Consider the following 57,671-nt stretch of genomic DNA (forward strand, 5'->3'; position numbering starts at 1 on the left):
AACAACCCCCGCTTAACACACGCTACAAGCAAGCTGGGCAATGGGTTTAATTTGAAAATAGGTTGTATTTGATACATTTGTTTTTAACTGAAAGATTACGCATCTTTAATCCCAGCCTGCGTGTAGCGCGGGAACGTTAGGGTGTATAGCTCCGTTGAAAAGACACAGCCGACATCAACCAGACGTTTTACAACTGAAAAATAGTAATGAACTAGCTAGCGTGCCGACGCTAATCAAGCTCAGAATCTGACATCGAAATGCGAAAGAAAAGCAAATGTGAATCACTTTGTGGAAAACAGAAAGCGGAAAAATTTTTCGTTTTTATTTTGAGTTTTAATGGAAAAACATAATTCCGAAGACAAACAGAAAACTGAAAAGTTACCGAAATTGAAACGTGGAAAAGTTGCCGACATTGGACTGGAAAATTGGAACGGATGAACTTTGGTGCTTTTCAAACGTGTCGCTACACACCCTAACACACGCTACAAGCGATTTGGGCATTTTGGCTTAATGGGAAAATTGGTTTTGTATTTGGAAGTTTTGGCTAATCAGAAAAATAACGCTAATTTAGGCCCAAACCGCGTGTAGCGCGGGAACGTTAGGGTGTATAGCTCCGTTGAAAAGACACAGTCGACATCAACCAGACGGTTTTGCAAAAGAAAATAATGATAAGTTAGTTAGCGTGCTGACAGAATACTAAACCAACAGTGCCAATTATAAAGAACCGAAGAAAATGAGAATACTAACAATAATTTTAATAGTAGTTTTTTCAAATTGTCAATCTCCGAAAAAAGAATACGATTTTACTTTTTATAAAGGGAACATTCATGAATCATATTATTTAAAATTTAATTCTTCTGATACGCTTTACTATATTAATTCTTATCCTTATGAAGAACAAACTTCATTTACAATCTTAAGTAGTGAAGAAAAAGAAAAAATTCAAAATATTTTAGATACAATAACTTTTCCGAAGGAAGAAAAATTTACAAATAGTTTAATCGAAGATGGAGAAACTAATGCTTTTAATCTAAAAGTTGAAAAACAAACCAAAAAACTAATGATTCATGGTCACATGGGCCCAAAACATTTTTTTTCTTTTGGAGAATCATTGATCAAAATCAAGAACCTACATGAATTCACTCGAACAAACAAAAAATTTGATTTAAGTATTTTTAACAAAATTCTTAATGCTCCGCCTCCGCCAATTATAAATTAAATGAAGTTTGAAGTTCAGAAGCGGAAATCGAAAGGCGAAATAGATTATGTAATTGGACTGGAAAATTGGAACGGATGAACTTTCGTGCTTTGCAAACGTGTCGCTACACACCCTAACACACGCTACAAGCAAGCTGGGCAATTGGTTTAATTTGAAAATAGTTTGTACTTGATACATTTGTTTTTAACCGAAAGATTACGCATCTTTAATCCCAGCCTGCGTGTAGCGCGGGAACGTTAGTGGCAATTTTGCCGAACCGACGTAAATTCAATAACTTAATGCAACATTTTTAATTTTTTAAATTTGTTGTATATGGAAAAGAAACGTAACAGATTAACCTTTGCAGAGCGTGTTATAATCGAGACTTTACTATCCGAAAAGAAGTCAATTTTATATATCGCTAGACAATTAGATCGTAACAGGAGTTCGATCCACAGAGAAGTCAAAAAATGGATTCGTATTCCTAGTGATAAATACCAAGCACATCTTGCCGATTTTTGCGCTAAAGAAGAGTATTTAAACAAAAGAAATCTTGACAAAATAAATACTCATTTTAGGCTAAAAGTGTTTGTATATAGAGGATTACTCAATGATCACTCACCGGAACAAATCGCAGGAAGTATCAAAGATTTATATCCAAATGACCCCATAATGTCTATTTCATATGAAGCAATATATAAGCATATTTACAAGCATAGACAATCTAGATTAGGAAGAAAATTAATCAAACTACTACCCTACAGCCATTCAAAAAGAAGAAATAATAAGAGATTTGGCTCTAAAAGATCTAGAATTAAAGATGCAATTAGTATAGAAATGCGACCAGATATAGACAACAGAAAACAGCTTGGTCATTGGGAAGGAGACCAAATTGTAGGTCTAGGACACAAAAGCGCAATTGCCACAATGGTTGAAAGAAAAACAAGATTTACTTATATCATTTTCCTAAAAGACAGAACATCAGAAACCATGACACAAGCCGTAGCAAAAACCTTAAACATCTTAATTCCAGAGGCAAGAAAAACAATGACGTACGATAATGGAATGGAAATGACTAATCATAAATGGCTTAAAGACAATACAGGAATGGATATCTATTTTGCTCATCCATATTCGCCTTGGGAAAGAGGCACAAATGAAAACACAAACGGGCTAATAAGACGATATTTTCCGAAGAAAACTGACTTTAATAACATTACCGAACAACAGCTAAATCAAGTTCAAAATAAACTTAATAATAGGCCAAGAAAAGTATTAGGATATAAAACACCAGCATACATGTTGGAACTAGAAATAAACAAGATCAAATACCTCAATTTAAAACCAAATTAGTATTTTTGATCATCACTAAAAAGACCAACTGTTGCATTAAGGTCTTGAATCCACCCGACCGTAAACAAAACAACTGAAAAAATAAATTTGACAACTTAAATGAACTGTAAAAACTGTAACACCGAAATAAATTCAAAATTTTGCCCAGATTGTGGACAACCGACAGACCTTAAAAGAATTGATGGACATTATATAATTCACGAAATTGAACACGTCTTACATTTTGAACGTGGAATTTTATATACAGTTAGAGGACTTGTAACAAAACCAGGTCAAAACATTAGAAATTATCTTTCGGAAAACAGAAGCCGTCTTGTTAAACCCATTATATTCATTATTGTAACTTCATTAATCTACACCTTAATAAGCCACTTTTTTCATATTGAAGAGGAATATGTAAATTATAAAGGATTAGAAAAATCAAGTATTGGAACAATATTGAAATGGATACAAGGTAATTATGGTTATGCAAGTATATTGACAGGAATATTTATAGCAATTTGGCTTAAAGTGTTTTTTAGAAAATATGGCTATAACTTTTTTGAATTGCTTATAATGTTATGTTTTGTACAAGGAATTTCAATGTTAATTTTTGCTGTTTTTGCATTTGTACAAGGACTTTTACATTTTAAATTATTAAAAGTTGCAGGAATTATTGGTGTAATTTATGTAATATGGGCAATCGGAAATTTCTTTGAAGCGAAGAGAATTGGAAATTATTTTAAAGCATTAATTTCATTTCTTTTGGGTACAATAACATTCTACATTATTATTTTTGCAATTGGAATAACTATTGACGTGCTAACTAAAAATTAAAAATATGGACGATAAAAAAGGAATGAATTGGTTTTTTGTATTTATTGCATTTACATTAGGCTTGACTTTAATTAAACACATTGATTTTAAAAACTTAACGCTGAAAGAACCTGTCTTAGACGTTCTTTATATAGTTGTGTTTATAATTTCAATTTACTTAATCATAAAAGACTTAAAAAAAGACCTGAAAAATAAAAACTGCCACTAACACACGCTACAAGCAAGCTGGGCATCTGGCTTAATTTGAAAATGGTTTTGTATTTGAAAAATTAGTTTTTAACCGAAAGTTTAGGCTTTCTTAATCCCAGCCTGCGTTTAGCGTGGGAACGTTAGGCACAATTATAAAAGAAAAAATTAAAAACCCCTCTAAAGTTATTTTTTTACCAAATAATGGTAATTTTACAATTTAATATTGTAATTTTGTACTCGTATTAAATAACAAAACATGTTAATAGAGTTTAAATTTCGAAATTTCGCATCTTATAAAGATGAAAACACTTTACTTCTGACAAGAGTTAAATCTTTTAAGGAGCTAGAAAAGACACATATAATAAAAACTACAAAAGGGATCGATTTACTAAAATCTTCTGCTGTGTATGGAAGCAATGGAGGTGGTAAAAGTAATTTTATAGAGGCGATGTTTTTTATGAAAGACGCAATTCATAATTCATTTTCAGAATCCCTAAAAAAAGAAGAAGATAGAGGACGTACAGATTATTATTTTAAATTAAGTTCATTAACCGAAAACAAACCATCATTTTTTGAAATTTCATTTTTAAAAAACGATTCCATTTATAGATACGGTTTTGAGATTCTAGGTTTTGAAATTATATCTGAATGGTTATACAAAAAAAATGATGTAGAAACACTTTTATTTGAAAGAAACCAGAATAATTTTAAAATTAATAGCAAAGGTTTTCCTGAAGGAAATAAATATAAAAAAGATGTGAATTCTAATGTTTTGTTTTTAAGTCATTTGGCACAAAACAATGCTAAAGAATCAAGCAATGTAGTCGAGTGGTTTTTTAATGTCAACGTAATTAGTGGATTAGATGATAGTAATCATAAAAATGCAACAAGTTCACTTTTAACTAAATCACCGAAATTTAAAGCGTGGCTCAATCTTGCTGTTAGATTTTTAGAAATATCAAACATTGATACAACAAAGGAAAAAGATCTTGTCACTTATCATAATAAATTTGATGAAAACAACATAATAATTGACTCTGTTGCATTTAATTTTGAAATTGATGAAAGTCAAGGAACAAGAAAACTGATTTATCTTTTAGGCGCACTATATGATACTTTAATACATGGGAAAATTCTTTTTATAGATGAATTGGATTCAAAATTACATCCAAATCTAACGAAAAAATTATTAGAATTTTTTCACAAATTCAACTTTAAAAATTCACAATTTATTTTTACTGCTCATGATGCAATTTTATTGGATAAAGATTTATTGAGACGAGACCAAATATGGTTTGTTGACAGAAATAAATTTGGCTCTTCAGAACTATATTCAATGTCTGAATTTGATGCAAGCGTAGTGAGAAACACTTCAGACTTCAGAAAAAAATATCTTGAAAGTGCATTTGGTGCTGCAGAAACAATTGAAATTTCTAACGATTTAATTGATTTAATGAATGGCTAAAAAAAATACAAATCAAGAAAATCGTTACGATAGAAAAAGTGGTCATAGACAACTAATTGGAAAAAGAAATAGAACAATATCATTTAGTTGGGAAAAACTCGATAAAGTTCAAGGTCAAACGATAGTGGATTGGGAAAATGATGGTTTACTTTCCCAACTTTGCTTAAGAATGCAACAAATAGGACAATATGATTCTACAAATGCGTTAGCTCAACAATTAATAAAACAATATACGCAAGTTGGATTCCCTCCAAATTCAAAATTTGATATCCCAAAACATGTTACACCAACATATTGGGCAGTAATACATATAACTCCAAATAGCAAAGAAGTTGTTGCCGGATATATTGAAGAAGATGTATTTTATGTTGTTTTTTTAGATAAAGAACATCATTTTTGGCCAAGTATGAATATTCAGAACAGAGGAAAAAACAGAAGATAAAAACGTTTGCTAACACATGTTTTGCACTATTGCGGTTTTAGGCTTGATTTAAAATTTGTTTTATATCTTTGAAGTCAGTCTTAACCGAAAGTTTCGGCTTCTTTAGTCCGCAACATCGCAAAGCCTGGGGACGTTAGGGTGTATAGCTCCGTTTGAAAAGACACAGCCGACATCAACCAGACGTTTTGCAACTGAAAAATAGTAATGAACTAGCTAGCGTGCCGACGCAAATCAAGCTCAGAATCTGACATCGAAATGCGAAAGAAAAGCAAATGTGAATCACTTTGTGGAAAACAGAAAGCGGAAAAATTTTTCGTTTTTATTTTGAGTTTTAATGGAAAAACATAATTCCGAAGACAAACAGAAAACTGAAAAGTTACCGAAATTGAAACGTGGAAAAGTTGCCGACATTGGACTGGAAAATTGGAACGGATGAACTTTGGTGCTTTTCAAACGTGTCGCTACACACCCTAACACACGCTACAAGCGATTTGGGCATTTTGTCTTAATGGGAAAATTGGTTTGTATTTGGAAGTTTTGGCTAATCAGAAAAATAACGCTAATTTAGGCCCAAACCGCGTGTAGCGCGGGAACGTTGTGCGTCATTTTGGTCGAACGTAACGTAAAATATTAAAAACCCAAATGATTAAAGATACTTTTAAAAAATATTACGAATTAAGTTATCCAAATTCTGATATAGATACTGGAATTTTTTCTATTGAAACTCATATAAGATTTGAACTTGGAGACGGTTTAAAAAACGGAACGAAAAAAAGAATAAATAACTCGGTAAATAAATCACTGCAATTATTTAATGACGCTTTCAAAAATTCAAATTCAGAAGTTTGGGTAATAATTTATGATTACAATTTTGAAGAAAATAATAATTCAAACAATTATATCTATTCTCAATTTTCAGGAAATAAATTAGAATATTTTGATAGTCAAATTGAAGATATAAACGCTGACAAAGATGGAATTGAATATATCGAAAAACAAGATTTAAAAGTAATTATTGGCAAAATAAAAATAAGCCAAATAAGTATAAAAAATATACTTACTGGAATTGCAAATAATGAAATGGGATTTGAACCTTATATTGGACAATCAATATTTTTTATTGATCCAAATACTGATATTGGGTTTCATATGTATGATGACAGAGGTTGTTATATTTGGAGCAAAGAAGCCAAAACTATTACAGAAATTTATACAAACAGAAATGAATGGATTGTAGATTATCACAGAGACGAAATAGACAAGTATTTTAAATAAAAAACGAACGCACAACCGCCGTTTGGCAATATGGCGGGTTTTGGGCTAAATTTAAAGTTGGTTTTGTACTTGGTAAATTAGTGTTAAACCGAAAGTTAAGGCTTCATTAATCCGCCACATCGCCAAGCGGCCAAACGTTAGCAGTAACCTTAAACTAAAATTCGTAAATTCAATAACTTAATGCAACATTTTTAATTTTTTAAATTTGTTGTATATGGAAAAGAAACGTAACAGATTAACCTTTGCAGAGCGTGTTATAATCGAGACTTTACTATCCGAAAAGAAGTCAATTTTATATATCGCTAGACAATTAGATCGTAACAGGAGTTCGATCCACAGAGAAGTCAAAAAATGGATTCGTATTCCTAGTGATAAATACCAAGCACATCTTGCCGATTTTTGCGCTAAAGAAGAGTATTTAAACAAAAGAAATCTTGACAAAATAAATACTCATTTTAGGCTAAAAGTGTTTGTATATAGAGGATTACTCAATGATCACTCACCGGAACAAATCGCAGGAAGTATCAAAGATTTATATCCAAATGACCCCATAATGTCTATTTCATATGAAGCAATATATAAGCATATTTACAAGCATAGACAATCTAGATTAGGAAGAAAATTAATCAAACTACTACCCTACAGCCATTCAAAAAGAAGAAATAATAAGAGATTTGGCTCTAAAAGATCTAGAATTAAAGATGCAATTAGTATAGAAATGCGACCAGATATAGACAACAGAAAACAGCTTGGTCATTGGGAAGGAGACCAAATTGTAGGTCTAGGACACAAAAGCGCAATTGCCACAATGGTTGAAAGAAAAACAAGATTTACTTATATCATTTTCCTAAAAGACAGAACATCAGAAACCATGACACAAGCCGTAGCAAAAACCTTAAACATCTTAATTCCAGAGGCAAGAAAAACAATGACGTACGATAATGGAATGGAAATGACTAATCATAAATGGCTTAAAGACAATACAGGAATGGATATCTATTTTGCTCATCCATATTCGCCTTGGGAAAGAGGCACAAATGAAAACACAAACGGGCTAATAAGACGATATTTTCCGAAGAAAACTGACTTTAATAACATTACCGAACAACAGCTAAATCAAGTTCAAAATAAACTTAATAATAGGCCAAGAAAAGTATTAGGATATAAAACACCAGCATACATGTTGGAACTAGAAATAAACAAGATCAAATACCTCAATTTAAAACCAAATTAGTATTTTTGATCATCACTAAAAAGACCAACTGTTGCATTAAGGTCTTGAATCCACCATTGTGCTAAAAAACAAATTCATATTGTTATTTTTTATCTTATTCTCTTGTAAAGAATTTAAAGAAAAGAATATAGACATAAACATATCTAAAACCAACCAAGAAATGAGTTTAATTTCTATTTATTGGAAAGAATTTCAATTACAGAATCCAAAATATAAAAACACAAATGAACCTCAATCATTTTATTTTTGTGATAATAAAAGAGATGCTGATGAATGTGCTGAATTAGTAATAAAAAAAATTAAACAAGCTACTTCAACATCAGTTTGGTGGTTTGAAAAAAACAAAGAAGAGATACCAAAAATTGGAGATTTAGCAATTGTAACAGATTGGAATAATGAACCTAAAGCAATTATAATAACCAAAAAGGTAGAAATAGTGAAATTTAAAAATATCACGCCAGAATATGCTTTTATTGAAGGTGAGGGAAATAAAACTTTAGAATATTGGAAAAATGTTCATTGGATTTATTATTCAAACGAAATGAAGAAATATAACGAAAAACCAAATGAGGAAATGAAAATTGTTTGCGAATATTTTGAAACTATATGGTAAAATAAATAAAAAGGCTACTGCTAACAGGCGTTTGGCAAGATTGCGAATTTTGTAGTAAATTCACGTTTACATTTCGCAATAAATTTTATCTTTAACAGAAAATAATTAGTTCCGAAGTTCGCAACCTCGCCAAGCGCCGGAACGTTGGAGGTAATTGGACCGTGCCACCGTAAATTCAATAACTTAATGCAACATTTTTAATTTTTTAAATTTGTTGTATATGGAAAAGAAACGTAACAGATTAACCTTTGCAGAGCGTGTTATAATCGAGACTTTACTATCCGAAAAGAAGTCAATTTTATATATCGCTAGACAATTAGATCGTAACAGGAGTTCGATCCACAGAGAAGTCAAAAAATGGATTCGTATTCCTAGTGATAAATACCAAGCACATCTTGCCGATTTTTGCGCTAAAGAAGAGTATTTAAACAAAAGAAATCTTGACAAAATAAATACTCATTTTAGGCTAAAAGTGTTTGTATATAGAGGATTACTCAATGATCACTCACCGGAACAAATCGCAGGAAGTATCAAAGATTTATATCCAAATGACCCCATAATGTCTATTTCATATGAAGCAATATATAAGCATATTTACAAGCATAGACAATCTAGATTAGGAAGAAAATTAATCAAACTACTACCCTACAGCCATTCAAAAAGAAGAAATAATAAGAGATTTGGCTCTAAAAGATCTAGAATTAAAGATGCAATTAGTATAGAAATGCGACCAGATATAGACAACAGAAAACAGCTTGGTCATTGGGAAGGAGACCAAATTGTAGGTCTAGGACACAAAAGCGCAATTGCCACAATGGTTGAAAGAAAAACAAGATTTACTTATATCATTTTCCTAAAAGACAGAACATCAGAAACCATGACACAAGCCGTAGCAAAAACCTTAAACATCTTAATTCCAGAGGCAAGAAAAACAATGACGTACGATAATGGAATGGAAATGACTAATCATAAATGGCTTAAAGACAATACAGGAATGGATATCTATTTTGCTCATCCATATTCGCCTTGGGAAAGAGGCACAAATGAAAACACAAACGGGCTAATAAGACGATATTTTCCGAAGAAAACTGACTTTAATAACATTACCGAACAACAGCTAAATCAAGTTCAAAATAAACTTAATAATAGGCCAAGAAAAGTATTAGGATATAAAACACCAGCATACATGTTGGAACTAGAAATAAACAAGATCAAATACCTCAATTTAAAACCAAATTAGTATTTTTGATCATCACTAAAAAGACCAACTGTTGCATTAAGGTCTTGAATCCACCCACTTAGACTACGACGTTTTTTCACAATGAATTTTCGGGATATTTTTTTGGGATGTTTAGAAGAATAAAGCATTTAGGCTTCAAGTCTTTCGATTGGGAATCGTAGAAAGTTCACTTTCAATACGTTTGACAACGTAAAAGACTTGGCTAAGTTATCGAAAATAAATGACAAAGTCAATACTATATTTATTTTTGCTAACTTAAACATCACCAAAAAAATAGAGCCCTAAAACCCCTATTATTAACTTCGCCTAGCAGGCTTGCTAAGCGCAATAAATAATTGGTTTCATTGAATAGCATTGTGTTGAAAAAAAAAGAGAGGAGTAGTCTATCCAACTCCGTTACTTAATTAAGCGATGGTTGTGCATAATTAAGTAACTACCCCCAACAGCGGCTATGCAAAATGCCTTCCGCTTTTTTAGATAAAAATAGTACAAATTAAAAAATTTGGCTATTTTAGCTATCATTAGTGAAGCGGCGAAAGAAGGCACTTCGCATAGCCGCAAACGTTGTATGCTATTTATGAGAACCTGAATGGATAGAGAAATTTTATTTACAGCAAGAAACACTTACGATTCAGAATATAATTCAGGATTCAGTTGGCAAGAATATTTGGAATGGTCAAAACTATATCAACTGAAAGAATTAGTTTCATTAGATGGAATTTTAAATGATTTATCCTTTACTCCTGATTTTGATTCTGAAACTGAATGAAAATATATTGTAACTGACCAAAATGTGGTTACAGTATTTTTTAATTCAGTTGATTACGTTTTGGAAAAAGTAAAAGACTTAAAATATTTTAACTTATTAGCTGTCATTAAAGAACCTAAAAGCGAGAATGCTAATTTGAATTCTGAGTATGATTTTATTGGTTATGATTTGGTCGAAAAAGATGGAGATATTAGTGCGCTAACAAATTGTGGAGGTTTTGATGAAACATTTTTACCTGAAGAACTAAATGAATACGGATTAATTTCAGATTACGACAAAGCAAAAAAAATTCAAATAGAACTAATTAAAAATAATCCCGAAGAACATCACGCAGATTGTTATCTGTATGAAGTTTGGAGACATAAAACTATTGGACGTAAGTAAACAGCATACAACAGCTACTACAACGGATTTGGGCATTGGGCTTAATGGGAAAATGGTTTTGTACTTGGATGTTTAGTGATAACCGAAAAATAAAACTTAATTTAGAACCCAAACCCGCTGTAGTACCAGAACGTTAGGGTGTATAGCTCCGTTGAAAAGACACAGCCGACATCAACCAGACGTTTTGCAACTGAAAAATAGTAATGAACTAGCTAGCGTGCCGACGCAAATCAAGCTCAGAATCTGACATCGAAATGCGAAAGACAAGCAAATGTGAATCACTTTGCGGAAAACAGAAAGCGGAAAAATTTTTCGTTTTTATTTTGAGTTTTAATGGAAAAACATATTCCGAAGACAAACAGAAAACTGAAAAGTTACCGAAATTGAAACGTGGAAAAGTTGCCGAAATTGGACTGGCAAATTGGAACGGATGAACTTTGGTGCTTTTCAAACGTGTCGCTACACACCCTAACACACGCTACAAGCAAGCTGGGCATCTGGCTTAATTTGAAAATGGTTTTGTATTTGAAAAATTAGTTTTTAACCGAAAGTTTAGGCTTTCTTAATCCCAGCCTGCGTTTAGCGTGAGAACGTTAGTGGCAACCCTTTCGCAACACACGTAAATAAGACATTCAATAAAATGACAAAAGACAAGCTACTTAAAAATATCGCAATGAATAGTTACAATGTTGGATTTGGAGCTAAAAAAAATTTTGCTTCACACGATATTGTAGTAAAACTGCCAAGTTGGATTGGTTTCATAACTTTATCAATAGGTATTTTACAACTTTATTATAGTGTTTTAGGAAGTAATAAAGAATTATCCGTTTTATTAATACTCATTAGTGTTGCTTCTTTATATTTAAGTGTTTTCAATTCAAATATTGAAAAATTTGAAAAAGAAGGTGTTAGAGAAACTCAAATATTCAATAAACTCAAAAATTTATATTTTACAGTAAAATCTGAATCAAAAAATGATTTTACAGAGGAAATAAACAAAATGGATGAAATTATGAATGAATTTTACTCGGAAACAATAACAAAACAAGTTTTTATGTCACAATGGTATGCACATTATAAATTCTTTTATGAAATGCAAATTGATTGGATTGACGATGAATTAAAGTTCAATTTTTTTAAAGATAAAATTCCTAACTCGTTAAAACATCTACTAATTATAATTTTAATATTAACAGTAATTTATTTCTCAAATGAATACTTCGGAAATCTTTAAAGAATTTTTAAATAATCTGATTATTCAGAATAAAGAGGAAATTTCAACAAAATATAATAGTATAACCAAAAGACTAAATGATAGCTTTCACGGTGTAGATTCAGAAACTTTAAATTCTCTACAAGTAGGAAGCTATGGTAGAAAAACGGCTGTGAATGGAGTTAGTGATTTAGATATGATATTTGAATTATCTGATGAAACATTCAAAAAGTATGATAACTATGAAACAAATGGGCAATCAGCACTTCTTCAAGACGTAAAAAAAGAAATAATAAAAACTTACACTACAACTGATGTAAGAGGTGATGGACAAGTTGTAGTCGTTAACTTTACTAATTATGTAGTAGAAGTATGTCCTGTTTTTATACAATCAGATGGAACATATAAATTTCCTGATTCTAACAATAATGGTTCTTGGAAAAAAACAAATCCAAGACCAGAAATAAAAGAAATCAATGATTACAACACTACAACTAATGGAAATTTAAAAAATTTATCAAAAATCTGTAGAGCTTGGAAAAATAAATGTGGTGTAAAAATAGGTGGTTTATTAATCGATACATTATGCTATGAATTTTTGAAAAACAATGAAAATCATCACTCAACGACATATTCAAACTATGATGTTTTTATAAAAGATTTTTTTTGTTTCCTTAAAGATTATGATAATAAAAGAGAATATTGGTTTGCACCAGGTAGTAATCAAAAAGTATACAAAAAGAAATCAAATTTTGTAAGTAAAGCAAAAAAAGCACATTCAAATGTTGTAGAAGCAATTGAGAAAAAAGAGAACAGCACTGTATACGAAATTTGGAAAAGAGTTTTTGGCTATCCATTCCCTTATCCAAAAACTATAAAAGAATCTTCATTGAATTATACTTCATCTGAAGAATTTATCGAAGATTTATATCCTGTCGATATTATTTATTCTTTAACTATTAATTGTGAAGTATCACAAGCGGGTTTTAGAAGTGAGTATTTAAAAAATATGTTAGATAAATTGAAAGTTAGTAAGAAACTTAAATTTTTCATTGAAAATACTGATGTTGAAGAACCATATTCAATAAAATGGAAAGTGAAAAACGAAGGTGAAATAGCGAAACAAAAAAATAATTTCAGAGGACAGATATTTAATGGAACTAATATTAGAAATGAAACCTCAAGTTTTGGAGGTTCTCATTTTGTAGAATGTTATATAATTAAAAATAATATATGTGTAGCTAGAGACCGAATTGAAGTTCCAATCTCAAACATTTAATAAGGGCAGCCACTAACCGCCGTTTGGCAATATGGCGGGATTAGGCTTAATTTAAAGATGCTTTTGTACTTGGAAAATTAGTCATTAACCGAAAGTTTAGGCTTCCTTAATCCGCCACATCGCCAATTGGCCAAACGTTAGGGGCAATTTTACCGCAGAACCGTAAGGAGATGGAGTTGACGGGAATTTTGACATCAAAAACCAATCTGATTATGTAACTGTCTCTTATTGTAAATTTACTTACTTGAAGCCCCCAAGAGCAGGAGGTTCAGGCGGTTCGGATGACCATAGATACTCTAACTTGATCGGCTCTAGAGATGATGCAACTGCCGATCGCGGTAAATTGAGAGTTACTTTCGCTCGTTGCTGGTGGGCTAGTGTTTGCAACGAGAGAATGCCAAGAATTCGTTTTGGAAGAGTGCATATCATTAATAATTATTTCAGCAGTAGTGTGAGCAATAAGTGTGTAGCCGCTGGTTTTGAAGCGAACATTCGTGTGGAGAACAACGTATTCGAAAATGTAAAAACACCAATCGATTTGATGACTGGATTTACTGCTGCTACTGCGGTGGGTAACATTTTCACCAACACTACAGGAAATACTGCGGGTAGCAATACTGCGTTTACAGCTCCTTATTCTATTCCAACGCTTACGGCATTTGCAGTTAAGGCTAATGTTTCAGCTGGAGCAGGAGCAACATTTACAGGAAATGTTTGTGGTTCTTTTTAAGCAATTGAAAAGAATGTAATAGGAAAAGGTGTGGTATCTTTTTCAAGCCCTCAAATGACATAGTTGTTTGAGGGTATTTTTTTGTAGTATAAAAAAATAAAAAACAAAGTTATAGTGGTGGATTTTCGGTTATTCCTATATTTGGAAAGCCCAATCTAGATTTACCATTATGTTGAAAACTTGCCTACTATTACTCTTCTTTTTTAGTTTTGCTGTAGAGCAACCTACATTTTCTGAAAGGAGCACTCCTAAAACAATAGTAGTTCCAGCTTCTTTTTTACCACTTACTTTAGAGGAGCTAACTGCCGATACTATTGTTCCGATTGCAATTTTGGAACAAAAGAGCAAAAATGTTTTTGAAAAATATGGAATCGATTTTCAAGGAAATTGTTATGATTGTGATTTAGCCAACCTCAAAATTTCAAGACAAAAGTTGATTTTTACCAATGTTTGTGATGCTACACAATCCATTGCATTGAAGGTGTTATTCATTAAGAAGCTGAACAATCAAATTATAATTGGTACCCCCAATAGCCAATGGATTTTGTTTAAAGTAGCAAAAGAAGGTGTTTACCAATTGAAAATAGAAGGTAATCGAATGATCAAAGAGGGTTTTAAAGTGAGTGCTTTTTTTACACTAAATAAAAAATTGCGTCAGTTTAAAGTCCATGATTGTGGCGATTTTCAAGGATAGTTTTTCAAGGTATATCAATTTTTTTTAAAATCCCAAAAAAATGTTAAACCTATTTAGCTTTTAAAAGTCTAAATACAAAACAAACCAAATAACCCAAAATAGCCAATTATGAAATACTTACCACTACTTGTATTCGCGATGTTGTTCATAGCATGTGAAAAAAGCGATGATATTCCACAAAATCCTACTGAGCCTTTTTATTATCCACCTACTACAGGAAGTGCTTGGGAAACGAAATCCCTAGCCAGTTTGGGATGGAACCAAAGCGCGGTTCAGCCCTTAAAAGAGTATTTAACTGATAAACATACCAAATCCTTTATGATACTAGTTAATGGAAGAATCGTAATGGAAGAATACTTCAACGGACACACCGCAGCGGCTACTTGGCAATGGAATAGCGCTGGAAAGACTTTGGTGGCTACTACCACGGGAATTGCACAACAAGAAGGCTTGCTTAACATCAACAACAAAGCGTCTCAGTATTTAGGTATTGGATGGACAAGTGAAACATTGGATAAAGAAAATTTGATTACATCGAGACATTTACTGACGATGAGTTCTGGTTTGAATGACGAAAAAGAGCTTGTTATAAAATCAAATTTGACATATTTGGCCGATGCAGGCACAAGATGGTCGTATCATAATGTGTTTCAGAAGTTGATGGATGTAGTGGCTGCGGCAAGTAAACAAGACTTTGAAGTGTATTTCAATGCAAAATTGAAAAACAAAATAGGAATGGATGGTTTCTGGAACTATGGACCTATTTTTAAGATTTATAATAGTTCAACTAGAAGTATGGCTCGATTTGCACTTTTGGCACTTAAAAACGGTAAATGGAATAATGAGCAAATCATTAATGAAGCCTTTTTTAAGGAAAGCATCAGTACCTCTCAAACCATTAATCCTTCTTATGGTTATTTGTGGTGGTTGAATGGAAAATCGAAGTATATGGTTCCGGGTGGGCAAACAGTTTACCAAGGGGCTTTGGTGCCTAATGCACCTGCCGATATGTATGCAGCGATGGGTGCAGAGGACCAACGCATTTATGTGATTCCGAGCAAGAATATGGTGGTGATACGAATGGGTGATATTTCGGATCCTACGAATCCTAATTTTGCACTTTCTGGTTTCGATACGGCACTTTGGGATAAAATAAATGCGGTGATAAAATAATTTGTAATTTTATTTAAAAAGCGACAACAAATCTTGGTTTTGTTATCGCTTTTTTTGTTGTATCCAAACAGAAAACCCTGTGAATCTCTAGACCCGATCGCAGCCGCATCCTTTTGTGCAGCGATAGCTGTACAAAAGATAGAGTGGAGAGCGGGAACGTTACTGGCTGAAACTAACTATTCTTTCGCTCCTAATTGAGACTGCCATGAAACATTTAAAACTGGGATACTATTAGAATTAGTACTTATAACATGATCCTAGCTCTACCCTTTTTAGTAAAAAAAATAATCCTAAAAAAAGTGTATAAAACTGATTTTCAATCAATAAAACTAGTATTGTACTATTTATTTTATTATATTTGATTTACATATATAATATTATTGCTGTTTGCCCTGATTTTACCAAATTTTTATTTTTTGCTCAAAAAGTCAATTCTAAATTAGTTTTGATTTTAAACGAAGCTTAAAAAATTTTAAATAATCTAATAAAACCTATATATTATGAAAATCACTATTGTAGGAAGTGGCTATGTTGGTCTTGTAACAGGAGCCTGTTTTTCCGAAGTTGGTATTAATGTTACGTGCGTAGATATAGACCGTAATAAAATAGACAAGCTTAACGAGGGAATCATCCCCATTTATGAGCCTGGACTTGAGGATATGATTACCCGAAACATGAAAAAAGGGCGATTACTTTTCACCACAAACATACAAGAAGCCTTAATTGATTCCGAAGTTTTATTTATTTCTGTGGGTACGCCCCCCGATGAAGATGGTAGTGCGGACTTAAAATATGTATTGGCAGTTGCAAGAGATTGCGGAAAATATATTAATGATTACTTATTAGTGGTAACCAAAAGTACTGTGCCTGTTGGAACTTCTCAGAAGGTAAAAATGGCGTTGCAAGAAGAGTTAGACAAAAGAAAGGTTTCCATAAACTTTGATGTTGCATCTAATCCAGAGTTTTTAAAAGAAGGAGCGGCCATTGATGACTTTTTAAAACCAGATAGAATTGTAGTGGGGCTTGAAAGCGATAGAGCTCAAGAGTTAATGAAGAGTTTGTACAAGCCGTTTACGCTGAATGGTCATCCAATCATTTTTATGGATATTGTTTCCGCAGAAATGACCAAATATGCAGCAAATGCTATGCTTGCCGCAAAAATTAGTTTTATAAACGACATCGCTAATCTGTGCGAAATTGTTGGAGCTGATATTAATAAAGTCCGTAAGGGAATTGGTTCAGACTCCCGAATTGGAAATAAATTTATATATCCAGGTATTGGTTATGGTGGATCTTGTTTCCCAAAAGATGTACAAGCATTAATTAAAACTGCTGGCGAATACGATTATGAATTACGCGTTTTAAAAGCCGTAGAAGCCGTTAATAATGACCAAAAATTAGTGCTTTTTCATAAAATAATGAAGTATTTTAATGGAGATGTCAAAGGCAAAAATATTGCGCTATGGGGGCTTTCTTTTAAACCACAAACCGATGATATGCGCGAAGCGCCTTCTTTATACATTGTAAAAAATCTACTGAAAGCAGGGGCAATTGTAAAAGCCTACGACCCAATCGCTATCAATGAAGCGAAACATCATTTTGGTGACACCATTTCGTATTATGAAGATCAATATGAAACCCTTATTGATGCTGACTGCTTGGCAATTCTAACCGAATGGCCGGAATTCAAGTTTCCAAATTTGAAGATTGTTCAAAAATTACTGAATCGACCTGCAATTTTTGATGGACGTAACATTTACGATAAAGACGAAATGAAACACAACGGTTTTGATTATTTCTGTATTGGAGTGAATACTTCAAAATAGGTAATCTCTCGTAAATAGTAATTCGGTTCTAAAAATACAGGTTATGGCAATGAAAAAAATCTTAGTAACTGGTGGTGCCGGTTTTGTAGGCTCACATTTATGTGAACGTTTATTAAACGAGGGCAATGAAGTGTATTGTTTGGATAATTTTTTTACGGGGCAAAAAAAGAATGTGGTTCATTTGTTAAACAACCCCTATTTTGAATTGATTCGTCACGATGTGACTACTCCATTCTTTATCGAAACGGATGAGATTTACAATCTCGCTTGTCCAGCTTCGCCAATACATTACCAACACAATCCAATAAAAACAATCAAGACCTCTGTGATGGGAGCCATTAATATGCTAGGACTTGCCAAACGAGTAAATGCTAAAATATTACAAGCATCGACAAGTGAAGTGTATGGAGATCCGTTGGTACACCCGCAGCCAGAATCATATTGGGGACACGTAAACCCAATTGGGGAGCGCTCTTGTTATGATGAAGGCAAACGTTGTGCTGAAACATTATTCATTGATTACCACAAACAGAATAATGTCAAAATTAAAATCATAAGAATATTCAATACCTATGGTCCAAGAATGGATCCTAATGACGGAAGGGTTGTTTCCAATTTTATTGTTCAAGCTTTACAAAATCAAGATATCACTATCTACGGAAAAGGACAGCAAACCAGAAGTTTTCAGTATGTAGATGATTTAGTGGAAGGAATGATAAAATTGATGGCTACACCAGATCATTTTACCGGTCCAGTCAATGTGGGCAATCCAAATGAGTTTACCATTCTTGAATTGGCCGAAAAAGTGATACAATTAACGGGTTCAAAATCAAAATTAATCTACCACCCCTTGCCTTCTGATGACCCAATGATGCGCCAACCAGATATAACAATTGCCAAAAAAGAGTTAGACTGGTCTCCAAAAATTCAGTTGGATGAAGGTTTAATTGAATCGATAAAGTTTTTTGAATCAATTATTTAAACGAGTTTTAAGTGCTATTAAAATGTTACTGTTATGAAATTATATAATCTTCAATTGGTTGAAAAAATGTGTCGAGGCAATCAAGAACAGATTGCAAAGATGGCTGAAGTATTTGTAGAACAAATTATAGATGCTATAAACGAGATAGAAACAGCCTACACAGAAAAGGATTTTATAAAAATCGTTAGATTATCGCATAAGATAAAACCAACCTTGGCTTATTTTGGAACGGATGAATTAGCAGAGGAATTTCTTCTTACCGAAGATTTATTGTCTAATGAAATTACTGCACCAGAAGTAGATATGAAAATTGCATCACTAAAGTTGATTGCACAGGAAGTAGTAGTTCAAATGAAAAATGATTTTAATATAACGAATACCTAAACTTATGAAGAAAAAGATATTAGTAGTAGATGATGAAAAAAGCATTTGCTTGTTATTGCAAAATTTTCTTTCTAAGGATTATGAAGTTATAACAATACACGATCCTATAGAAGCGCTTCAATGGCTTGATGAGAGTCTTCCTGATTTAATAATTAGTGATATCCAAATGACAAATATGGATGGTTATGAGTTTTTGACAAAGGTCAGACAACGTGGATTTACCAAACATACGCCATTTATTATGTTATCGGGTAAGTCAGAAAGTAAAGAGCGAATAAAGTGTTATAGACTGGGTGCTCAGGATTACCTGACCAAACCTTTCAATCCAGAAGAATTGGATGAATTGGTCAAGAAAAATATTTTCCCCATTCATTTTGCCGTAGAATGGTGACAACTTTATCAATGCTTGCAATTTAAATTAAGTCCTTATGAACTCAAATCTAACAATTTTATATATCGGTAGCACTGCAGAATATTTTAATCAAAAAGAATTTGAAAATTGGACTATAACTGTTTTAGAAAATAGTGTAAAAGCTACAAAATTTCTTCAGTCTCACAAAAATATAGATGCTATACTTTGTGATTATAATTTACCAGGGAACAACGGAATATTTCTTTATGATTGGATTAGAGCACAAAGTGAATACGATGCCATTCCTTTTCTTTTGCTTTCTAAAGATTTTAATCCTGAGATTTATAAAACAGCATTTATAAAGCAAATAGATGATTTTTATGTCATTTCAAATACAGCTGCAAGCGCTATTTTAAATAGAGTTGCATTTTTATCCCTACATAGAAAACCAAAAAACAAAAAAGAAACAGTCCTAGATTTCAGAGAGGAAATGTATAAAATGCCGTTGTCAAAACGCATATTCGACATTTTTGTAGCCTCATCGGTCCTTATTGTAGCGTCACCATTTTTACTACTTGTTATTGCCGCTATCCGACTTGAGTCCAAAGGTAAAGTATATTACATCTCAAAACGTGTGGGTAGAAAAACTTTCGATTTTTACAAATTAAGGTCCATGCGGACAGGATCAGACGAGCTCCTAAAAAAACTCGCAGTTGAAAAAAATCAATATAAAAAAGAAGAAACTAAGTCATCCGATAATCCATTAGATATTCCTTGTCCTAGATGCAGTATGCTACCCGAAGGGCAGACCTGCTCTTCCCTTATGTATATAGACACACACGAAATATGTGATTATTGGTTTACTGTTCAAAAAAAGGAAGCTGCCAAAAATAATTCAACTTTTGTGAAAATTGTGAATGATCCTCGAGTTACAAAAGTGGGTAAGTTTATCAGAAATACCAGTATTGATGAGCTACCTCAATTGATCAATGTATTAAAAGGCGATATGTCAATTGTAGGCAACAGGCCTTTGCCGCTTTATGAAGCAGAAATGCTAACAGGAGATGATTTATCTAAACGTTTTTTAGCACCTCCAGGAATTACAGGTTTATGGCAAGTAGAACTAAGAGGAAAAGGCGGAAAAATGTCTGAAGAAGAAAGAATGCGCCTCGATAATGAATATGCAGATCAATTTAAGGGAGATAACTATTCTTTTTGGTACGATATGAAACTCATTTTAAGAACTATTCCAGCACTGCTTCAAAAAGGTTCTGTTTAATACCTATGATCTGACCCTAATTTAATTATGAAAAAACAACTTAAAATAATATCCATTATTAGTGTTTTTGTTTTATGCTTGCATAACACGCAAGCTCAAACCGTTCAAAATAAAGACACTTTACTAACCGGTAGTGAGTTTTACTTTCCGCCGCTAAAAGTGGTTATAGATTCTGTATTGAAAAGAAATGCAATGGTCAAGTTTAGAAAGAATCACGTTGGTGTAAAAGAATCTACTCTAGCATCAGAACGTATTTTTTGGACAAGAAATATTGGTGTACAAGTAGATGGTAGATATGGTACTTTAAATAATTTCTCAAATAATGATGATGGGGTTTCTAATACTGCCTTTTCAACACTTTCCACTCAATACAATTATAGTGTGGGGATGTATCTAAAATTTCCAGTGTTTGATATGTTAAACAGAAAGAATCAACTCAAACTAGCGAGACTCGAAATTGAAGAAGCCAAAAATATGACCAAATTTCAAGAAGATGAAATACGGCAAACGGTTATTAGGATGTATCAAGACGTTATTTTGAAGCAACGATTATTGCAAATACGATCTAAAAACTTTGGCAACGGAAAAGTAAACATGGAAATGGTTGAAAAAGAATTTAGAAATGGTGTGGTACCCGTTGCAGAATATGTGCGAATAACTAGTATTACTGCTAATCTTGAGGCTGATTATGAATCCGCAAAGTCAGAATTTATAATTGCAAAACAATTACTCGAAGACATGTCAGGACTCGTGTTCGATTTAATAAATTAATTAAGAAAGATGAAAATAATTGATTTTGTACGATTGATTTTAAAGCATCTGCTGCTCCTACTACTGGTTCCATTAGTACTTGCTTCATTGGTAATTTTACTTACCAAGAACCCATCTTTTGAATATTCTTCTCAAACGGTTTTATACACGGGTATCGCGACGGGTTCTTCTATTGAAATGGATAAAACATTCAATTATCAAGCATCGAACGCCGCTTTTGATAATTTGATTAATATTATAAACTCTCGCGAAACTCAAGAAGAAGTTGCCGTTAGGTTATTAGCACAACATTTGATGCTCCCAGAAGCCAATCCGAGATACATATCCAAAACGTTTTATGACCAATTAAGAAGCAAAGTACCAGCTTCCTTGTATAAATATGTAGTGCACGAAAATAAAGCAGTGCCTTCTTCAATGGAAATAAATGATCCAGATAAAGCATTATTTCCCCCTGAAATCAATAGAGCCGATTACGAAAAAACCGTTAAAAATTTAATGGATTTAATGAAGAGTAGCAATACTAATTATGTATATGAACTATTAAATTATGGAAAAGATGATCATTATTCTATCAAAGCAATTGCTAAAGTAAGCGCTCTAAGAATTTCAAATAGTGATTTAATAAAGTTAAGTTATACGGTAAATGATCCAGGTATTTGCCAGCAAACGCTCGCTATTTATAATCTAGTTTGTATTGTTAATTATAAATACATTAAGGGAAATAGATCTGATGCAGTAGTAAAATATTTCGAAGCTCAGCTAGAAAATGCTAGACAAAAATTAACAGCAGCTGAAGATATTCTTTTGGAGTTTAATAAATCTTCTAATATCATCAACTACTACGAACAGAGTAAGGCTGTTGCGGTAGTTAAAGAAGATATGGATGTGGATTACAATAAAAAAATAGCTGATTTAGCTGGGATCCAAGCATCGACTATACGATTGGAAGAAAAGTTAAAAATTCAAGAGGCCATCCAACTTAAGACCAATGCAATTCTGGATAAAAAGAAACAAATCGGAGACCTTAACTACAAAATAGCTTTAATAAAGGCGAGATTCGAATCGACGAATAATGAAAGTGATTTGGCAAAAATTGAAGAGCTAAATAAAAAAGCCGAAGCCTTATCCAATGATATAAAAAGAAATGTTGCTGAGTTGTATTCCTATCAAAATTCTATAGATGGTTTGCCTGTCACTAAAATACTTCCAGATTGGATAAATAATGTAGTCGAAGCAGATAATATTAAAGCAAAAATTAAAGTTATAAACGGGCAAAACAAAGAGTTTCAGAAAAAATATGCCAATTATGCTCCAGCAGGCGCAACGATTAAAAGAATTGAGCGTGAGATTTCGGTATTTGAGCAAGGATACTTAGAAATACTTCATGGATTAAATTTAGCGAAACTAAAACTACAAGACAGTGAGCTTACCTCTAATTTGAAAGCCATTGACCCTCCTTATTATCCTTTATCACCAAATCCTACCAAACGAGCGCTATTAGTTATTGCAGCGGCGATTTTAGGAGGTTTTTTGACGCTAGCAATTATTTTCATAATGGAGTATTTTGATGATACTTTAAAGAATGCTAAAATAGCCAGTAAAAAGTTAGGCATGAATTCTTTGGGGATGATGCCTAAATTAATAGTAGATCCAGGCAGCGTCAATTTACCCTACATTCAAAAAAGATTAACTGAGATCATTACACAAAATGTGTTGCAATATTTTGGGACACATCCTTCAGAGAATAAGACAAAAACCATCATTGTCTTTAGCACTCAAAAACAAGAGGGGAAAACGGTAATGGCAGGAAACATTGCCAGAACATTGAAAAATGAAGGTAAAGAAGTCGTGATGCTTACGTATGAAGGCGCAAAAAAAATAGTAAGACAACATCCGAAGTTTTCTGGACTAAATAAATTTTTAGGTTATGCAGACCCTAGAATAGATTATGACAATCCATTTTTAGCCGATGTTTCTAGTTATCTGAATGAGACCGAGTATTATACTTATGCAATAAACAATACCTTTTATAACGCTCAAAACTATTCCGATATTTTAAATCAAAACGGCATTACGCTCAATTGTGTTCCCGATTTTGTAATTATTGAGTTACCTCCCTTGATTGATTATATCTATCCAACAGAATTAATAAATCAAGCCGATTTGAACATCATCGTATGTCGCTCTAATCGAGTGTGGTCAGATGCCGATCAACTAGCAATGAAAAATATAATGGAAACAGTCGCTTCAAAAATTAATTTTATTATTAATGGAGTGCATATCAATGAAGTGGAATCCATTTTAGGGGAATTGCCTAAAAAACGAAGTTTATTACGAAGGAAATTAAAATCAATGTTCAAATTTCAATTTTTTTCTAAAGCCCAAATCTAAAATAAACTAATGAAAACGCTCAAAAAGATAATGCGAGAAGATAATTTTCTGTCCTTGACAGGGAATCTTGTCATTGCCGTTTTGGGCATTGCAGGTTTTGCATTATTAGCGAGAAGTTTATCTCTGGATGTTTTTGGGCAATGGGTGTTATTTATTACCGGCGGGTCTTTTGTAGAAATGTTTAGATTTGGTATTACGAATAATGGTTTAATTCGTTTTTTATCGGGTGCAGACGCTTCGTCTCGAATGGAACTAATTGGTTCTAATGCTTTGATTGGCTTAGGAGCAACTCTTGTAATAGCCATCATCTTGATATTGTGCTATGCCATATTCAATCATGAAATTAGTACTTCTGGATACAATCTATTTTTTAAATGGTATCCATTATTAGCTTTTCTAAATCTTCCTTGGAATAATGCGTTGGTTGTCTTACAAGCGGACAGAGCATACGGAAAGATACTGCTGTTAAAATCAGTGAACAGCGGTCTATTCTTCTTGGTGATTTTAACTAATTTTTTCCTAGAGTTGTTGACATTAGATCAATTAGTAATAGCAATGCTTATCATCAACGCCTTGACATCATTCATAAGTATAGTTTTAGGTTGGGATGGTACCAAATTTATTTTCAAAGCCAATAGTAAAACGAATAGAACTTTATTAGACTTTGGAAAATATACAACGTTCACATTAATTGGTACCAACTTGTTGAGAAGTGCCGATACCATAATTATCAGTTTGAGTCCATTAGGGAGTGCCGCTGTTGCGTTGTATAGTATTCCGTTAAAATTGACAGAATTACAGCAGATTCCGCTTCGTAGTTTTGTGGCTACTGCCTTCCCTAAAATGTCTAAGGCTAGTGTTCAAGGAAAGGTTGAAGAAGTAAGGGATTTGTTCTACACCTACTCTGGAGCTCTAACGTATCTTTTTGCTGGACTGAGTGTATTCACATTTGTGTTTGCTGAATTCTTTGTGTTAGTAATAAGTGGAAGGCAATATTTAGAAACGGATCCTCAAACCGGGTTTAATGTTGTCAATATTGTTCGAGTATTTTCTATTTACGGATTGTTATTGCCTATTGATAGAATGACCGGTATTGGTTTGGATAGCATCAATAAACCAAAAATTAATGCCATAAAGGTATTCGTTATGGTTTTGGCAAATATTATTGGAGATTGTATCGCCATTTTTATATTCCAATCGTTGTTGCTTGTTGCGGTTGCCTCAATAGTTTTCACTTTAATTGGCATTTGGATGGGAATGTATTTCCTAGACAAAGAACTGACTTTGACCTATAGAGAAATTTTCTCAAGTGGAATTAATTTTTACCGGAGCCTTATTCATAAAGCGACAAATACGAATCTGAAGGAATCATAAAAAAATTTTAAAAAACAGTAAATTGAACACAAGCAGTAATAATATAAATCCCTTTGATAAAGCGTCTGGTTCTGCTAGTTTGTCTAGCCCGAAGGGACTTGTGTTATTGCTTGTAACGGTAGTGATCATCGCATTATTAATTGCGAAATTAAAAACAGTAGGAATAGGCCTTTTAATTGCACTACCATTTTTGGTTTTTTATCTGTATAAATTGTTTACAAATCCTATTCTGGGATTTTATACGGCTATTGGACTTAATTTTTTGATACTTGGTTTAACTCGCTATATAACTGGATTGCCTTTAGGTTTTGCAATAGATGGCGTCATGATTTTGACTTTTTTAGCGGTAATTTTTTCTAGATTTAGAGAAAAGGTGGATTGGTCTCCTGCTAATAAAGACATTACCTTTTTTGCAGGGATTTGGTTATTGTATTGCATTTTTCAATTGGTAAACCCAGAAGCCCAAAGTGTTGAGGCTTGGATTGCGGGTAGAGGTCTTGGATTTTATTTCTTTTTCTTTTTAGTGCTCACCTTTTTATTCATCGATACTCATAAAAAGTTAGACATGTTATTATATGTCTGGGGCGTTTTTTCAATAATTGCCACGCTGAATGGAATGAAGCAGTTGTTCATTGGTGTAGATGCTGCCGAACAAGCTTGGTTAGATGCTGGTGCCAATCAGACTCATGTGCTTTTTGGCAAATTAAGGGTGTTTTCTTTTTTCAGTGATGCAGGTCAATTTGGAGGAAATCAAGGGTATACAGGTGTAGTGGCTATTATTTATGCCATGTCAAAAAAAGGTTTTGCTAAAGTATTTCTTATCGTCGTTGGAGTTTTAGGACTATATGGAATGATCATATCCGGAACTAGAGGTGCTATCGGTGTTCCTTTAGCCGGATTTATGACATTTTTTGTATTAAGAAAAAACATCAAAGTGCTGCTATTTGGGGTACTAATTATTGCCATGTTTTTTGTTTTTTTCAAGTACACATCCATTGGCAATGGGAATGACCAAATACGACGAATGCGAACTGCGTTTGATCCCAATGAGCCCTCGTTGCAAGTACGATTGAACAATCAAAAAATACTGAAAGCTTATTTAGCATCAAGACCATTTGGAGGAGGGATTGGTCATGCAGGTGACAAAGCGCAACGGTTTTTGCCCAATGCTTTTCTCTCTCATGTAGCTACAGATAGCTGGTACGTTTTGATTTGGGCAGAATTAGGTATTGTGGGCTTGCTATTTCATTTGTTTATTTTGTTTTATGTTATAGGCAAAGCCTCTTATAAAGTCATGTTTACCATTCGAGACCCCATAACGAAGCTGAAGATGAGTGCACTAATTTCTGGAATGGCGGGTGTTATGGCAGCTTCTTATGGTAATGCTGTTTTGGGACAAATGCCAACGGCTTTGCTCATTTATGCAACTATGGCGATTATATCCAATCCTGAAATTTTTGAAAAAGACCAACAAAAGAATCAACCTGAATTGAGTACAGCATAAGATTTATAAAATAGCAATTACTATGTAAAGCCAAACGAATAAACCCTTAAACCCAAAAGCTATGTACTATAGAAATGTAAAAGATCTAAATAATATCATCCTTCAGCGATTAAGTATCATTCCTCGTGATTTTGATTTAATTGTTGGTGTTCCAAGAAGTGGGATGCTTCCAGCAAATTTATTAGCCTTATATCTAAATAGACCCTACACTGATATTCACTCTTTTTTGAATGGACATATTTATAAAGCGGGAGCTAGAGGTCAGTTTTTTGATATTTCTGAATTTAAAAATGTACTTGTGGTCGATGACAGTATTGCTTCGGGTGCTGCAATGGTTGAGGTTAAAGAAAATTTAAAACATCTCAATGATCAATTCAATATAAAATATTGTGCGATTTATGTCATTCCAGGGAAAGAAAAAATGGTCGACTATTTTTTTGAAACCGTCCCGTTACCAAGATATTTTCAGTGGAATATTCTCAATCATACCACTCTAGAGAAAGCCTGCTTTGACATAGATGGGGTTTTGTGTGCAGATCCTTTGCCAGAACAAAATGACGATGGAGAAAAATACATTGATTTTATTTTGAATGCTCCACCATTGTTTATACCGGGAAGCAAAATCGGAACTATTGTTACTTCTCGTCTTGAAAAATTCCGCAAAGAAACCGAAACTTGGTTAGCGGCAAACAACATCAAATACAATGATTTAGTAATGCTGGATTTGCCCAATATGGAGGCCAGACAGCGAGCCAATAATCACGGAGACCACAAAGCAAAAGCCTATTTATCAAAACCTTACGTGCTTTTTATTGAAAGCGAATACCATCAGGCTGTAGAAATAAATAGACTGTCAAAAAAACCGGTTTTATGTACTGCTAATTTTGAAATGATTTTCGAATCGGAATCTTTCATGTATAATCTCAAAAGCGGCAAACACCTTCCTTTTTTAAGAAAATACGCTTTGAAAGTGAGAGATTTATTGAAGAAGTTTAAATAAGAAAATGAATAAAGCACCAACAAATTTTAATTAAAAAATTTAAATTATGCTTCTATTTAATATCATACAAATTGTTCTGCTACTCCTTTTGGGTTTGGCGACTTTATACATTTTACTGTTTTCAATAGCAAGCTTATTTTATAGACAAAAGAAATATTCTGATAACGGAAATTTAAAAAAAATAGCGGTGCTTATTCCAGGCTATAGAGAAGATGAAGTAATTGTAGAAGTGGCCAATGCAGCTTTGCAACAAGAGTATCCATCTACCCATTATGATGTGGTAATTATTGCAGATTCTTTTCAAGAAGAAACCATTTCAGCCTTAAAAACGTTACCAATAATCGTTATTGAAGTAAGTTTTGAAAAAAGCACAAAATCTAAAGCGTTGAATAAAGCCATGGCAACCCTTGAAAGGGATTATGATATTGCTGTGGTTTTAGATGCTGATAATGTGATGGCACATGATTTTTTGAGTAAAGTAAATGCTGCTATCGAACAAGGATTTGTTGCCGTACAAGGCCATCGAACAGCAAAAAATATGAATAACTCTTGGGCTATTCTTGACGCCATTAGTGAAGAAATTAACAATAATATTTTCAGAAAGGGGCATCGTGTTTTAGGATTATCTTCAGCAATAATTGGTTCTGGAATGGCTTTTAAATACCATTATTTTAAAACCCTTATGGCAAGCGCTACCGCTGTTGGGGGATTTGATAAAGAAATTGAACTCAAAATGCTTAAAGAAGGACATACCATTGTCTATCTTGATGATGCGGTAGTTTTTGATGAAAAAATTCAAAAAGCCGAAGTATTTGGCAATCAACGCCGCCGATGGTTGTCTGCACAATTGCATTACTTCAAGAAAGATATTTTAAATGCTTGCAAGCATTTAGCAATGAAAGGTAATGTCGATTATTTCGACAAGGCAATTCAATTTATTCAGCCTCCTAGAATATTATTACTCGGAGCCGTTATATTGTGCAGCGTTAGTTTTGTTCTGCTAAACTATTGGTTAGATAATCAAAATTCCTATTCGAATTATTGGGTGGTCCTGTTAATAGCTTGTGTGATGTCTTTTGTTTTTTCGGTGCCAAAATCTTTTTACAATCGCAAAACATTGAAAGCATTACTCAGTTTGCCAAAAGGAATGTTGATGATGTTGTTGTCTCTTCTAAAAATAAAAGGAGCTAATAAGACATTTATTCATACCAAACATGGTTCTACTTCTTAAAAAAATAAATAGCCGCATATGAAAATAGGTATAGAAGGGCAACGACTTTTTCGCAAGAAGAAACATGGTATGGACATGGTAGCTTTAGAATTGATAAAGAACCTGCAAGAGCTAGACCATGTAAATGACTATTTTATTTTTGTAAAACCGGATGAAGACCGATCTGTTCTTAGAGCCACGTCTAATTTTACTATTGTTGAATTAAATGGTGGACCGTATCCTACATGGGAGCAAATAGCATTGCCCAATGCTGCCAAAAAATATGGTTGCGATATCTTGCACTGCACTAGCAATACCGCTCCTTTTTTTACGTCTATTCCGCTGATTACGATTCTTCATGATATTATTTATATGGAAAGTAGTTATTTGACAATACTGAGAAGTAGTGCCAGTACTTATCAAAAATTTGGGAACATTTATAGAAAATTGGTAGTGCCTCGTATAGTGAAGAAGTGTAAAAAAGTGATTACTGTTTCTCACTTTGAAAAAAACAGAATTGGTGAGTTCTTTGGAATAAAAGACGATACAAAACTAGGCGCTATTTATAATGGGGTAAGCGAGCATTTTAAACCCATTACCAATAGAGATGAGCTGAAACGGGTTAAAGAAAAATACAATTTACCAGACCAATTTTTCTTTTTTCTGGGTAATACAGACCCTAAAAAGAACACAAAAGGAACGCTTAAAGCTTTTTCCGATTTTTTAAAACGTACAGCCTCAAATCATAAACTCGTAATGTTGGATTATGATAAAACGGAACTGAACAGTTTGTTGAATGAAATTAACGACTCCAATCTCATCCATCAAATTGTTTTGACGGGCTACGTAATCAATACCGATTTGCCAGCTATTTATTCTCAATGCGATATATTTCTGTATCCGTCACTTCGGGAAAGTTTTGGGATTCCTATGCTGGAAGCGATGTCGTGTAACGTGCCAGTAATCACATCAAACACTTCATCAATGCCTGAAATTGCAGAAGATGCTGCCCATATTGTCAACCCGTTTCAACCAGAGGAAATTACAGATGGACTCATCACCATTCTAAATAACGAAGCCTATCGCCAATCGCTTTGTGAGAAAGGCTTGGAGCGCAGTAAACAGTTTTCTTGGAAAAATATGGCCAAAGAGTATTTGAAACTTTATGAAACCATCCATATCGAACATTCAAAAAAATCTAGACAATGATAAAAGGTAAAGATATAATAGTGGTAGGCATACAAGCCTGGGATATTGAAATAGGTAGTAATTGCAAGAATATAGCGTTGGAGTTTGCCAAACACAATCGGGTTTTATATGTAAATCCGCCTATGGATAGAGCTACAATGAGAAAAGACAAGCACAAAGAAAAAATTCAAAAAAGAATCAGAATCAAAAAAGGTCTTGAACCTGATTTATACGAGATTGGTAACAATCTGTGGAATTTATACCCCAAAAACAGTGTTGAATCCATTAATTGGTTGCCTATTGATAGCGTGTTTAAAATATTGAACAGGAGAAATGCCCGTTTGTTTTCAGAAAATATTACATCGGCGGCCGAGCGATTGAATTTTAAAGATGTCATTTTGTTTAATGATAGTTCGATGTTTTTAGGAAGACATTTGAAGGAATTTTTACAGCCCAAAGTCTACGCGTATTATATGCGAGATTATTTGGTGAAAGTACCTTATTGGCAAAAACACGGAGAACAAATGGAACCCGAAGTCATACAACAAGCAGATGTTTTATTGACGAATTCAGACTTTTTTGCAGATTTCGGTTTACAATACACGGCTTACAGTTATATGGTTGGACAAGGTTGCGATGTCTCACACTTTAGTGACGATGAGGGTAAGATACAAGTACCAGCAGAATTCAAAGAGGTACCCTCGCCAATTATTGGCTATGTGGGGTCGCTTACCAGTTTAAGGTTAGATATCAGTTTACTCGAATATATGGCTGAACAGAGAAAAAGCTGGAGCATTGTTCTCGTGGGCCCAGAAGACGACGATTTTAAAAAATCAAAATTGCATCAATTGTCAAATGTGTATTTTTTTGGGAGTAAAGATGGCTCAGAACTTCCAGCTTATGTAAAAGGTTTTGATGTAGCCATCAATCCGCAGTTGACCAACAACTTAACGATTGGCAATTATCCAAGAAAAATTGACGAATACCTTGCTATGGGAAAACCAGTAATTGCAACACAAACCAAAGCAATGGAAATGTTTCGCGACTATGTGTATTTGGCTTCTTCAAATGAAGAGTACATTACGTTAACCGAAAAAGCTTTGGAAGAAAACTCAAAAACTTTGGCTGAACAAAGAGCCAATTTTGCCAAAAGTCATACTTGGGAAAACAATGTTAGCGCCATCTATCAAGGAATAATTAAAGCAACCAAACACAGGATACAATGGGATTGAAAGAAAAAATAAAATCCAATGAAAAATTGAAAAAACTGGTTCATTGGTCCATACTTATTCCAAAACAAACAAGACCGAGACTTTGGATAAAGTGGTTCGTAAATCCTTTTTATCATAAAAAAGGAAAAGGAGCTATAATAAGATATCGAACCAGATTGGACGTCGTTCCGTGGAATAAATTTGAACTTGGTGAAGATTCTACTATCGAAGATTTTTCTGCGATAAACAATGGCGTGGGTCCAGTAATCATTGGGGACCGAACCAAAATAGGTCTCAGCAACACGATTATTGGTCCTGTTACTATCGGGAATGATGTGCGATTGGCGCAAAACATTACTCTTTCGGGCTTGAACCATAACTATGAAGATGTCAATCGCCCTATTCATATTCAGGGAGTTTCTACAGCACCCATAACCATTGGAGATGGCACTTGGATTGGTGCTAACGTGGTAGTTTTGGCAGGAGTAAGCATAGGTAAAAATTGTGTAGTCGCAGCAGGTAGCGTGGTCACAAAAGATATTCCCAACTATGCCGTTGCGGTTGGGAATCCAGCACGTGTATTAAAACAATACAATCCTGAAAAACAAATATGGGAAAAGGTCTAGCGCTAGTATAAATTTTAAACAAGTAAAAATGATAACACTAAAAATACTATTCTGGATTTTGCTATCGGTGATAGTCTACACCTATGTGGGGTACGGTAGTTTATTGTATGCAATTATAAAAATCAGAAGGTTTTTTAAGATGGGCAAAAAGCTAGCAATAGATACCTCTTATGAACCAGAAGTGACCTTGTTTATTGCGGCTTACAATGAAAAGGATTATGTAGCAGCTAAAATGAAAAACACCTTAGAACTCGACTATCCTAAAGAAAAAATCAATATCGTTTGGGTTACCGATGGTTCCGATGATGGTACTCCTGATGTGTTAAAAGGATACCCCAATACCACGGTTTATCATTTAGACGAACGCAATGGTAAAATTGGAGCAATGAATCGAGGGATGGATTTTGTAAAAACACCCATTGTTATTTTTAGTGATGCCAATACCAATCTTGGAAAAGAATCCATTAGACGAATTGTAAACTTGTTTAGTAATCCAAAGGTGGGTTGCGTTTCTGGAGAAAAACGAATTGTGGATAAGGAAAGCGATGTCGCCTCTGGTGCTGGTGAGGGTATTTACTGGAAATATGAATCGGCATTGAAAAAATGGGATGCCGAATTGTACTCAGTGGTAGGAGCTGCGGGCGAACTTTTTGCCATTCGAACAGCCTTGTATCGTCATGTTGAAAAAGACACTTTATTGGATGATTTTATCATATCACTAAGAGTCGCTCAAGAAGGCTATACCATTCAATATGACCCAGAGGCCTATGCTATTGAAACCGCTTCGGCCAATGTTAAAGAAGAATTTAAACGCAAAGTCAGAATCTCAGCGGGAGGCATTCAATCTATTGTGCGACTTCGTTCTTTGCTGAATATTTTTAAATACGGAACACTTTCCTTTCAATACATTTCGCATCGCGTTTTGCGTTGGAGTTTAACTCCTTTATGTCTCATTCTCCTTATTCCTGTTTTGTCAATTTTAGCCATCAACGAAGGGATTTTCTCTTTTGGTTTGTATTCTACCCTGTTTTGGTTGCAGTTGCTTTTTTATGCCCTTGCCTTGTTGGGTTGGTTTTTAGAAAATAGAGAAACTAGAATCAAGATTTTGTTTGTGCCGTATTACTTTTTTATAATGAATATGTGTGTGGTTTTGGGCTTTTTTAGATATATGAAAAAATCACAATCGGTAAACTGGGAAAGAGCACAACGAGCGAGTTAGCACCGAATGCAATTTGTAAACGATTAGATTTCACTTCAAAAAAAATAAAATTATGAATAGAAGAAAAGCTATCGGTGGAATTTTAGCCCTCACTGGAATTGGGATTGCTACCTATACTGGATTTCATTTTTTTTATGCGAAATCCAATAGAGGGCAACTCCCTAATTACAAGAATCTAATTGCAGCCTTAGTCGATGTGATTATTCCTGCTACCGAAACTCCAGGTGCCAAGGAAGCTAATGTTCAGGATTTTATAATTAGCTATATGGAATCGTGTTCTTCGAAAAAAGAGTATACTAATTTCTTTAACGGATTAAATGACCTCCAAGAAACGTGTTTGGATACCTACGGTTTCGGTTTTGAAAAATGCACACCGCAACAACAAATAGCAATCGTAAAGGATTTGGACAGCACTTATGACGGTTCGGGTTTGTTTTCTAAAATCAGAAATAAAATATCGGGTCGTCCTTTTTATACCATTTTAAAAGCATTAACTGTAGAAGGATATTGCACTTCCGAATTGGGAGCGACACAACATTTAGTGTATGAACCTATTCCAGCTAGATACAAAGCAATCACCACCATACAACCCAATCAAAAAGCTTGGGCAACAAAATAGCTATAGTATGAAAAACCAAACAGAAACAAACACCTTTGATGCTATTGTTGTAGGGTCAGGAATCAGTGGCGGATGGGCAGCAAAAGAACTCACAGAGGGCGGCTTAAAAACCTTGGTATTAGAAAGAGGCGGACAAGTTGAACACGTAACGGGCTACACAACTGCTTTTCTGAATCCTTGGGATTTTAAAAATAGAAAGCATCTAACAAATGAAGAACTCGAGGAGCGACCTGTGCAAAGCAGTCATTGTAACGCCGCCGACAAGCATTTTTATGTCAATGACAAAGAGCATCCCTATATTCAGGTGAATCCATTTAAGTGGATTAGAGGCTATCAAGTTGGTGGTCGTTCCCTCACTTGGGGGCGACAAAGCTATCGTCTTTCAGATTTGGATTTTGAAGCCAATAAAAAAGATGGTTATGGAGTCGACTGGCCCATACGCTATGCAGATTTGGCTCAATGGTACGATTATGTCGAGGATTATGTAGGTATTAGTGGTAGTTCAGAATCCATAGCTCATTTGCCAGATGGCGTTTTTTTGCCACCGATACCGATGAATGCCATAGAACAGCATCTAAAAGAAAAAGTAAAAGAACATTATTCCGATAGAGTGATTATAAATGGTAGAGTAGCAAATTTAACGCAACCAAAAAAAGGAAGAGGGCCTTGTATGTATCGCAATTTATGCAGCCGAGGTTGTCCTTTTGCAGGCTATTTTAGCAGTAACTCGGCAACATTGTTAGATGCACAAAAAACAGGGAATCTGACTTTAAGAGCAAATTCTATTGTGAAAGAAGTGCTGTATGATGCCAATACTAAAAGAGCCATTGGGATAAAAATCATTGATGCGCTGACAAAACAAGAACATACATTTTATGCCAAAATAATTTTCTTAAACGCCTCGGCAATTGCCACAGCTGCTATCTTATTGAATTCTGTTTCACCGTCTTTTCCTAATGGATTGGGGAATTCTAGTCAACAAGTCGGACACAACTTAATGGATCATATAGTCAATGAAGGCACCTACGGAACTTTTGATGGTTTATTGGATAAGTATTATGAAGGAAGGTCTCCAGGAACCATTTATATTCCAAGATTTCAAAATATCAATAAGCAAACGCAAAACCCTGATTTTGTTAGAGGATATGGGATTCAGGGAAAAGGAGAGCGGGAGAATTGGGAATCAAAAGCTACGCAAGGTTTTGGCGCATCTCTAAAAGCACAATTGCAAACTCCTGGTAAATGGACGATTTCTCTTGGTGGTCGAGGGGAAGTTTTGCCGAATTATGAAAACAAAATTTCTCTTGACACCCAGAATCTGGACCAATGGGGATTACCATTGGTTAAGGTTCATTTTAAATATGGTGATAACGAACTGGCAATGATGGAACACATGACCAAATCAAGTGAGGAAATTTTAACCAAAGCAGGGTTTAAAAATGTAGGAAGTTATAGAACAAGTCCGCCCCCAGGATCTGCCGTACACGAAATGGGAACTGCAAGAATGGGGAATGATCCAAAAACATCCGTTTTGAACAAATACAACCAAATGCACGATGTGAAAAATGTATTCATTACAGATGGTAGTTGTATGACGTCATCGGCTTGTCAAAATCCTTCTTTAACGTATATGGCACTTACCGTAAGAGCTTGCAGATATGCTATGGAGCAACTTAAATCCAATAAGTTATGAGTTTTTTCAAAAAAATAGTACTCCTGTTGGGCGTGATTTGTCTGGTATTTGGAATGGTATATATCATCAAACAGCCCAAATATTCCATAAAAACAGAAGGGAAATTATATGTTGTCAATAAAGCAAGCCGAAGCATTACTGTTTTTGATTTAGAAAAAGGGGAGGAAATAAAGGAGTTGCCCATTGCAATAGAACCACACGAAGCAACAGCACTAACCAACCCGAACAGAATAGTAGTCACAAATTATGGCGCTATTGATGCAAAGGGGAAAAGCATTACGGTTATTGATGCAGAGAAGAATACTATAATAAAGACAATTGATTTGGGTAATAAGAATACTAGTCCTCACGGTATTATTACTTTGGAAAGCCCTAACAAAGTTGCTGTTGTGTCTGATGATGGCAATCATTTATCAGTAGTCAATATTGAATCAGGAAAAGTAGAAAAACAGATTGCCACCCAACAAAAAGTCAGTCATTTATTGGTTAAACATCCCTTTAAGCCCATTGTTTATGTGACCAATATCAATTCTGGTTCAGTGACTGTAGTTGCTATTGAAAGCAATAAAGTTGTTCAAATTATCCCTTGCGGGAAAAGTGCAGAAGGTATTGCTATTACAAAAGATGGTTCAGAAATATGGGTTTCAAATAACAAAGAAAATTACGTATCGGTTATCAATACTTTAACGTATAAAGAAATGGCTCGATTGGCAACAGGAAAAGAGCCCTTAAGAGTAAAGTTTTCAATTGACGGAAAATATGGTTTGGTTGCTAATGCTAGTGAGGGGACAATTTCAGTTTTTGACACCCAATCAAAAAAGCTTTTTAAAACCATAGTTATTCCTGGTAATAAAAATGTCTTTGAAAAAATCATCTACCGCACGCCTCGACCTGTTGGAATACTAATGCATCCCAACGGATTGTATGCCTTTGTGTCCAATTATACTGCGGGTAGAGTTGAGGTTATTGATATGCAAAATTTCACAATTAGTAGCAGTATCAAAGTTGGAAATATGCCAGACGGCTTAGCAATTATAATCTAGTTTTAGTTATGATAAATAAGAAAGCAAAATATTGGATTTTATCGTTTGCCATTGCATTTATTTGCTTTCAAGCGGCACGTCTTATTGCTAGATTACCATCGTATACCATACAAACCACAGGGAAATTATACATTGTGAGTAAGGTTGGCGAGAGTGTTCACGTATTTGATTTATTTACGGGAACAGAAATAAAGGAAATTCCAATTGACATATTATCTCACGAAGCAGTTACAACTTCGGATGAGAAAAGAGTAGTGCTTACAAATTACGGGGCTACTGATGGCAACATTATTAAAATCATAGACACCAAAAAAAACGAAGTAGAAAAAACGATAGACTTAGAGGACAATATAAAAGTTAATGGGATTGTAGCTTTTCCAGAACGCAATAAAGTTGGGGTGATTGACTATGTTACTAATACATTATTAGCAATTAATATTGATACTGATAGTATTGAAAGAAAAATACAAACCCAACAAAAAAAGAGTCATCTTATAGTGTTGCACCCAAGTAAAGCCATTGCTTATGTTACGAACATAGGTTCAAGTTCAGTGAGTGTTATCGATTTGATTTTGAATAAAGTGATTAAGGTTATTCCTTGTGGATTAGGAAGAAAAGGCATCGATATAACCCCAGATGGCTCTGAATTATGGGTTACCAATAATAAAGAGAATACTATTTCGGTAATAAATACCTCGACTTATAAAGTTACCCATACATTGAAAACAGGTGATGACCCATTAAAACTTAAATTCTCAACAGACGGGAAGTATTGTATAGTGGCCAATGCGATAGAAGGTACTGTATATGTGTATAATCAAAAATTAAAAAAGAAGATAAAGACTATTGTATTTCACGGGAAAACAACATTAGTAGAGATACTGCTTTATCATACACCGCGTCCTGTGAATATTGTAATGCATCCTAACGGATTGTATGCTTTCGTTTCCAACTCCAATGCAAATAAAATTGAAGTGATTGATATGAAAACTTTTGAAATTGTAAGCACTATTGGAACAGGAAGAGTTCCAGATGCTATTGCATTTGTAAATTAATCTATCCTCTGAATTCCTATTCAGTGGTGTGTTTTTTAGAATAAGTAGTTCCAAAAAATGGAAAGTAATTCTAATTTATGGATAAGAATAAATTTCTATATATGGGGTAAAGCGCTTAAATACCAGCGTTTGAGAGGGATATTTTTTTTGGTGTTGTTTTTGGATACTCAAATGCATCAAAATAAAGCACATTGTAAATTGAGATTAAACTTAACCTAAAAACATTCTAAATTAAAGGACATGAATAATTTAAAACCATTCATTAAAAATACGCAGCAAAATAGCAATTCCGTATGGATAGTGTTATTTGTAATTATGATTTTGTTAAACTCTTGTAGTAAAGATCCTGTAGATATAACTGATCCACCAACATCCTCTGGTGAAGTTACAATTGACAATTTACAAGCTTCTTCAACTTTTACTTGGAAAAATACTCAAGATGCTAAAGTAACTATCAGAACTAAGGACAATCAAGGAAATGCCGTTCCTGGCGTAAAAGTGAGCGTTTGGACTAATTTTGAAGAAGAAAATGGAAAAGAGATTATCAACGGTATAACCAATGAGCAAGGAGAATTTATAGTAGATTACACTTTCGAAGCCGACATGAAAGAAGTTGTTTTAAAAACAGACTTTATTGGTTTTGTTCCAGAAACGAAAGTGCCATTAGAAAATCGAGTAGTTAATTTTACTTTTGGAGGGACAAGAAGTACCCAAAAAGGCCAAAAAACTAGCCGTAAACCCTTTTCTTCCAAACAAGCATCAGCACTTTACAGTAAAACGAGTGCTGGTATAAAAATTAACTATATCGGGACTTATAACAACAACGGAGTGCCTAATTATTTAATGAGCAAACCAGATGTGATTGATAAAAATTTCCTAATTGATGTCAACAATGCTTTACCTGAAAATATGCCCGTTCCTACCTATCATCCGGAATATCTTTTAGGTAGTAGCCAGCACAATTTAGTGATTTTAGATAAAGCCGAAGTATGGATTACTTTTGTTTCTGAAGGAGCTGGATATAAAAATGCATTGGCATACTATACTTATGACAGAGATTTTCCACCCAAAACTCCAGCTGATGTTAAAGAATGTAAGGTGATTTTTCCTAATGCCTCATTTGCAGGTTCAGGAGGAGGATTGTATTCTGGGGACAAGGTTTCTTTAGGTGTTTTCGAAAAAAATACGGTAATTGGATGGATGTTGTTGCGTAATGGTTGGAGCGACAGTGCAAGACAAGCAACAGAAGGTTTGGGTTTATTGTATTCTAACTTAGAGTTAAACCCAGAGACAGATATCAAATACCGTCAACATACGGTTATGTTGTATGATGAAAAAAGAAGTTTGTTCCTACTTGGATTTGAAGATTTAATTCGCCCAGGTGGAGACAATGACTTTAATGATGCTGTTTTCTATGCTACGGCTAACCCAATAAAAAATGTTGAAATATTTGATGTTCAAAAAATAAACCCTGATCGAATAGATACTGATAAAGATGGTATAATTGATGGTTCTGATGATTATCCAAATGATCCGAAACTAGCGTTTAATAACTATTACCCAAGCAGTAACACTAACGGAACCCTTGCTTTTGAAGATCTATGGCCATCAAAAGGAGATTATGATTTTAATGATTTAGTAGTTGATTATAATTTTAATAGAATTACAAATGCTCAAAATAAAGTAGTTAGCTTGAAAGGAAAATTCACAGTAAAAGCTATTGGGGCAAGTTACCAAAATGGGTTTGGTTTCTCAATTCCTGGAGTAAGTCCTTCGCAAATTGCATCCGTTACTGGAACAAAATACACCGAAGGATACATAAAAACAAACGGTAATGGTACAGAAGCTGGTCAAAAAAATGCGACCATAATTGTTTTTGACAATGCTTGGAAGCACGGTGCCGGTAATACCAATCCTAGCCAACCATATGTTGCCTCAGAGTCTATTGAAGTCACTATAGATTTAGTCAACCCAATTGATGTTAGTGCCTTCGGAATGGCGCCTTTCAATCCATTTATTATTGTAAATAAAGAAAGAGGGAAAGAGATTCATTTAGCAAATTACCCGCCAACAGATTTGGCTGACAAAGCCTATTTCGGAACTTCTTTTGACAATACTCAGTCTTCTATAGGGAAATATTACAAAACCAAAGACAATTTACCTTGGGCAATAGATTTCCCTAGTAGTTTTGATTATCCAATTGAAAAAGCAAAAATCGATGCCAGTCACTTGAAATTTAAAAATTGGGTTTTAAGCAATGGCGTAGACTTTAAAAATTGGTATAAAAACGAAGCTGGGCATAGAAACAGTTCAAATATTTTTAACAAATAGTAGAAAATAAATCATATCTAAAAGATGAGTACAAATATCAAATTCATTTACAATTAAACACATTCTTTTAGCCAATTAATGAAATTAATGGATATTTTCATTGCTATCCGAAAGTTTTAATGAATGAGCATAAAATACCTTGTTACCCATTATAAATAGGCGTTTACTTTTTTATTATGCTGAAAATAAGTCAGAACTGAATTTTAATTCTGGTTCTGATCTTATTTTTTTGGCTCCATCTCCAACCTGATTGCAGATATAATCTAAACTTAAATAATACACTAAACAAATTCTGATTTTTTCAACCAGATTTGAGAATGACTTTGTCTTTTTTGATATGGTTCTGTTTATCAATTCAAGCAACAAATAACAAATCAAAGCGATATAAATTTGCGATTTAACCGCATTTTCACTTGTACCCAAGAATGTTTTTATCTGTAGATTTTGTTTCATCGCCTTGAAAAACAATTCGATATCCCATCTCTTTTTATACAAATCGGCTATTGTTCTTGCTGACCATTCTAAATTATTGGTTATTATTTCGATAATCTTATTTTCGTCTTGCTTATACACATGGACTAATCTTAGTCTTTCTTGGTTAATACCTGTCTCTATGGCTTTACTACTGTTTAAAACAACTATTTCGTCCTTGATAATGTCTTGGTCTTCTTCATCTGGCAAATCCAACTCTTGGATGGATTCGTACAAAGTATTTGTCTTAATCCTAGTTACAAAAACATTTTCTGCTTGAATTCGATGCAGCATCAATGCGAAATCAAAATAAGCCCTGTCTTCCACAACGATGGTTCCTTTTGAGAAAACTAACTGGCCTATACCATACCGATCGTGTGTTTTAGCTTCGGTTATATTTACCAAATCCGGGATTTGTAAATTATCGTTTGCGGCTATGCGAAGTGCCTTCTTTCGCCGCTTCACTAATGATAGCTAAAATAGCCAAATTTTTTAATTTGTACTATTTTTATCTAAAAAAGCGGAAGGCATTTTGCATAGCCGCTGTTGGGGGTAGTTACTTAATTATGCACAACCATCGCTTAATTAAGTAACGGAGTTGGATAGACTACTCCTCTCTTTTTTTTTCAACACAATGCTATTCAATGAAACCAATTATTTATTGCGCTTAGCAAGCCTGCTAGGCGAAGTCAATAATAGGGGTTTTAGGGCTCTATTTTTTTGGTGATGTTTAAGTTAGCAAAAATAAATATAGTATTGACTTTGTCATTTATTTTCGATAACTTAGCCAAGTCTTTTACGTTGTCAAACGTATTGAAAGTGAACTTTCTACGATTCCCAATCGAAAGACTTGAAGCCTAAATGCTTTATTCTTCTAAACATCCCAAAAAAATATCCCGAAAATTCATTGTGAAAAAACGTCGTAGTCTAAGTGGCACGGTCCAATTACCTCCAACATCCCAGCAGGTGTGTACTTTTAAGCCACCTTTTGCTGTCCGAAACTTTGCCCAGTCAAACATATTCAAGCACAAACTGATTGTGGTACTGTCTATCAATTTTATGTTTTGTTCTTTAATTTCTTTGATAATACTACGTTGAGATTCACTTTTTAAAACTCTTCCATAATGTTTCAAAAGCCTGTAATATAGGGATTCAAACACTTTCCAATCACGTTTTTTATTGCCATCACTCATCGTGGATCGTGCTGGACTTTGAATCAGTCCTAAATCCCCAATAAAAGTCTCACTGACCCCAATTCCAGTGGAAATATCATTTAAAGTGTAGCATTTATTAAGCTGTCCGTAAGTTAATGCAACAAATTGGTCGTAAGTCTTGTATTTACTACAGCCTTTGTCGGAACTGTGTTTTTTAGCACAAGATTCAAGCATCCATCGAGGAACAAGGTCAATAATTTGTCGAATAACTGGTTTTTTGATATTTTTGTTTCGCCTGAAGAGTCCCATAAAGTATTATTTGTTTCGCAAAATCAAAAATACGGGATTCTCAGGCATTTTTTATTTTAGACTTTCGGATAGCTATGTCAAGAAATTAAACGTGTAAGACTTTTTGATTAACCAAGAGACATTATGGAAAATATATAGTATGAATTTATTGGCATAGAATAATTGACTTTATACTATTTTTCCACAAAAAGCCAAGGCAAAATTATAAAGCCAATGAAAAACTGACTCTATATGTTTTACGCCAATCAATTATAAGCTTATAAATTTATAGAGATTTCTCCCGAAGATATTACTAACAAAACGCAATTGTCTCTTGATAATTGCGTTTTTTACTTTAAAACACTTCCTTTGTGCATGCCAAACTACAATCTAGACCAACATTACCAAAAAAACATTTATAACAGAGACGAATTAAACCATAATGAATTCGAATGTTGCACGTTTGAAAATTGTGATTTTACGGCTTGTAATTTTATGGATGTTACATTTATTGATTGTGTGTTTACAAAGTGTAATTTTAATGGAGCACACATCAATCACGTGGCATTACGAACCGTTACTTTTGATCATTGTCAAATCAGAGAGGTTAATTTTGCAATGTGCAATAAATTAATTTTTGAAGTACATTTTCAAAATTGTGTATTAGACTTTTCAAAGTTTTATACTTTAAAACTAAAAGGAACCACTTTTATGAATTGTAGTTTAATTGCGGTAGATTTTATGGCAACTGACTTAACCGAAAGTATTTTTGATAATTGCGACTTGTACCGCGCCGAATTTGACAAAGCTATTGCCAACAAAGCGAACTTCAAAACAAGCTATAATTTTACTATAGACCCTTCCAAAACCAAACTCAAAAAGGCAACTTTCAGTCTCAACGAAGTAAAAGGCTTACTTTATAAACACGAGATTGTGGTAGATTAACTTTTTATTATTCGACCGTCTTGCATAGTTATTGTTCTATCTGAACGCTCTGCAAAATCATTATCATGCGTTACAATCAATAGCGTCTGTTTCTGCTCATGGGTCAATTGCTTAAAAATATCAAACACTAGGTCGCTGTTTTTTTTATCTAAATTTCCTGTAGGTTCATCTCCCATAATGATTAAAGGATCATTGATTAACGCTCTCGCTATAGCTACCCTCTGTTTTTGTCCACCGCTCAATTGATTAGGCAACTTCAAAGCATGTTCGTGCATATCTAATGTTTTCAGATGCTCCATTGCACGATGTTCCACTTCTTTTTCAGAAAATTTAGCCAATTTCAATCCCGGAAGCATTACGTTTTTCAGCACATTATATTCATTGAGCAAATAATGAAATTGAAAAACAAAGCCGATTTTTTCATTGCGAATCAAAGCCAATTCTTTATCTGATTTTCCCGTAATCAATTCATTATTCACAAACAATTGTCCATCATAATCTGTATCCATAGTCGAGAGCAAATACAACAACGTTGATTTTCCACAGCCTGATTTACCTACAATCGAAACAAACTCGCCATGATTAATACTCATATCGATTTCCTTCAACACTTGAAATTTTACAGGATCATAAAAATATTTACTCAATCCGATAGTTTGCAGTACTTTATTTTCCATTTTATTTTCCTCTAATAATTTCTACTGGATCTACTTTGCTGGCTTTTAAAGCAGGAAACAAACCTGCAATAGTCGTGGTGAACAACGCAAATACAATTCCGATGATATAATACAAAATATTGAAATTAATTGGATACGTTTTGACGGTTGGCAAAGCCGCAGTTTCAAATGGAATCACATCAATAATTGAAGTAAAAATAAAACCAAAAATGAGACCAAAAATACCTCCAGCCAAACCAATAATTATGGACAACGAAACAAAAATCCACTTGACGTCATTTCCTGAAAAGCCAGTCGCTTTCAAAATAGCAATACTGTCCATTTTCTCGTAAATCATCATGTTTAGAATATTGTAAATTCCAAAACCAGCAACAATCAACAACACGATTCCAACCGCATAGGAAATTATTGTTCGCACAGAACTTCCGGTCTCAAATTGTGAATTGGCCGTTTGATAATCGATAGTGTCCAATTGATACGTTGCTTGCAATTCTTTGGCTACAAGGGGTGCTGAAGTCATATCAAACAATTTAATCTGAATATCTGTAATGTAATTTGTGGCTTCCCCCAACATTTTTTGAGCCGTGTCTAAAGAAGTATAAGACATTGTATCGTCTATTTCTGCAATACCAATTTGGGAAATCCCGACTACTTTTAAGGTGGCCAAATTCCCTTTGGATGTGGTAACTTTGATTCGGTCTCCAACAATCAATAGCATTTTATCTGCCAATCCTTTACCAATAATAATACTATTGTTTTGCACCAAATCGGTTATCTTTCCTTCAATGATATAATCGCTGGTTTGAAACAATTTCTCTTCTGCCAAAATAGCTATCCCATTCACCACTCCAGAAATCTCAATAGTTCCCGAATTAAAAAAAACAGGAGCCACTACCTTTGGAGCTACATCAATGATTCGTTTGTCGTCCTTAAGAGCTTTAATAATTGGAATTCCGTTATATATTGATTTTCCTCTATCTTTAGGCTTGACCGAACGGATAAAGTTGGTAGTGTTTTTATAGCGATTTGATAAATCAATGGGTTGATTAGCCGTAGGTTTTATTTCGTTATACAAGCGAACATGAGGTGTTCTATTTAGCATCAATCCATCTAATAAATCATTGAGTCCGTTCATAAAACTCACCAATGAAATAAACATAGCGATACTAAACGTAACCCCAATTGCTGCCACAATCGTCTGTTTTAGGCGCGCACGCAACAAATGTAAAGCGATGTTTAAGATAAGTTTGTAGTTCATTAGTTCGGTTTATAAAGCGTTTCGTTGGCTTGTAATCCATCTAAAATCTCTACTTTTTTGTAATCACTTAAGCCGACTTTTACTTTTCGTTTTTCATCTTTATTCACTAAAACATACGTACCTTCTATTAGATACTCTTTCGGAATAGTGAGTGCCTTTTTTTTGGTTTGAATAACGATATTTGCTTCAGCTGTTAAATTAGGATACAACTTGGGCGGAGCTTTTATGAACTGCGCTTCTATCTTGAACGTTCTCGAACGCTCATCCATTATGGGATAAATTTTTGAAACTACTGCATCAAAAACAGTTCCTTTATAGCTATCCATAGTAACAACGATATTTTGTCCCAACACCACTCGAACCATATCGTTTTCATCCACATCCAATTCAAGAATAAAAGTATTGCTTTTCCCAATCGTAGCAATCGGTGTTTGGGGTGTCACCAAAGTTCCTTCTTTAACCGGCAAGTCAAACAATTGACCGTCAAATTCACTTTTTACAGCAAAATCACTTTGACTTTTTTGGCTAATTTTCAGATTGATTGCATTCTTACTTTGGTCATTTTGTAATTGGCTTTTGAATTGTGCCAATTGTTTTTGAGCCATTTCAAAATTACTTTTCGAGCTTTTATAGGTTTGCACTACCCTATCAAAATCAATTTGAGAAATTCCTTCGTACTGCAATGCTTTTTGATTCCTATGATAAACAGATTCATCTAAAAGTAGTTTGTCTTTCGCTGCCAAAACTTTCAACTCTAATTCGGCAATTTTATCTTGAATATAACGACTATCTTTTTTGCTCAATTCATACGCCAATAAAGCGTTTTGAGTATTCAAATCGGCTTTGTCGCTATCTAACTCAAACAATAATTGTCCTTTGCTGATTTTTTGACCAACTACCACTTTTGTTTTTTTCAAAATCCCACTTACTGTAGGATAAACAATGTATTGGTCCTTAGCTTTTATTACACCAGATGCATAAACGCTTTCAGTAATATCGCTTATGGTAGGTTGAATTTCTTGAGATTCTTTTTTGGAACAATTTACGAGAAGTATCGAAAAAAAGGACACTACTACAACTACTTGTGAACGCATGGTATTTTGTTTATTAAGAAGAAAGTTACCCTATAAATATAAGGTTTTCTAGGTAGTATTTTATTATAATATAAAACAAATTAGTGATAAAAACTCCTTCTATATGGCTCGCTCCATCACATAATCTTCCATCAAGTAACCATGTTCTAGCTCGATATTTACCTCACTAATGATAGAAAAACCCATTCTTTCATAAAAAGCAATCGCTTTATTAAAGCGATTGACATTCAGACACAAGGTAAGAGAACCTTGCTTTCTCGCTTCAGTGGCGATATAATCTATAAGTACTTTACCTACTCCTTTACATTGGGCGGAAGGAAGTATATAAATTTTATGAATTTTAGTTTGTTTTTGATGGTCGTAATTCCATTCAAAAGAAGCAAAACCTAGGGTTTGATTTCCTTCATTTGCCAAAACAAAATGATGTCCTCTTTGTGACACACTTTCCTTTAATGCTGTATCATTATAAAAGGCACCCAACATATAATCTAACTGAGATTTTGACAAAATTTCACCATAAGCTATTGGCCATGTTTCGTAGGCAATAGAACGTATCGTAGCAAAATCGGTTGCGGTTGCTGGAAGAACTGTAATCATAAAATGAGGAAATTAAAATTAGACTTAAAAATGGCTGCTATTATTTAAAAATTAACCATGAATGGTTTCATTCTTTCCATAATTTGAGATGACAGACTCTTCAAAAGCCAACCACTCTCTCCAACGTTTCTCAACATCAATGCCGACTCCGTATTTTCTTGCATAGGTAATAAAAGTAGTGTAATGTCCCGCTTCACTTTCCATTAAATCTCTATAAAAAGAAGCTAATTCTTCGTCTTGAATGTTTTCTGAAAGCACTTTAAATCGCTCACAGCTTCTTGCTTCAATCATGGCAGAAAACAATAATCGCTCGACTAAACCAGAAACGCGACTACCATCTATGCTCTTTTTCATGTAAGCATACAGTTCATTAACATAATCATCCTTGCGCTCTCTACCTAGTTTTAATCCTCTTTTAATGATAATGTTATGGACTTGCTCAAAGTGGTCGATTTCTTCTTTGGCTAATGCTAATAAGTCTTGAACCAAATCTTGATGCTCAGAGTTATTCGTTATAATCGTAATAGCATTTGTAGCCGCTTTTTGCTCGCACCAAGCATGATCCGTTAAAATTTCTTCAATATTTTTCTCAACAATATTTACCCATCTCGGGTCAGTTGGTAATTGTAAACGTAATACTCCCATTATTTTATAAATTAAAAGTTTAAAAATTGTTTAAAGAGTTAAAAGTTGTATTAAAAATGAAAAAAAGTTTAAAGTTTCGAAATGCTTTTAAACATCAACAAAACCTTAAACTTTTAAATTTTAAACTTTTAAACAAAAATTTAGAATACAAAAATTGCTCTTTCACTCATCATTTCATTGACTTGAGCAGCCACTTCTTCTATAACATCCTCGTTTGTATGATCCATTAATACTTTATCAATCATAGCAACAATAGTTTCCATATCTTCTTCAACTAAACCACGAGTTGTAATAGCTGCAGTACCTACACGAATACCTGAAGTTACAAAAGGAGATTTATCATCAAATGGAACCATATTTTTATTAACGGTTATTTCAGCTTTTACTAATGCATTTTCTGCGTCTTTTCCTGAAATATTTTTATTTCTTAAGTCAATCAACATCATGTGATTGTCTGTTCCACCAGAAATGATTTCGTATCCTCTAGCAACAAATGCCTCAGCCATAGCTTTTGCATTTTTCTGCAATTGCATAGCATAAGTAAAGAACTCATCTTGTAAAGCTTCACCAAATGCAACTGCTTTAGCGGCAATAATATGCATTAATGGTCCACCTTGATTACCAGGAAAAACAGCTAAGTCTAATAATGAAGACATCATACGAATTTCACCTTTTGGTGTTTTGTGTCCCCAAGGGTTTTCGAAATCTTTACCCATCATAATCAAACCACCACGTGGTCCACGAAGTGTTTTGTGAGTAGTCGTTGTTACAATATGACAATGAGGAATAGGATCATTCATTAAACCTTTAGCAATCAAACCAGCAGGATGAGAAATATCAGCCATCAAAATTGCACCAACACTATCAGCAATTTGTCTGAAACGAGCAAAATCCATATCACGAGAATAAGCAGATGCTCCAGCGATGATTAATTTAGGCTGCTCTTTCGTAGCAATTTCTTGAATTTTATCGTAATTCAAACGACCAGTTTCCTTATCTACCCCATAAAAAACAGGATTGTACAAACGTCCAGAGAAATTTACTGGAGAACCATGTGTTAAATGCCCACCATGAGACAAATCAAAACCTAGAATCGTATCTCCAGGTTTCAAACAAGCATGATACACTGCTGTATTGGCTTGAGAACCTGAGTGAGGTTGAACATTAGCATATTCAGCACCAAACAAAGCTTTTGCTCTATCGATAGCAATTTGCTCCACAACATCTACTACTTCACAACCACCGTAGTATCTTTTGCCAGGATATCCTTCTGCATATTTATTGGTTAAAACAGAACCTGCTGCCTCTAAAACTTCATCACTTACGAAGTTTTCTGAAGCAATTAGCTCTAATCCGTGTATTTGTCTCTCTTGTTCTTCAAGAATTAGGTCAAAAATTTGTTCGTCGCGTTGCATTTTTTTGTTTTTCGTTAATTATGGCGCAAAAATACAAAAAAACGTTTGGTTACATCTTAGATTATAATATATTTGGTGTGTAATTTTCAACAAATAATTAACACATTATGCCAATACTAGCAAATAACCCAAATAGAAAATCATGGCTTGAAGTTGCTTCAGATAGTGATTTTCCCATTCAAAACATTCCATTTGGAGTGTTTCTTACCAAAGAGAATATCGTAACTGTGGGTACGCGTATTGGTAATTACGCCATTGATTTAGGCGCTTTACAACAACTCAATTATTTTGAAGGTATCGAATTAACTGACGATATGTTCATGCAAGATACACTGAACGATTTTATCTCTGATGGAAAAAAAACATGGCGTTTAGTTCGTAACAGAATTGCAGAGATTTTTGACGCAAACAATCCTAAATTACGCGATAACGAAAAACATAAAGACATCGTTATTTTTAATGTTGATGAAGTTGAAATGCAGCTCCCTGTATTAATTGGTGATTATACCGATTTCTATTCTAGCAAAGAACACGCCACCAATGTAGGCAAAATGTTTCGTGACCCAGAAAATGCTTTACTTCCAAATTGGCTACACATACCAGTAGGATATCACGGTAGAAGTTCAACCATTATTCCTTCTGGCATTCCAGTACATCGCCCCATGGGACAAACTTTACCAAATGGCGAAACAACACCTGTATTTGGCCCTTCTCGTTTGGTAGATTTTGAATTAGAGACCGCTTTTATCACCACAGATGCCAATATCATGGGTGAAAACATCCCTGTTTATGAAGCCGAAGACTATATTTTCGGAATGGTTTTGCTAAACGACTGGAGCGCTAGAGACATTCAAAAATGGGAATATGTTCCATTAGGCCCTTTTCTAGCTAAGAATTTTGCTTCCTCCATATCACCTTGGATCATCACTCTTGATGCTTTGGAACCTTTTAGAACCAAAGGCCCAAAACAAAGTCCAGCGCCACTTCCCTATTTACAATCAAAAGGGAAACATGCTTTCGATATCAACCTTGAAGTTTCAATAACACCCAAAAATGGAGTACCAAATATAGTTTCAAACACTAATTTTAAATACATGTATTGGTCAATGTGCCAGCAACTAGCACATCATACATCTAATGGTTGTAGAGTTAATTCTGGGGACATGATGGGATCAGGAACCATCTCTGGACCAACTCCTGATAGTTTTGGTTCCATGCTTGAATTGACTTGGGGAGGAAAAGATCCTATCCAGATGAATGATGGAAGCGAAAGAAAATTTATCAATGATTTTGACACAGTAACAATCAAAGGATACAGTAAAAACAATGAAGTCCGAATAGGCTTTGGAGAAGTTTCCAGCCAATTGCTACCTCCATTTGTTCGTAAATAATTGAATGTTATTTCAAAATATTAAATCCGTCAAAATTACTTGTCGGATTTTTTTTTGGCATTATCTTTGGCCTGTCCAAAAACAACAAAATCAAACCTTAACCTTTTGAAATTTCATTTAAGCATGAAGAAAATTACTCTTTTTATCGCACTAGTTGCGTTCGTCGCGAGCTGTGGCGTAAAACAAACCCAACAGCTAGTAAACACTGGCAATTATGACGAAGCTATCAATAACGCCTTATCCAACTTAAGAACCAACAAAGACAAAAAAGGGAAACAAGATTACATCTACCTACTCGAAGAAGCCTTTGCAAAAGCAAAAGAAAGAGATTTGAACAACATTCAGATGCTAAACATTGAATCAAATCCGAATCAAATCGAAAAATTGTACAACTACTACGTTCAATTAAACGATCGACAAGAAAAAATAAAACCCGTACTTCCTTTGTTTTTAATAAAAGAAGGTCGCAATGCTATTTTTCCTTTTGACAATTACAACAATCAAATTGTTTCGAGTAAAAATGCTTTAGCTGAATATTTATACAAAAAAGCGCTACAATTGATGAAAACCAATACCAAAGCGAACTTCAGAAACGCTTTTGAAGAATTGACCTATCTCAACAAAATTAGCCCTAATTACAGAGAAGTAAATCGATTATTAGACGAAGCCAAATTCAAAGGAACCGATTTTGTTTTGGTAAAAACGAAAAACGAAACAAACATGGTAATCCCAGAGCAGTTGCAGACCGATTTGCTGGACTTTAGTACTTACCAATTAAATAATCCTTGGATTGTGTATCACAGCACACCACAAAAAGGAAACAAATATGACTACAGTATGAATATTCTTTTCAGAAATATTTCCGTATCGCCTGAACAAATCAAAGAACGTGAATTTGTTAAAGAACGCGATATAAAAGACGGTTATAAGAAAGTAGTCGATGCCAACGGAAAAGTGGTACTAGACGACAAAGGAAAAGAAGTTTTGGTGGACAACCTTAGGAAAGTCTCAATACAGATTTATGAATTTCGTCAATTTAAATCCTGTCAAGTGACCGCAAAAGTTGACTTTATCAACACCAAAAACAATCAATTGATGCAGTCTTACCCTATCACAAGCGAGTTTGTTTTCGAAAATATTTATGCTACTTACAAAGGAGACAGAAGAGCTACGGATGAAAATTACTTCGCCACATTTGATCGTAGAGCCGTTGCTTTTCCATCAACAGAGCAAATGATCTTCGATACAGGAGAAGATTTAAAGTCAAAAATCAAAAATGTAATGAATACCAACCGCTTCGAGTAAAAAAGAAGCTATCCATAAAAAACAATTATTCCCCTTATCGGGCTAAAAAAAGTGATTTTGACTTTCAAAATCACTTTTTTTGCTTTTAAAAATAAATTTTATTTAATTTTAACAATTTAAAATAAAATTTGATTTTTTATAAAAATTATTATCGTAAATTTGCACCGATGAAAAAAACAAGTTTACATATAACTTCTATCTACCGGATAAACTTACTTTGCGCTTCTCCCGAGGTGCGGATGCTATAGCCTATAGTTTCCAAATAAGACTTTCTTACCTTTTATCCTTTCATTACTACCCCATTTGTCATATTTTTTTATTTCAAAATGGAAAAACAACAAAAACCAATTCTAACTACTAAGTAATTGTTATTAAAATAATTACAATAAAATAGTTGAAAATTTTATAGTACTTTTAATAGCACATTGACTATGATTGCATTACAAAAAAAAAGAAAACAATTATTTAACCATAATTCGAATCCAGAAATGAATATTTCTATAGTAGTAGCACAAAAAGAACACTATGTATTTGCTGAAGAAATTTGTGATACCATCGAAACCTCGGCCTTACTAAGAGGAACGGGAATAGCCAAAAGAACCCCAGAATACATCCAAAAGAAAATGGAAACCGAAAATGCGGTTATCGCCATAATCGATGGAAAATTCGCCGGCTTTTGTTATATCGAATCTTGGCAACACGGACAATTCGTAGCCCATTCAGGTTTGATTGTACACCCAGACTTTAGAAATTTAGGATTAGCCAAAAAAATCAAAACATTCGTTTTTGAGTATTCACAACAAAAATACCCAGAAGCCAAAGTTTTCGGAATCACCACTGGATTAGCAGTAATGAAAATCAATTCCGATTTAGGATACAAACCTGTTCCCTTTTCTCAATTGACTACCGACCCTACTTTCTGGAAAGGTTGTCAAACTTGCACCAATTTTGAAATTCTAAAAAGCAAAGACTACAAAATGTGTTTGTGCACCGGAATGCTATATGATCCCAAAGAAAAACAAAAAAATCCACCAAAACACCCCTTCAATGTCCGGATTTGGAATCGTTTAAAAGAAATCAAACAAGCCCTTTTCTTAAAAAAATAATAGTTCAAAAAATAAAAAACAACGTTTTGTCAGACACAAAACATCAAAAGATATACAATGGAAAATAAAAAAGTAGTATTAGCCTATAGCGGAGGATTAGACACTTCCTATTGCCTAAAATATTTAAAAAACGAAAAAGGATTCGAAGTACATACCGTATTAATTAACACGGGTGGATTTGATGACGCCGAGCTAAAAGCCATCGAGGACAGGGCCTACGAATTAGGAAGCGCCAAACACGCCAACCTTACTATTCTAGACAAATATTATGACAAAGCCATCAAATACTTGATTTATGGAAACGTCCTAAAAAACAACACCTATCCTCTATCTGTAAGTGCTGAGCGTGTTTTTCAAGCGATTGAAGCCATAAAATACGCCAAATCCGTTGGAGCCACAGCCATTGCACACGGAAGCACCGGTGCAGGAAATGACCAAATTCGTTTTGATTTAATTTTCCAAACCATAGCTCCCGAAATCGAAATCATCACCCCTATTCGTGATTTGAAGCTTTCTCGTCAGGAAGAAGTAGATTATTTAGCAAAAAACGGCGTGCATTATTCTTGGGAAAAAGCACAATACTCCATTAACAAAGGCCTTTGGGGAACCAGTGTGGGCGGAAAAGAAACCTTAACTTCAGGACAACCTTTACCAAGCGAGGCCTACCCTTCGCAATTACAAAAAGAGGGAGAAGAGAAAGTAACTTTGGAATTCCAAAAAGGGGAATTGGTTGCGATAAATGGCAAAGCTGATAAACCTTCTAATAATATCGTGGCCTTAGAAAAACTAGCAAGCGCTTACGCCATCGGAAGAGACATTCACGTGGGCGACACCATTATCGGTATCAAAGGAAGAGTTGGTTTTGAGGCCGCAGCACCATTAATCATCATCAAAGCGCACCATTTGTTAGAAAAACATACACTCGGCAAATGGCAACAATACTGGAAAGAACAACTGGGCAACTGGTACGGAATGTTATTCCATGAAGGACAATTTTTAGACCCAGTGATGCGCAATATCGAAACGTTCTTAGAAGACACGCAAAAAACAGTCAACGGAACCGTAACGGTCTCTTTAAAGCCGTATCATTTCAGCTTAGACGGCATCGAATCACCAAACGATTTAATGAACACCGGCTTCGGTCAATACGGCGAAATGAACAATGCTTGGACGTCTGACGATGCCAAAGGATTCATCAAAATTCTTGGCAATGCGCAAAACATATTTTCATCTGTGAATAACGAAACTTACGAATAACATTCATTAAAAGGGTATAAAAATTAAAGTTTTGTAAAAACTTTAATTCCTTTTTTAAACCATTAAGAAATTAAGACACATTAAGCTTAATGAAACTTAATTTCTTAATGGTGAAATAAAAATGTTTTAAAAATAAAAATTATGATTACTATTGGAATTATTGGCGGTTCGGGATATACGGCTGGCGAACTCATCAGAATCTTGATGTTTCATCCCAACGCCAAACTCGACTTTGTGTACAGCACCACCAATGCGGGCAAACCTCTTTCCATTGCGCATCAAGATGTGTTGGGCGATATCGAAATGAATTTTACAGATACCATCAACCCCAACGTAAACGTTGTTTTTCTGTGTCTAGGTCACGGCAAATCCAAAGCCTTTATATCCGAAAATACATTTGCCAGCCACACCAAAATCATTGATTTAGGCAATGATTTCAGGTTAGAAAAAGATGCAATTTTTGAGGGTAAAAAATTCATATACGGCTTACCAGAATTAAATAAAAAAGCCATTAAAAATGGACAATTCATTGCCAATCCCGGTTGTTTTGCCACCGCCATTCAATTGGCTTTATTGCCTTTGGCGGAAGCCAAATTACTCAACAGCGATGTACACATCAACGCCACAACGGGAAGTACTGGAGCTGGAGTGAGTCTTTCAGAAACTTCACATTTTAGTTGGAGAAACAACAATATGTCGCATTACAAAGCTTTTGAACACCAGCATTTGGGAGAAATAGGCGAAAGTTTGCACCAATTGCAAAAAGATTTCAAAAACGAATTGCTTTTCATTCCCAACAGAGGCGATTTCCCAAGAGGAATTTTTGCCACCTTGTACATTCATTGTGAGGAAAGTTTAGAGGATGTTGTGGCCAAATATGAAGCCTTTTACAAAAACGAACCGTTTGTAACCGTAACCACAACCAATATCAATTTAAAACAAGTCGTTCAAACCAATAAATGCATTATTAGTTTGATGAAAAAAGGCAACCGGATATTGATTACTTCGATTATCGATAACTTAGTCAAAGGCGCCTCAGGTCAAGCCATTCAAAATATGAACTTGCTCTTTGGACTCGACGAAAGTACCGGTTTGTATTTGAAACCAAGTGGATTCTAGCCCCACCCCAACCCTCCCCAAAAGGGAGGGAGCAAAATGGAAATAAAATATAAAATATTAAAACAACACCCCCCGTTGTGAAAGTTCCCCCTCTTTTGGAGGGGGTTAGGGGGAGGCAAATTATGAACCTATTCGACGTTTATCCATTATACAACATCACACCCGTAAAAGCAGCAGACTGCACCATTACAGATGAAAACGGTGTGGAATATTTAGATTTATACAGCGGCCACGGAGTCATCTCCATTGGGCACACCCAACCGCATTATGTGGCGAAAGTAAAAGAACAATTGGATGCTATTGGATTTTATTCTAACGCCATCCAAAATCCATTACAAGTGGAATTAGCCCAAAAACTAGGTGAATTATCAGGCTATGATGATTACGCTTTGTTTTTGTGCAGCTCAGGAGCCGAGGCCAATGAAAACGCACTAAAATTAGCCTCTTTCCACAACGGAAAATCAAGAGTGATAGCTTTTGACAACTCTTTTCACGGAAGAACATCGGCAGCAGTGGCGGTAACGGACAACAAAAAAATTGTAGCGCCAATTAATGCGCAACAAGTGGTTACTTTTTTACCACTAAACCAAATTAATTTGGTAGAAACCGAATTACAAAAAGGCGATGTGTGCACCGTGATTATTGAAGGAATTCAAGGTGTGGGCGGTTTAGATGAAGGCACAACCGAATTCTTTCAAGCCTTAGAAAAACTGTGCAAACAATACGAAGCCGTTTTGATTTTAGACGAAGTGCAATCGGGTTATGGCAGAAGCGGGAAGTTTTTTGCTCATCAATACCATGACATCAAAGCGGATATCATCTGCTTGGCCAAAGGAATGGGCAACGGTTTCCCGATTGGAGGAATTTTGATTGCTCCACATTTCAAAGCGAGTTATGGCTTGCTAGGGACTACTTTTGGCGGAAGTCATTTGGCTTGTGCCGCTGGAATTGCCGTTTTGGATGTAATCAAGAGCGAGAAGTTAATGGATAATGTAAACGCCGTTAGCGAGTATTTTATGAAAGCCAGCCAACAAGTGCCTGAAATCATCAAAGTGAAAGGAAAAGGATTGATGTTGGGTGTTGAATTTGATTTTGATGTGAGTGCGTTACGTAAGAAAATGATTGTGGAAAAACATATTTTTACAGGAAGTGCCAACAATAAAAACTTATTGAGAATTTTACCGCCCTTGACCATTACCACAGCAGCAATTGATACTTTTATCGTTGCCTTGAAAGAGTCGTTGGCTGAATTGAAATAAGAAACTGTGTGAGTATTCCTTGCCAGTCCGCTGCGTGAGGGATAGTCACGATTTTTTCATCGGGAAGCGGAAAAACCGACCTACTAAGCCTGTCGAAGTATCGGGAGGGACACGCCCAAAAAATTAACTAACCAAAAACTATGAATACACTACTAACCATCGAAAAAAGAAACGCCGTTTTAACCACGATGGCGGCTTTGCTAGCGCAGGAACGAACGGCGTTGAAAAGTAGTAACCAACAAGATTTAGCCAATTATTCCGGAAACGATTTGGCAATGGAAAAACGTTTGTTGGTCGATGATGCTAAAATTGACGGTATGATTTTGTCCTTGCAACAATTGGCCAGTCAAGAAGACCCGGTGGGAAAAATTCGCTTTGAATTTGTTCACGATAATGGTCTTAAAATTTATAATAAGACTGCTGCATTTGGCACTATTTTAATTATTTACGAGTCCCGACCTGATGTAACAGTTGAAGCTGGTGGTATTGCTTTCAAATCTGGAAACAAAATCCTTTTGAAAGGTGGCAAAGAATCATTATTATCGAATCAAAAGATTGTAAGTCTTTGGCATAAAGCCTTAGAAAGCAATGGTGTAGCAACGGATTGGGTAGAATACCTGAATTATGATAGAGCACAAACCCAAGCTTTTTTGGAAAAACCAACTCAAAAGGTCGATTTGATTGTGCCACGTGGTGGTGAAAAACTAATTGAATTCACCAAAAAACACGCTACTTGTCCGGTGATTGTAAGTGGACGCGGTAATAATTTTGTGTACGTAAACGCCGATGCAGACTTAGACAAAGCAATGGCAATGATTATTAATGCAAAAACCTCAAATATATCCGTTTGTAATGCTTTAGATAAAGTATTGATTGATGTTAATTTACCGAATTGGAAAGTCTTTGCTAACCAATTAATTCGTGCTTTGCAGGAACGAAAAGTGACTGTTTTGGGAGATGCTACAATTGCCAAAACAACTCAAATTCCCCAAATTGATTCAGACGCCATTTGGTATGAAGAATTTTTGGATTATAAGATTGTAATTGGTACAGTTTCTTCTAATCAAGAAGCAATAGCTAAAATCAATAAATATTGCGGAGGTCACTCAGCTGCTATCATCACCGAAAGTGAAATCACAGCCCAAGAATTTATGGATAACATTGATGCTTCATCCGTTTACCATAATGCTTCGACGCGTTTTACCGATGGAGGACAATTTGGTTTAGGCGGAGAACTGGCTATCAGCACAGACAAATTACACCAACGCGGCCCAATTGGTTTACAACATTTGGTCACCAACAAATGGTATATTTACGGAGAAGGACAGATTCGGTAGGGACAAGTCGCGACTTGTCCCTACATATCCCAACCCAATTCACAATCTGTTTGTAAAAAAATATAAAATGACAAAAAAAAGAATATTATTAAAATTAGGCAGCAATACCTTAACCAAAGAAACCAATCATATCTCGAGAGGAAAGATTGAGGATATTGGAATGCAAATTGCCGCACTACAAGACCAATACGAATTCATTATTGTGAGTTCTGGCGCGATTGCCGCTGC

51 protein-coding genes and 3 pseudogenes (1 of these 54 only partly in view) are annotated in these 57,671 nt (G+C 34.4%); 46 read left to right on the forward strand and 8 right to left on the reverse strand.

Going from position 1 to position 57,671, the window contains the following annotated elements; all coding sequences use genetic code 11:
* Positions 1-733 precede the first annotated feature (733 nt).
* The 37 genes and pseudogenes from BXU11_RS14075 (at position 734) to BXU11_RS14255 (ending at position 40,125) form a co-directional block, all read left to right on the forward strand.
* Positions 734-1,219 carry a hypothetical protein gene (locus BXU11_RS14075; protein WP_078213002.1) on the forward strand — a complete coding sequence of 162 codons (486 nt, stop codon included), beginning with the start codon at positions 734-736 and terminating at the stop codon, positions 1,217-1,219.
* Between the two features lie 312 nt (positions 1,220-1,531).
* Positions 1,532-2,551, forward strand: a complete 1,020-nt coding sequence (locus BXU11_RS14080; RefSeq protein WP_078213003.1) for an IS30 family transposase — start codon at positions 1,532-1,534, stop codon at positions 2,549-2,551.
* Between the two features lie 99 nt (positions 2,552-2,650).
* Complete coding sequence (locus BXU11_RS14085; RefSeq protein ID WP_078213004.1) at positions 2,651-3,367, forward strand: DUF3667 domain-containing protein; 717 nt, start codon at positions 2,651-2,653, stop codon at positions 3,365-3,367.
* A gap of 4 nt (positions 3,368-3,371) precedes the next feature.
* On the forward strand, positions 3,372-3,575 hold the full coding sequence (locus BXU11_RS14090) for a hypothetical protein (RefSeq protein WP_024982720.1): 204 nt from the start codon (positions 3,372-3,374) through the stop codon (positions 3,573-3,575).
* 237 nt (positions 3,576-3,812) lie between these two features.
* The gene (locus BXU11_RS14095; protein WP_078213005.1) at positions 3,813-5,021 is read left to right on the forward strand and encodes an ATP/GTP-binding protein; all 1,209 of its coding nucleotides are present in this window, start codon (positions 3,813-3,815) and stop codon (positions 5,019-5,021) included.
* Positions 5,014-5,463, forward strand: a complete 450-nt coding sequence (locus tag BXU11_RS14100; protein ID WP_078213006.1) for a hypothetical protein — start codon at positions 5,014-5,016, stop codon at positions 5,461-5,463. The genes BXU11_RS14095 and BXU11_RS14100 overlap by 8 nt, the downstream gene beginning before the upstream one ends.
* Before the next feature lie 642 nt (positions 5,464-6,105).
* A complete protein-coding gene (locus BXU11_RS14105) occupies positions 6,106-6,738 on the forward strand; it encodes a DUF3885 domain-containing protein (RefSeq protein ID WP_078213007.1) in 633 nt (210 codons plus the stop codon).
* Positions 6,739-6,952: 214 nt separating this feature from the next.
* A complete protein-coding gene (locus tag BXU11_RS14110) occupies positions 6,953-7,972 on the forward strand; it encodes an IS30 family transposase (RefSeq protein WP_078213003.1) in 1,020 nt (339 codons plus the stop codon).
* Between the two features lie 160 nt (positions 7,973-8,132).
* Positions 8,133-8,585 carry an ASCH domain-containing protein gene (locus BXU11_RS14115; RefSeq protein WP_094177479.1) on the forward strand — a complete coding sequence of 151 codons (453 nt, stop codon included), beginning with the start codon at positions 8,133-8,135 and terminating at the stop codon, positions 8,583-8,585.
* 220 nt (positions 8,586-8,805) lie between these two features.
* Entirely contained in the window at positions 8,806-9,825 is a 1,020-nt protein-coding gene (locus BXU11_RS14120) for an IS30 family transposase (RefSeq protein WP_078213003.1), read from the forward strand.
* A 589-nt stretch (positions 9,826-10,414) separates the two neighbouring features.
* Entirely contained in the window at positions 10,415-10,594 is a 180-nt protein-coding gene (locus BXU11_RS18110) for a hypothetical protein (protein ID WP_223253737.1), read from the forward strand.
* Between the two features lie 24 nt (positions 10,595-10,618).
* A complete protein-coding gene (locus BXU11_RS18115) occupies positions 10,619-10,978 on the forward strand; it encodes a hypothetical protein (protein ID WP_223253738.1) in 360 nt (119 codons plus the stop codon).
* A gap of 640 nt (positions 10,979-11,618) precedes the next feature.
* Positions 11,619-12,212 (forward strand): SLATT domain-containing protein, encoded by a 594-nt coding sequence (locus tag BXU11_RS14135; protein ID WP_078213009.1) that lies wholly within the window; start codon positions 11,619-11,621, stop codon positions 12,210-12,212.
* The gene (locus BXU11_RS14140) at positions 12,190-13,470 is read left to right on the forward strand and encodes a nucleotidyltransferase (protein ID WP_078213010.1); all 1,281 of its coding nucleotides are present in this window, start codon (positions 12,190-12,192) and stop codon (positions 13,468-13,470) included. Before BXU11_RS14135 ends, BXU11_RS14140 begins: the two co-directional genes overlap by 23 nt.
* 190 nt (positions 13,471-13,660) lie before the next feature.
* Positions 13,661-14,200 (forward strand): annotated as a pseudogene (locus BXU11_RS14145) (pectate lyase); the annotation flags it as partial.
* Between the two features lie 169 nt (positions 14,201-14,369).
* Positions 14,370-14,894: a hypothetical protein gene (locus BXU11_RS14150; RefSeq protein WP_024982652.1), complete on the forward strand. Its 525-nt coding sequence runs from the start codon at positions 14,370-14,372 to the stop codon at positions 14,892-14,894.
* Positions 14,895-15,002: 108 nt separating this feature from the next.
* Positions 15,003-16,067 carry a serine hydrolase gene (locus tag BXU11_RS14155; protein ID WP_024982653.1) on the forward strand — a complete coding sequence of 355 codons (1,065 nt, stop codon included), beginning with the start codon at positions 15,003-15,005 and terminating at the stop codon, positions 16,065-16,067.
* 500 nt (positions 16,068-16,567) lie between these two features.
* Complete coding sequence (locus BXU11_RS14160) at positions 16,568-17,893, forward strand: UDP-glucose/GDP-mannose dehydrogenase family protein (protein WP_078213011.1); 1,326 nt, start codon at positions 16,568-16,570, stop codon at positions 17,891-17,893.
* Between the two features lie 49 nt (positions 17,894-17,942).
* Positions 17,943-18,875, forward strand: a complete 933-nt coding sequence (locus tag BXU11_RS14165) for a UDP-glucuronic acid decarboxylase family protein (protein WP_078213161.1) — start codon at positions 17,943-17,945, stop codon at positions 18,873-18,875.
* Between the two features lie 33 nt (positions 18,876-18,908).
* On the forward strand, positions 18,909-19,259 hold the full coding sequence (locus BXU11_RS14170) for an Hpt domain-containing protein (RefSeq protein WP_078213012.1): 351 nt from the start codon (positions 18,909-18,911) through the stop codon (positions 19,257-19,259).
* Between the two features lie 4 nt (positions 19,260-19,263).
* On the forward strand, positions 19,264-19,650 hold the full coding sequence (locus BXU11_RS14175; protein WP_078213013.1) for a PleD family two-component system response regulator: 387 nt from the start codon (positions 19,264-19,266) through the stop codon (positions 19,648-19,650).
* Between the two features lie 37 nt (positions 19,651-19,687).
* Positions 19,688-20,890: a sugar transferase gene (locus BXU11_RS18555; protein WP_078213014.1), complete on the forward strand. Its 1,203-nt coding sequence runs from the start codon at positions 19,688-19,690 to the stop codon at positions 20,888-20,890.
* A gap of 27 nt (positions 20,891-20,917) precedes the next feature.
* Entirely contained in the window at positions 20,918-21,661 is a 744-nt protein-coding gene (locus BXU11_RS14185; RefSeq protein WP_024982659.1) for a TolC family protein, read from the forward strand.
* A 9-nt stretch (positions 21,662-21,670) separates the two neighbouring features.
* Complete coding sequence (locus BXU11_RS14190) at positions 21,671-24,052, forward strand: hypothetical protein (protein WP_078213015.1); 2,382 nt, start codon at positions 21,671-21,673, stop codon at positions 24,050-24,052.
* Between the two features lie 9 nt (positions 24,053-24,061).
* On the forward strand, positions 24,062-25,426 hold the full coding sequence (locus tag BXU11_RS14195) for a lipopolysaccharide biosynthesis protein (protein ID WP_078213016.1): 1,365 nt from the start codon (positions 24,062-24,064) through the stop codon (positions 25,424-25,426).
* A gap of 22 nt (positions 25,427-25,448) precedes the next feature.
* The gene (locus tag BXU11_RS14200; protein ID WP_139363516.1) at positions 25,449-26,930 is read left to right on the forward strand and encodes an O-antigen ligase; all 1,482 of its coding nucleotides are present in this window, start codon (positions 25,449-25,451) and stop codon (positions 26,928-26,930) included.
* A 61-nt stretch (positions 26,931-26,991) separates the two neighbouring features.
* Positions 26,992-27,930: a phosphoribosyltransferase gene (locus tag BXU11_RS14205; RefSeq protein WP_078213018.1), complete on the forward strand. Its 939-nt coding sequence runs from the start codon at positions 26,992-26,994 to the stop codon at positions 27,928-27,930.
* A gap of 46 nt (positions 27,931-27,976) precedes the next feature.
* Positions 27,977-29,161, forward strand: coding sequence for a glycosyltransferase family 2 protein (locus BXU11_RS14210; RefSeq protein WP_078213019.1), 1,185 nt, complete (start codon positions 27,977-27,979; stop codon positions 29,159-29,161).
* 18 nt (positions 29,162-29,179) lie between these two features.
* Positions 29,180-30,349 (forward strand): glycosyltransferase family 1 protein, encoded by a 1,170-nt coding sequence (locus BXU11_RS14215; protein ID WP_078213020.1) that lies wholly within the window; start codon positions 29,180-29,182, stop codon positions 30,347-30,349.
* Complete coding sequence (locus BXU11_RS14220; protein ID WP_078213021.1) at positions 30,346-31,560, forward strand: glycosyltransferase; 1,215 nt, start codon at positions 30,346-30,348, stop codon at positions 31,558-31,560. The genes BXU11_RS14215 and BXU11_RS14220 overlap by 4 nt, the downstream gene beginning before the upstream one ends.
* Complete coding sequence (locus BXU11_RS14225) at positions 31,551-32,165, forward strand: DapH/DapD/GlmU-related protein (protein WP_078213022.1); 615 nt, start codon at positions 31,551-31,553, stop codon at positions 32,163-32,165. The genes BXU11_RS14220 and BXU11_RS14225 overlap by 10 nt, the downstream gene beginning before the upstream one ends.
* A gap of 28 nt (positions 32,166-32,193) precedes the next feature.
* The gene (locus BXU11_RS14230) at positions 32,194-33,384 is read left to right on the forward strand and encodes a glycosyltransferase family 2 protein (RefSeq protein WP_078213023.1); all 1,191 of its coding nucleotides are present in this window, start codon (positions 32,194-32,196) and stop codon (positions 33,382-33,384) included.
* 52 nt (positions 33,385-33,436) lie between these two features.
* On the forward strand, positions 33,437-34,003 hold the full coding sequence (locus tag BXU11_RS14235) for a gluconate 2-dehydrogenase subunit 3 family protein (RefSeq protein ID WP_078213024.1): 567 nt from the start codon (positions 33,437-33,439) through the stop codon (positions 34,001-34,003).
* Positions 34,004-34,010: 7 nt separating this feature from the next.
* Positions 34,011-35,696, forward strand: coding sequence for an FAD-dependent oxidoreductase (locus BXU11_RS14240; RefSeq protein ID WP_078213025.1), 1,686 nt, complete (start codon positions 34,011-34,013; stop codon positions 35,694-35,696).
* The gene (locus BXU11_RS14245) at positions 35,693-36,739 is read left to right on the forward strand and encodes a hypothetical protein (RefSeq protein WP_078213026.1); all 1,047 of its coding nucleotides are present in this window, start codon (positions 35,693-35,695) and stop codon (positions 36,737-36,739) included. The genes BXU11_RS14240 and BXU11_RS14245 overlap by 4 nt, the downstream gene beginning before the upstream one ends.
* Positions 36,740-36,747: 8 nt before the next feature.
* The gene (locus BXU11_RS14250; protein WP_078213027.1) at positions 36,748-37,794 is read left to right on the forward strand and encodes a YncE family protein; all 1,047 of its coding nucleotides are present in this window, start codon (positions 36,748-36,750) and stop codon (positions 37,792-37,794) included.
* Between the two features lie 240 nt (positions 37,795-38,034).
* The gene (locus BXU11_RS14255; protein WP_078213028.1) at positions 38,035-40,125 is read left to right on the forward strand and encodes an LruC domain-containing protein; all 2,091 of its coding nucleotides are present in this window, start codon (positions 38,035-38,037) and stop codon (positions 40,123-40,125) included.
* 174 nt (positions 40,126-40,299) lie between these two features.
* On the opposite strand, the pseudogene BXU11_RS14260 reads toward BXU11_RS14255, so the two are convergent.
* Positions 40,300-41,025, reverse strand: a pseudogene (locus BXU11_RS14260) (IS4 family transposase); the annotation flags it as partial.
* A 527-nt stretch (positions 41,026-41,552) separates the two neighbouring features.
* Positions 41,553-42,059, reverse strand: a pseudogene (locus BXU11_RS14265) (DUF4372 domain-containing protein); the annotation flags it as partial.
* 354 nt (positions 42,060-42,413) lie between these two features.
* On the opposite strand from BXU11_RS14265, the gene BXU11_RS14270 reads away from it, so the two are divergent.
* On the forward strand, positions 42,414-42,983 hold the full coding sequence (locus BXU11_RS14270) for a pentapeptide repeat-containing protein (RefSeq protein ID WP_078213030.1): 570 nt from the start codon (positions 42,414-42,416) through the stop codon (positions 42,981-42,983).
* Here the strand turns inward: BXU11_RS14270 and BXU11_RS14275 are convergent.
* The 6 genes from BXU11_RS14275 to glyA form a co-directional block, all read right to left on the reverse strand.
* A complete protein-coding gene (locus BXU11_RS14275; protein ID WP_024980758.1) occupies positions 42,980-43,660 on the reverse strand; it encodes an ABC transporter ATP-binding protein in 681 nt (226 codons plus the stop codon). The two genes, BXU11_RS14270 and BXU11_RS14275, sit on opposite strands and share 4 nt — an antisense overlap.
* 1 nt (position 43,661) lies before the next feature.
* Positions 43,662-44,918, reverse strand: coding sequence for an FtsX-like permease family protein (locus BXU11_RS14280; RefSeq protein ID WP_078213031.1), 1,257 nt, complete (start codon positions 44,916-44,918; stop codon positions 43,662-43,664).
* The gene (locus BXU11_RS14285; RefSeq protein ID WP_078213032.1) at positions 44,918-46,012 is read right to left on the reverse strand and encodes an efflux RND transporter periplasmic adaptor subunit; all 1,095 of its coding nucleotides are present in this window, start codon (positions 46,010-46,012) and stop codon (positions 44,918-44,920) included. Before BXU11_RS14285 ends, BXU11_RS14280 begins: the two co-directional genes overlap by 1 nt.
* 99 nt (positions 46,013-46,111) lie before the next feature.
* Positions 46,112-46,609, reverse strand: a complete 498-nt coding sequence (locus BXU11_RS14290; RefSeq protein WP_024980761.1) for a GNAT family N-acetyltransferase — start codon at positions 46,607-46,609, stop codon at positions 46,112-46,114.
* Positions 46,610-46,660: 51 nt separating this feature from the next.
* On the reverse strand, positions 46,661-47,254 hold the full coding sequence (locus BXU11_RS14295; RefSeq protein WP_024980762.1) for a tRNA-(ms[2]io[6]A)-hydroxylase: 594 nt from the start codon (positions 47,252-47,254) through the stop codon (positions 46,661-46,663).
* Between the two features lie 140 nt (positions 47,255-47,394).
* Positions 47,395-48,669 (reverse strand): serine hydroxymethyltransferase, encoded by a 1,275-nt coding sequence (glyA, locus tag BXU11_RS14300; RefSeq protein WP_024980763.1) that lies wholly within the window; start codon positions 48,667-48,669, stop codon positions 47,395-47,397.
* A 107-nt stretch (positions 48,670-48,776) separates the two neighbouring features.
* On the opposite strand from glyA, the gene fahA reads away from it, so the two are divergent.
* From fahA to proB, 8 genes are all read left to right on the forward strand, one after another.
* Entirely contained in the window at positions 48,777-50,060 is a 1,284-nt protein-coding gene (gene fahA, locus BXU11_RS14305) for a fumarylacetoacetase (RefSeq protein WP_078213033.1), read from the forward strand.
* Between the two features lie 123 nt (positions 50,061-50,183).
* On the forward strand, positions 50,184-51,365 hold the full coding sequence (locus BXU11_RS14310; RefSeq protein WP_078213034.1) for a hypothetical protein: 1,182 nt from the start codon (positions 50,184-50,186) through the stop codon (positions 51,363-51,365).
* A gap of 488 nt (positions 51,366-51,853) precedes the next feature.
* Positions 51,854-52,471 carry a GNAT family N-acetyltransferase gene (locus tag BXU11_RS14315; RefSeq protein WP_024980766.1) on the forward strand — a complete coding sequence of 206 codons (618 nt, stop codon included), beginning with the start codon at positions 51,854-51,856 and terminating at the stop codon, positions 52,469-52,471.
* Positions 52,472-52,528: 57 nt separating this feature from the next.
* Positions 52,529-53,728 carry an argininosuccinate synthase gene (locus BXU11_RS14320; RefSeq protein WP_078213035.1) on the forward strand — a complete coding sequence of 400 codons (1,200 nt, stop codon included), beginning with the start codon at positions 52,529-52,531 and terminating at the stop codon, positions 53,726-53,728.
* Positions 53,729-53,869: 141 nt separating this feature from the next.
* Positions 53,870-54,847 carry an N-acetyl-gamma-glutamyl-phosphate reductase gene (gene argC / locus BXU11_RS14325; RefSeq protein ID WP_078213036.1) on the forward strand — a complete coding sequence of 326 codons (978 nt, stop codon included), beginning with the start codon at positions 53,870-53,872 and terminating at the stop codon, positions 54,845-54,847.
* 122 nt (positions 54,848-54,969) lie between these two features.
* Positions 54,970-56,106, forward strand: a complete 1,137-nt coding sequence (locus BXU11_RS14330; RefSeq protein WP_078213037.1) for an aspartate aminotransferase family protein — start codon at positions 54,970-54,972, stop codon at positions 56,104-56,106.
* Between the two features lie 140 nt (positions 56,107-56,246).
* The gene (locus BXU11_RS14335) at positions 56,247-57,443 is read left to right on the forward strand and encodes a glutamate-5-semialdehyde dehydrogenase (protein ID WP_078213038.1); all 1,197 of its coding nucleotides are present in this window, start codon (positions 56,247-56,249) and stop codon (positions 57,441-57,443) included.
* Between the two features lie 67 nt (positions 57,444-57,510).
* Positions 57,511-57,671, forward strand: the 5' portion of a protein-coding gene (proB, locus tag BXU11_RS14340; RefSeq protein WP_024980771.1) for a glutamate 5-kinase. The gene runs 601 nt beyond the window's last position; 161 of the gene's 762 nt are visible here — the first part of the coding sequence; its start codon is at positions 57,511-57,513; the stop codon falls past the right edge of the window.

Origin of the sequence: Flavobacterium sp. LM5, assembly GCF_002017945.1 — a bacterium.
GTDB classification, from domain to species: domain Bacteria; phylum Bacteroidota; class Bacteroidia; order Flavobacteriales; family Flavobacteriaceae; genus Flavobacterium; species Flavobacterium succinicans.

Excerpts from the sequence above, each read along its gene's own strand:
- BXU11_RS14075 (WP_078213002.1), top strand. The coding sequence starts at position 734 with ATGAGAATACTAACAATAATTTTAATAGTAGTTTTTTCAAATTGTCAA.
- BXU11_RS14080 (WP_078213003.1), top strand. The coding sequence starts at position 1,532 with ATGGAAAAGAAACGTAACAGATTAACCTTTGCAGAGCGTGTTATAATC.
- BXU11_RS14085 (WP_078213004.1), top strand. The coding sequence starts at position 2,651 with ATGAACTGTAAAAACTGTAACACCGAAATAAATTCAAAATTTTGCCCA.
- BXU11_RS14090 (WP_024982720.1), top strand. The coding sequence starts at position 3,372 with ATGGACGATAAAAAAGGAATGAATTGGTTTTTTGTATTTATTGCATTT.
- BXU11_RS14095 (WP_078213005.1), top strand. The coding sequence starts at position 3,813 with ATGTTAATAGAGTTTAAATTTCGAAATTTCGCATCTTATAAAGATGAA.
- BXU11_RS14100 (WP_078213006.1), top strand. The coding sequence starts at position 5,014 with ATGGCTAAAAAAAATACAAATCAAGAAAATCGTTACGATAGAAAAAGT.
- BXU11_RS14105 (WP_078213007.1), top strand. The coding sequence starts at position 6,106 with ATGATTAAAGATACTTTTAAAAAATATTACGAATTAAGTTATCCAAAT.
- BXU11_RS14110 (WP_078213003.1), top strand. The coding sequence starts at position 6,953 with ATGGAAAAGAAACGTAACAGATTAACCTTTGCAGAGCGTGTTATAATC.
- BXU11_RS14115 (WP_094177479.1), top strand. The coding sequence starts at position 8,133 with ATGAGTTTAATTTCTATTTATTGGAAAGAATTTCAATTACAGAATCCA.
- BXU11_RS14120 (WP_078213003.1), top strand. The coding sequence starts at position 8,806 with ATGGAAAAGAAACGTAACAGATTAACCTTTGCAGAGCGTGTTATAATC.
- BXU11_RS18110 (WP_223253737.1), top strand. The coding sequence starts at position 10,415 with ATGGATAGAGAAATTTTATTTACAGCAAGAAACACTTACGATTCAGAA.
- BXU11_RS14135 (WP_078213009.1), top strand. The coding sequence starts at position 11,619 with ATGACAAAAGACAAGCTACTTAAAAATATCGCAATGAATAGTTACAAT.
- BXU11_RS14140 (WP_078213010.1), top strand. The coding sequence starts at position 12,190 with ATGAATACTTCGGAAATCTTTAAAGAATTTTTAAATAATCTGATTATT.
- BXU11_RS14150 (WP_024982652.1), top strand. The coding sequence starts at position 14,370 with ATGTTGAAAACTTGCCTACTATTACTCTTCTTTTTTAGTTTTGCTGTA.
- BXU11_RS14155 (WP_024982653.1), top strand. The coding sequence starts at position 15,003 with ATGAAATACTTACCACTACTTGTATTCGCGATGTTGTTCATAGCATGT.
- BXU11_RS14160 (WP_078213011.1), top strand. The coding sequence starts at position 16,568 with ATGAAAATCACTATTGTAGGAAGTGGCTATGTTGGTCTTGTAACAGGA.
- BXU11_RS14165 (WP_078213161.1), top strand. The coding sequence starts at position 17,943 with ATGAAAAAAATCTTAGTAACTGGTGGTGCCGGTTTTGTAGGCTCACAT.
- BXU11_RS14170 (WP_078213012.1), top strand. The coding sequence starts at position 18,909 with ATGAAATTATATAATCTTCAATTGGTTGAAAAAATGTGTCGAGGCAAT.
- BXU11_RS14175 (WP_078213013.1), top strand. The coding sequence starts at position 19,264 with ATGAAGAAAAAGATATTAGTAGTAGATGATGAAAAAAGCATTTGCTTG.
- BXU11_RS18555 (WP_078213014.1), top strand. The coding sequence starts at position 19,688 with ATGAACTCAAATCTAACAATTTTATATATCGGTAGCACTGCAGAATAT.
- BXU11_RS14185 (WP_024982659.1), top strand. The coding sequence starts at position 20,918 with ATGAAAAAACAACTTAAAATAATATCCATTATTAGTGTTTTTGTTTTA.
- BXU11_RS14190 (WP_078213015.1), top strand. The coding sequence starts at position 21,671 with ATGAAAATAATTGATTTTGTACGATTGATTTTAAAGCATCTGCTGCTC.
- BXU11_RS14195 (WP_078213016.1), top strand. The coding sequence starts at position 24,062 with ATGAAAACGCTCAAAAAGATAATGCGAGAAGATAATTTTCTGTCCTTG.
- BXU11_RS14205 (WP_078213018.1), top strand. The coding sequence starts at position 26,992 with ATGTACTATAGAAATGTAAAAGATCTAAATAATATCATCCTTCAGCGA.
- BXU11_RS14210 (WP_078213019.1), top strand. The coding sequence starts at position 27,977 with ATGCTTCTATTTAATATCATACAAATTGTTCTGCTACTCCTTTTGGGT.
- BXU11_RS14215 (WP_078213020.1), top strand. The coding sequence starts at position 29,180 with ATGAAAATAGGTATAGAAGGGCAACGACTTTTTCGCAAGAAGAAACAT.
- BXU11_RS14220 (WP_078213021.1), top strand. The coding sequence starts at position 30,346 with ATGATAAAAGGTAAAGATATAATAGTGGTAGGCATACAAGCCTGGGAT.
- BXU11_RS14225 (WP_078213022.1), top strand. The coding sequence starts at position 31,551 with ATGGGATTGAAAGAAAAAATAAAATCCAATGAAAAATTGAAAAAACTG.
- BXU11_RS14230 (WP_078213023.1), top strand. The coding sequence starts at position 32,194 with ATGATAACACTAAAAATACTATTCTGGATTTTGCTATCGGTGATAGTC.
- BXU11_RS14235 (WP_078213024.1), top strand. The coding sequence starts at position 33,437 with ATGAATAGAAGAAAAGCTATCGGTGGAATTTTAGCCCTCACTGGAATT.
- BXU11_RS14240 (WP_078213025.1), top strand. The coding sequence starts at position 34,011 with ATGAAAAACCAAACAGAAACAAACACCTTTGATGCTATTGTTGTAGGG.
- BXU11_RS14245 (WP_078213026.1), top strand. The coding sequence starts at position 35,693 with ATGAGTTTTTTCAAAAAAATAGTACTCCTGTTGGGCGTGATTTGTCTG.
- BXU11_RS14250 (WP_078213027.1), top strand. The coding sequence starts at position 36,748 with ATGATAAATAAGAAAGCAAAATATTGGATTTTATCGTTTGCCATTGCA.
- BXU11_RS14255 (WP_078213028.1), top strand. The coding sequence starts at position 38,035 with ATGAATAATTTAAAACCATTCATTAAAAATACGCAGCAAAATAGCAAT.
- BXU11_RS14270 (WP_078213030.1), top strand. The coding sequence starts at position 42,414 with ATGCCAAACTACAATCTAGACCAACATTACCAAAAAAACATTTATAAC.
- BXU11_RS14275 (WP_024980758.1), bottom strand. The coding sequence starts at position 43,660 with ATGGAAAATAAAGTACTGCAAACTATCGGATTGAGTAAATATTTTTAT.
- BXU11_RS14280 (WP_078213031.1), bottom strand. The coding sequence starts at position 44,918 with ATGAACTACAAACTTATCTTAAACATCGCTTTACATTTGTTGCGTGCG.
- BXU11_RS14285 (WP_078213032.1), bottom strand. The coding sequence starts at position 46,012 with ATGCGTTCACAAGTAGTTGTAGTAGTGTCCTTTTTTTCGATACTTCTC.
- BXU11_RS14290 (WP_024980761.1), bottom strand. The coding sequence starts at position 46,609 with ATGATTACAGTTCTTCCAGCAACCGCAACCGATTTTGCTACGATACGT.
- BXU11_RS14295 (WP_024980762.1), bottom strand. The coding sequence starts at position 47,254 with ATGGGAGTATTACGTTTACAATTACCAACTGACCCGAGATGGGTAAAT.
- glyA (WP_024980763.1), bottom strand. The coding sequence starts at position 48,669 with ATGCAACGCGACGAACAAATTTTTGACCTAATTCTTGAAGAACAAGAG.
- fahA (WP_078213033.1), top strand. The coding sequence starts at position 48,777 with ATGCCAATACTAGCAAATAACCCAAATAGAAAATCATGGCTTGAAGTT.
- BXU11_RS14310 (WP_078213034.1), top strand. The coding sequence starts at position 50,184 with ATGAAGAAAATTACTCTTTTTATCGCACTAGTTGCGTTCGTCGCGAGC.
- BXU11_RS14315 (WP_024980766.1), top strand. The coding sequence starts at position 51,854 with ATGAATATTTCTATAGTAGTAGCACAAAAAGAACACTATGTATTTGCT.
- BXU11_RS14320 (WP_078213035.1), top strand. The coding sequence starts at position 52,529 with ATGGAAAATAAAAAAGTAGTATTAGCCTATAGCGGAGGATTAGACACT.
- argC (WP_078213036.1), top strand. The coding sequence starts at position 53,870 with ATGATTACTATTGGAATTATTGGCGGTTCGGGATATACGGCTGGCGAA.
- BXU11_RS14330 (WP_078213037.1), top strand. The coding sequence starts at position 54,970 with ATGAACCTATTCGACGTTTATCCATTATACAACATCACACCCGTAAAA.
- BXU11_RS14335 (WP_078213038.1), top strand. The coding sequence starts at position 56,247 with ATGAATACACTACTAACCATCGAAAAAAGAAACGCCGTTTTAACCACG.